Annotated in this window: 56 protein-coding genes, 1 tRNA gene and 2 pseudogenes (2 of these 59 only partly in view); 23 read left to right on the top strand and 36 right to left on the bottom strand. The window is 59.5% G+C overall.

Translation table 11 applies throughout. From position 1 onward, the window contains the following. Together IB245_RS18775 and thpR are read right to left on the bottom strand one after the other, a co-directional pair. Positions 1–196, bottom strand: the start of a protein-coding gene (locus tag IB245_RS18775; RefSeq protein ID WP_192228305.1) for a hypothetical protein. The gene continues 1691 nt to the left of window position 1, outside the view; the window shows 196 of its 1887 coding nt (coding positions 1–196); it begins with the start codon at positions 194–196; its stop codon lies beyond the left edge, outside the window. A 289-nt stretch (positions 197–485) separates the two neighbouring features. Beyond that, entirely contained in the window at positions 486–1025 is a 540-nt protein-coding gene (thpR, locus tag IB245_RS18780) for an RNA 2',3'-cyclic phosphodiesterase (RefSeq protein WP_192228306.1), read from the bottom strand. Positions 1026–1085: 60 nt separating this feature from the next. Here thpR and IB245_RS18785 point away from each other — a divergent pair, with 60 nt between their 5' ends. Further along, positions 1086–1280: a hypothetical protein gene (locus IB245_RS18785; RefSeq protein WP_008027221.1), complete on the top strand. Its 195-nt coding sequence runs from the start codon at positions 1086–1088 to the stop codon at positions 1278–1280. A gap of 13 nt (positions 1281–1293) precedes the next feature. Here IB245_RS18785 and IB245_RS18790 read toward each other — a convergent pair whose 3' ends face one another. Further along, positions 1294–1647 carry a DUF1428 domain-containing protein gene (locus IB245_RS18790; protein WP_008027222.1) on the bottom strand — a complete coding sequence of 118 codons (354 nt, stop codon included), beginning with the start codon at positions 1645–1647 and terminating at the stop codon, positions 1294–1296. 2 nt (positions 1648–1649) lie between these two features. Next, entirely contained in the window at positions 1650–2735 is a 1086-nt protein-coding gene (locus IB245_RS18795; RefSeq protein WP_192228307.1) for a hypothetical protein, read from the bottom strand. 414 nt (positions 2736–3149) lie between these two features. Between IB245_RS18795 and IB245_RS18800 the strand changes: the two genes are divergently transcribed. After that, positions 3150–3410: a hypothetical protein gene (locus IB245_RS18800; protein ID WP_008027230.1), complete on the top strand. Its 261-nt coding sequence runs from the start codon at positions 3150–3152 to the stop codon at positions 3408–3410. Between the two features lie 63 nt (positions 3411–3473). Here IB245_RS18800 and IB245_RS18805 read toward each other — a convergent pair whose 3' ends face one another. Further along, positions 3474–4361 carry a LysR family transcriptional regulator gene (locus IB245_RS18805; protein WP_192228308.1) on the bottom strand — a complete coding sequence of 296 codons (888 nt, stop codon included), beginning with the start codon at positions 4359–4361 and terminating at the stop codon, positions 3474–3476. 135 nt (positions 4362–4496) lie between these two features. Here IB245_RS18805 and IB245_RS18810 point away from each other — a divergent pair, with 135 nt between their 5' ends. Beyond that, positions 4497–5915: an MFS transporter gene (locus tag IB245_RS18810; protein WP_192228309.1), complete on the top strand. Its 1419-nt coding sequence runs from the start codon at positions 4497–4499 to the stop codon at positions 5913–5915. 361 nt (positions 5916–6276) lie between these two features. Here the strand turns inward: IB245_RS18810 and IB245_RS18815 are convergent, their stop codons facing one another. Beyond that, entirely contained in the window at positions 6277–6726 is a 450-nt protein-coding gene (locus IB245_RS18815) for a cupin domain-containing protein (protein WP_192228310.1), read from the bottom strand. 138 nt (positions 6727–6864) lie between these two features. Further along, positions 6865–7251 (bottom strand): DUF1801 domain-containing protein, encoded by a 387-nt coding sequence (locus IB245_RS18820; RefSeq protein WP_192228311.1) that lies wholly within the window; start codon positions 7249–7251, stop codon positions 6865–6867. A 208-nt stretch (positions 7252–7459) separates the two neighbouring features. Between IB245_RS18820 and IB245_RS18825 the strand changes: the two genes are divergently transcribed. Together IB245_RS18825 and IB245_RS18830 are read left to right on the top strand one after the other, a co-directional pair. Continuing rightward, entirely contained in the window at positions 7460–8836 is a 1377-nt protein-coding gene (locus IB245_RS18825; RefSeq protein WP_008039030.1) for a pyridoxal-phosphate dependent enzyme, read from the top strand. Then, entirely contained in the window at positions 8833–10011 is a 1179-nt protein-coding gene (locus IB245_RS18830; RefSeq protein ID WP_008027244.1) for a cystathionine gamma-synthase, read from the top strand. Before IB245_RS18825 ends, IB245_RS18830 begins: the two co-directional genes overlap by 4 nt. 158 nt (positions 10012–10169) lie before the next feature. Here IB245_RS18830 and IB245_RS18835 read toward each other — a convergent pair whose 3' ends face one another. Next, the gene (locus IB245_RS18835; protein WP_008027246.1) at positions 10170–11270 is read right to left on the bottom strand and encodes a polyamine ABC transporter substrate-binding protein; all 1101 of its coding nucleotides are present in this window, start codon (positions 11268–11270) and stop codon (positions 10170–10172) included. 836 nt (positions 11271–12106) lie between these two features. Here IB245_RS18835 and IB245_RS18840 point away from each other — a divergent pair. Continuing rightward, positions 12107–12535, top strand: a complete 429-nt coding sequence (locus IB245_RS18840) for a nuclear transport factor 2 family protein (RefSeq protein WP_008027251.1) — start codon at positions 12107–12109, stop codon at positions 12533–12535. A 50-nt stretch (positions 12536–12585) separates the two neighbouring features. Here the strand turns inward: IB245_RS18840 and IB245_RS18845 are convergent, their stop codons facing one another. From IB245_RS18845 to IB245_RS18890, 10 genes are all read right to left on the bottom strand, one after another. Then, positions 12586–12861: a DUF971 domain-containing protein gene (locus IB245_RS18845; RefSeq protein ID WP_008039032.1), complete on the bottom strand. Its 276-nt coding sequence runs from the start codon at positions 12859–12861 to the stop codon at positions 12586–12588. Next, positions 12858–13820 carry a HEAT repeat domain-containing protein gene (locus IB245_RS18850; RefSeq protein WP_192228312.1) on the bottom strand — a complete coding sequence of 321 codons (963 nt, stop codon included), beginning with the start codon at positions 13818–13820 and terminating at the stop codon, positions 12858–12860. Before IB245_RS18850 ends, IB245_RS18845 begins: the two co-directional genes overlap by 4 nt. Further along, the gene (locus IB245_RS18855) at positions 13817–14665 is read right to left on the bottom strand and encodes an ABC transporter ATP-binding protein (protein WP_192228313.1); all 849 of its coding nucleotides are present in this window, start codon (positions 14663–14665) and stop codon (positions 13817–13819) included. Before IB245_RS18855 ends, IB245_RS18850 begins: the two co-directional genes overlap by 4 nt. Further along, positions 14665–15447 carry an ABC transporter permease gene (locus IB245_RS18860; protein WP_192228314.1) on the bottom strand — a complete coding sequence of 261 codons (783 nt, stop codon included), beginning with the start codon at positions 15445–15447 and terminating at the stop codon, positions 14665–14667. The genes IB245_RS18855 and IB245_RS18860 overlap by 1 nt, the downstream gene beginning before the upstream one ends. Positions 15448–15579: 132 nt before the next feature. Next, positions 15580–16986 carry an ABC transporter substrate-binding protein gene (locus IB245_RS18865; RefSeq protein WP_192228315.1) on the bottom strand — a complete coding sequence of 469 codons (1407 nt, stop codon included), beginning with the start codon at positions 16984–16986 and terminating at the stop codon, positions 15580–15582. A gap of 236 nt (positions 16987–17222) precedes the next feature. Continuing rightward, positions 17223–17468 carry a ferredoxin family protein gene (locus tag IB245_RS18870; RefSeq protein WP_007946457.1) on the bottom strand — a complete coding sequence of 82 codons (246 nt, stop codon included), beginning with the start codon at positions 17466–17468 and terminating at the stop codon, positions 17223–17225. A 25-nt stretch (positions 17469–17493) separates the two neighbouring features. Then, positions 17494–19224 carry a fumarate reductase/succinate dehydrogenase flavoprotein subunit gene (locus IB245_RS18875; protein WP_192228316.1) on the bottom strand — a complete coding sequence of 577 codons (1731 nt, stop codon included), beginning with the start codon at positions 19222–19224 and terminating at the stop codon, positions 17494–17496. After that, complete coding sequence (locus IB245_RS18880) at positions 19221–19973, bottom strand: GntR family transcriptional regulator (RefSeq protein ID WP_192228317.1); 753 nt, start codon at positions 19971–19973, stop codon at positions 19221–19223. Before IB245_RS18880 ends, IB245_RS18875 begins: the two co-directional genes overlap by 4 nt. Positions 19974–20120: 147 nt before the next feature. Then, positions 20121–20501 carry a hypothetical protein gene (locus IB245_RS18885; RefSeq protein WP_192228318.1) on the bottom strand — a complete coding sequence of 127 codons (381 nt, stop codon included), beginning with the start codon at positions 20499–20501 and terminating at the stop codon, positions 20121–20123. A 36-nt stretch (positions 20502–20537) separates the two neighbouring features. Continuing rightward, on the bottom strand, positions 20538–21425 hold the full coding sequence (locus tag IB245_RS18890; RefSeq protein WP_192228319.1) for a Dyp-type peroxidase: 888 nt from the start codon (positions 21423–21425) through the stop codon (positions 20538–20540). A gap of 186 nt (positions 21426–21611) precedes the next feature. Between IB245_RS18890 and IB245_RS18895 the strand changes: the two genes are divergently transcribed. Together IB245_RS18895 and IB245_RS18900 are read left to right on the top strand one after the other, a co-directional pair. Continuing rightward, on the top strand, positions 21612–23237 hold the full coding sequence (locus tag IB245_RS18895; protein WP_192228320.1) for an NADP-dependent glyceraldehyde-3-phosphate dehydrogenase: 1626 nt from the start codon (positions 21612–21614) through the stop codon (positions 23235–23237). 44 nt (positions 23238–23281) lie between these two features. Then, positions 23282–24325 (top strand): FUSC family protein, encoded by a 1044-nt coding sequence (locus IB245_RS18900; protein WP_192228414.1) that lies wholly within the window; start codon positions 23282–23284, stop codon positions 24323–24325. Here the strand turns inward: IB245_RS18900 and IB245_RS18905 are convergent, their stop codons facing one another. Then, positions 24326–25219 carry a DMT family transporter gene (locus IB245_RS18905; protein ID WP_192228321.1) on the bottom strand — a complete coding sequence of 298 codons (894 nt, stop codon included), beginning with the start codon at positions 25217–25219 and terminating at the stop codon, positions 24326–24328. A 135-nt stretch (positions 25220–25354) separates the two neighbouring features. Here IB245_RS18905 and IB245_RS18910 point away from each other — a divergent pair, with 135 nt between their 5' ends. Then, positions 25355–25792, top strand: a complete 438-nt coding sequence (locus tag IB245_RS18910; protein ID WP_192228322.1) for an Lrp/AsnC family transcriptional regulator — start codon at positions 25355–25357, stop codon at positions 25790–25792. Positions 25793–25857: 65 nt separating this feature from the next. Here the strand turns inward: IB245_RS18910 and IB245_RS18915 are convergent, their stop codons facing one another. Continuing rightward, a complete protein-coding gene (locus IB245_RS18915; RefSeq protein WP_007915443.1) occupies positions 25858–26529 on the bottom strand; it encodes a Bax inhibitor-1/YccA family protein in 672 nt (223 codons plus the stop codon). A 180-nt stretch (positions 26530–26709) separates the two neighbouring features. Between IB245_RS18915 and IB245_RS18920 the strand changes: the two genes are divergently transcribed. Beyond that, positions 26710–26797 (top strand) — tRNA-Ser (locus IB245_RS18920). A gap of 231 nt (positions 26798–27028) precedes the next feature. Next, positions 27029–28015: a DNA-methyltransferase gene (locus tag IB245_RS18925; RefSeq protein WP_192228323.1), complete on the top strand. Its 987-nt coding sequence runs from the start codon at positions 27029–27031 to the stop codon at positions 28013–28015. Here IB245_RS18925 and IB245_RS18930 read toward each other — a convergent pair whose 3' ends face one another. The 4 genes from IB245_RS18930 to IB245_RS18945 all read right to left on the bottom strand — a co-directional run bounded on the left by IB245_RS18930 (position 28016) and on the right by IB245_RS18945 (position 31478). Then, positions 28016–28699 (bottom strand): hypothetical protein, encoded by a 684-nt coding sequence (locus IB245_RS18930; protein WP_225609922.1) that lies wholly within the window; start codon positions 28697–28699, stop codon positions 28016–28018. A 939-nt stretch (positions 28700–29638) separates the two neighbouring features. Beyond that, positions 29639–30274, bottom strand: a complete 636-nt coding sequence (locus tag IB245_RS18935; RefSeq protein WP_192228324.1) for a hypothetical protein — start codon at positions 30272–30274, stop codon at positions 29639–29641. Further along, the gene (locus IB245_RS18940; protein WP_225609923.1) at positions 30271–30795 is read right to left on the bottom strand and encodes a DUF5681 domain-containing protein; all 525 of its coding nucleotides are present in this window, start codon (positions 30793–30795) and stop codon (positions 30271–30273) included. The genes IB245_RS18935 and IB245_RS18940 overlap by 4 nt, the downstream gene beginning before the upstream one ends. After that, positions 30792–31478 (bottom strand): hypothetical protein, encoded by a 687-nt coding sequence (locus IB245_RS18945; protein WP_192228325.1) that lies wholly within the window; start codon positions 31476–31478, stop codon positions 30792–30794. Before IB245_RS18945 ends, IB245_RS18940 begins: the two co-directional genes overlap by 4 nt. 250 nt (positions 31479–31728) lie before the next feature. Here IB245_RS18945 and IB245_RS18950 point away from each other — a divergent pair, with 250 nt between their 5' ends. Next, on the top strand, positions 31729–32154 hold the full coding sequence (locus IB245_RS18950; RefSeq protein ID WP_192228326.1) for a hypothetical protein: 426 nt from the start codon (positions 31729–31731) through the stop codon (positions 32152–32154). A 101-nt stretch (positions 32155–32255) separates the two neighbouring features. On the opposite strand, the gene IB245_RS18955 is transcribed toward IB245_RS18950, so the two are convergent. The 3 genes from IB245_RS18955 to IB245_RS18965 form a co-directional block, all read right to left on the bottom strand. Next, a complete protein-coding gene (locus tag IB245_RS18955; protein WP_192228327.1) occupies positions 32256–33515 on the bottom strand; it encodes an AAA family ATPase in 1260 nt (419 codons plus the stop codon). A gap of 309 nt (positions 33516–33824) precedes the next feature. Next, complete coding sequence (locus IB245_RS18960; RefSeq protein ID WP_192228328.1) at positions 33825–34022, bottom strand: helix-turn-helix transcriptional regulator; 198 nt, start codon at positions 34020–34022, stop codon at positions 33825–33827. 286 nt (positions 34023–34308) lie between these two features. Further along, the gene (locus tag IB245_RS18965; RefSeq protein ID WP_192228329.1) at positions 34309–35577 is read right to left on the bottom strand and encodes a tyrosine-type recombinase/integrase; all 1269 of its coding nucleotides are present in this window, start codon (positions 35575–35577) and stop codon (positions 34309–34311) included. A gap of 546 nt (positions 35578–36123) precedes the next feature. On the opposite strand from IB245_RS18965, the gene IB245_RS18970 reads away from it, so the two are divergent. Then, a complete protein-coding gene (locus tag IB245_RS18970; protein WP_192228330.1) occupies positions 36124–36333 on the top strand; it encodes a hypothetical protein in 210 nt (69 codons plus the stop codon). A gap of 71 nt (positions 36334–36404) precedes the next feature. Here IB245_RS18970 and IB245_RS18975 read toward each other — a convergent pair whose 3' ends face one another. The 3 genes and pseudogenes from IB245_RS18975 to IB245_RS18985 form a co-directional block, all read right to left on the bottom strand. Then, a complete protein-coding gene (locus tag IB245_RS18975; protein ID WP_192228331.1) occupies positions 36405–37235 on the bottom strand; it encodes a MinD/ParA family protein in 831 nt (276 codons plus the stop codon). A 289-nt stretch (positions 37236–37524) separates the two neighbouring features. Next, positions 37525–38016: a hypothetical protein gene (locus IB245_RS18980; protein ID WP_192228332.1), complete on the bottom strand. Its 492-nt coding sequence runs from the start codon at positions 38014–38016 to the stop codon at positions 37525–37527. A gap of 49 nt (positions 38017–38065) precedes the next feature. Continuing rightward, a pseudogene (locus IB245_RS18985) lies at positions 38066–38302 on the bottom strand (major capsid protein); the annotation flags it as partial. On the opposite strand from IB245_RS18985, the pseudogene IB245_RS29395 reads away from it, so the two are divergent. After that, positions 38298–39467 (top strand): annotated as a pseudogene (locus IB245_RS29395) (DUF4055 domain-containing protein); the annotation flags it as partial. The pseudogenes IB245_RS18985 and IB245_RS29395 sit on opposite strands and share 5 nt — an antisense overlap. Before the next feature lie 1046 nt (positions 39468–40513). On the opposite strand, the gene IB245_RS18995 reads toward IB245_RS29395, so the two are convergent. Then, complete coding sequence (locus tag IB245_RS18995) at positions 40514–41065, bottom strand: cytochrome b (RefSeq protein ID WP_192228334.1); 552 nt, start codon at positions 41063–41065, stop codon at positions 40514–40516. 201 nt (positions 41066–41266) lie between these two features. Between IB245_RS18995 and IB245_RS19000 the strand changes: the two genes are divergently transcribed. From IB245_RS19000 to IB245_RS19030, 7 genes are read left to right on the top strand one after another with little or no spacing between them, the layout of a single operon-like run. Then, complete coding sequence (locus IB245_RS19000; protein WP_192228335.1) at positions 41267–41944, top strand: thermostable hemolysin; 678 nt, start codon at positions 41267–41269, stop codon at positions 41942–41944. Beyond that, positions 41934–43415, top strand: coding sequence for an AMP-binding protein (locus tag IB245_RS19005; protein ID WP_192228336.1), 1482 nt, complete (start codon positions 41934–41936; stop codon positions 43413–43415). The genes IB245_RS19000 and IB245_RS19005 overlap by 11 nt, the downstream gene beginning before the upstream one ends. Next, entirely contained in the window at positions 43412–44086 is a 675-nt protein-coding gene (locus IB245_RS19010) for a TenA family transcriptional regulator (RefSeq protein ID WP_192228337.1), read from the top strand. Before IB245_RS19005 ends, IB245_RS19010 begins: the two co-directional genes overlap by 4 nt. Continuing rightward, complete coding sequence (locus IB245_RS19015; protein ID WP_008039066.1) at positions 44073–44879, top strand: SDR family oxidoreductase; 807 nt, start codon at positions 44073–44075, stop codon at positions 44877–44879. The genes IB245_RS19010 and IB245_RS19015 overlap by 14 nt, the downstream gene beginning before the upstream one ends. Next, positions 44876–45520 carry a tetratricopeptide repeat protein gene (locus IB245_RS19020; protein ID WP_192228338.1) on the top strand — a complete coding sequence of 215 codons (645 nt, stop codon included), beginning with the start codon at positions 44876–44878 and terminating at the stop codon, positions 45518–45520. Before IB245_RS19015 ends, IB245_RS19020 begins: the two co-directional genes overlap by 4 nt. An 11-nt stretch (positions 45521–45531) precedes the next feature. Then, a complete protein-coding gene (locus IB245_RS19025; protein ID WP_008028051.1) occupies positions 45532–46194 on the top strand; it encodes a response regulator in 663 nt (220 codons plus the stop codon). After that, complete coding sequence (locus tag IB245_RS19030) at positions 46191–47558, top strand: sensor histidine kinase (RefSeq protein ID WP_192228339.1); 1368 nt, start codon at positions 46191–46193, stop codon at positions 47556–47558. The genes IB245_RS19025 and IB245_RS19030 overlap by 4 nt, the downstream gene beginning before the upstream one ends. Before the next feature lie 89 nt (positions 47559–47647). Here the strand turns inward: IB245_RS19030 and IB245_RS19035 are convergent, their stop codons facing one another. From IB245_RS19035 to IB245_RS19055, 5 genes are all read right to left on the bottom strand, one after another. Then, positions 47648–48496, bottom strand: a complete 849-nt coding sequence (locus IB245_RS19035) for an ureidoglycolate lyase (RefSeq protein ID WP_008024786.1) — start codon at positions 48494–48496, stop codon at positions 47648–47650. Positions 48497–48534: 38 nt separating this feature from the next. Next, positions 48535–49275: an SDR family oxidoreductase gene (locus tag IB245_RS19040; protein ID WP_192228340.1), complete on the bottom strand. Its 741-nt coding sequence runs from the start codon at positions 49273–49275 to the stop codon at positions 48535–48537. Beyond that, positions 49272–50654, bottom strand: coding sequence for an MFS transporter (locus IB245_RS19045; protein WP_032832480.1), 1383 nt, complete (start codon positions 50652–50654; stop codon positions 49272–49274). The genes IB245_RS19040 and IB245_RS19045 overlap by 4 nt, the downstream gene beginning before the upstream one ends. 89 nt (positions 50655–50743) lie before the next feature. Continuing rightward, entirely contained in the window at positions 50744–52324 is a 1581-nt protein-coding gene (locus IB245_RS19050; protein WP_192228341.1) for an aldehyde dehydrogenase (NADP(+)), read from the bottom strand. Between the two features lie 128 nt (positions 52325–52452). Then, positions 52453–53403, bottom strand: a complete 951-nt coding sequence (locus IB245_RS19055; RefSeq protein ID WP_008024779.1) for a LysR family transcriptional regulator — start codon at positions 53401–53403, stop codon at positions 52453–52455. Positions 53404–53517: 114 nt separating this feature from the next. Here IB245_RS19055 and IB245_RS19060 point away from each other — a divergent pair, with 114 nt between their 5' ends. Together IB245_RS19060 and IB245_RS19065 are read left to right on the top strand one after the other, a co-directional pair. Then, a complete protein-coding gene (locus tag IB245_RS19060) occupies positions 53518–54699 on the top strand; it encodes a fumarylacetoacetate hydrolase family protein (RefSeq protein ID WP_192228342.1) in 1182 nt (393 codons plus the stop codon). A 47-nt stretch (positions 54700–54746) separates the two neighbouring features. Further along, on the top strand, positions 54747–55689 hold the 5' portion of the coding sequence (locus IB245_RS19065) for an IlvD/Edd family dehydratase (RefSeq protein ID WP_192228343.1). 845 nt of this gene lie beyond the right edge of the window; the window shows 943 of its 1788 coding nt (coding positions 1–943); it begins with the start codon at positions 54747–54749; the stop codon falls past the right edge of the window.

The following is a 55689-nucleotide window of genomic DNA, read 5'->3' on the forward strand; positions in this document are numbered from 1 at the left end:
CTTGCGCTTTTTCATATTGCAAACCACTTCGTTGAATGGGATTAAGTGACAAAAAGGTGATGATTGAAAGTTCAATAGCATTGTCAAAACTAACCAAGACCATGCGACGGTCGAAATCACTGTCCCCTCTCAAGTGCTCCTCGGCATGTTGGATCAGCTCCAAAGGTCCACGTGCCCAAGGTTTCAGTTTTTTCATAACAGTCCTTAAAACTAATTTCTCCGATAACTAACACTACCAGATCTCTCAGCGTGCGACGCGATAGCTATCGCCAGCAAGCCGGCTCCTACAGTGATCTGCGGCGCGACGCGTACCTTGTAGGAGCCGGCTTGCTGGCGATGAGGCCAAAACATCCAACATAGATACTGGCCGCTTACCCTTTTCCGTTCACGCAGCGCCTTACCACCGCTGCACTCCTCTCTGGCGAACGGCCTCACCTGGCTTCCTCGGTTAAGGTGAGTTCGGCGCCCTCCTCGGGCGCCTTTTTTTATGCCGGCACCAGCGGCCATTCGGCCAGTGCCCGATAGCGGCCCTTGTGGGATTCAAACAACACAAATCGATCCGCCCGCAGAAAAAACTCCGGCGGCGTCGTCGACTCAGGCACCGGCGCCCGATAGTCGCGCATCAACGTCAGATGCGGTCTGAATTCCTTGTGTGCCTCTTCAAACCCGAACGGCAACATCGCCTGCTCCAGCGCATACACCAGCCGCAGCAATTCCGGCGGCGCCTGTTCCGGCGCGAGCACCAACACCCCGGCCTTGCGCCACACATCCAGGCGATCCAGCGCCAACCGCAACGCCGCACCCGGCACGCGGACCTTTGCTGCCGCCGTGCAGATTTCGGCAATCTGCGCCACCTCCACAGCGCCCAAAAACAGCAACGTCAGATGGAAGTTTTCCACCGGCACCGGACGCCCGATGCGCAATTGCAGCGCGCCGCGCCATTGGGCAATCGCCTTGCGCTGTTCGGGTGGGCAATCCAATGCAAAAAACAGCCGTTTGACCGGCTCCGGGGTTTCGTCGCTCACGCCTGGCACCTCCTGACATGCACGTTATAGTTGAACCAACCGAATAAACGGGACGGGGCCATGCGAGAGATCATCAGCAAAGAGCCATGGTGGGCCGTGCCACCGAAACCGGGTCAGGATGAGTCAGAGCTGGAATGGGGCTGGCTGGTTCACTATAGCGAAGGTGAACCGCGTTTCGAGTTTGTCAAAGAACGACCGACGGACAGCGAGATCCGCAATCGCAAGAGTTGCAGGATCACCCCGACGCCGGAGTGATCCTGCCACACGCTCAGACCTGCAAGAGGATGTTGAAGCCGCCGAAAATCATCCGCTGGCCATCGAACGGCATCGGATTGACGTCTTGTTGCATGCGCGGGTCGGCCATCAATTTCTGCATGCCGGCATCGCGGGTGGGCTTGTCCGGCCAGACGATCCAGGAAAACACCACGGTTTCGTCGTCCTTGAGTTTCACGGCCAGCGGAAACGAAGTCACTTTGCCATCGGGCACGTCATCGCCCCAGCATTCAACGATGCTCAGGGCGCCGTTTTCCTTGAAAATCACAGCGGCGGATTCCGCGTGTTTCTTGAATTTTTCGCGGTTGGCACTGGGCACCGCAAAGACACAGCCATCGACGTAAGACATGGTCATTCTCCTGCCGGGGGTTGAGGGTCGATCTGCGGTTTAGTCGGTTCGGACGGGCTCCAATCGACAGCGCCGCTGCCCGAACTGACCGACGGTACGTCGGCACTCCCCGCCAGGTTGCCCTCGATCTGCCCTGCCATGTACAACGTCCCCGCCATCACACCGGAGGTCGGGTTCTGCACCATTTTTATCCAGGCCTTATCGAACGTGTTGCCCAGGCTGCTGCGAATCAGCGCCTCGCTGTCCGGTCGGTCGCTGGCCTGAATCAGTGCGCGAATCCCCGCCACGCCCAAGGTAATCAAGCCTCCAGCGATTTTTCCCGCCGCTGCGGACACCGCGCTGGCGGCACCGCGCGGGGCCATTTCGGCTTCCATCCGCTGGCTGGCGCGCTTGGCCACCGGCGCCATGGCTTGGTCGGTGGAATCAACACCCTTGCTACCGCCGGCCTTGTGGATCTTGTCGATCAGCGCCGCGTACGCCGGCAGTGTGTTGAGCGGCTGGGTGTGCACGACCTGGTACAGCGAAGCGTCCCGCGCGGGCGGCGGTCCGAGGGCGATGGCCGGGATTTTCTGGATACGGCCATTGAGCTGGGCCATGGGCACGCCGTGGCGCTGGGAGATTTTTTGCAGTTCTTCCTGAAGAATATCCACGTAGAACGCCGTGGCCAGACCGAGGATCTGGTCGGGATCAATCTCTACCGCGACCGGGGCCAGCACGCGTTTCTGGTATTGCTCCAGCAGATAGGCCGCCAGGCGTTTCGACGAGGCATCCTGCTCACCCTGGGCGCTGAGGCTGTACCAGCTGACTTTCATCGACAGCCATTCCTGGGTCCAGTAACTGCTGAACCAGGGAATGAATTTTTCTTCGGTCAGTTGATAGACCCGGGTTCGCCAGTAATCCATGGCGCCGCGCGAATAGATTTTTGCCTGCTCGGTGGCGGACTGGGATGCCGCGACGATGTCCCGATCCACCTGCTGCCAGGTGCTCTGGGAAATGACCACGGGCGGCGCAGGCGCCGGGGCACGCGCAGGCGTGACGCATCCCGCCAACACCAGCAGCACGGCGACGATCAGCGAACGCAGGTTCAAGATCGTGGTGTCCTAAAGTCTTCCCCCGAACAGGATATTCAGGGGTTAAAGCGCCCTGATTTGAGTATAGGCGGCGGACTCTCAGGTTGATGGTGTTGCTGATGGCCTCTTCGCGGGCAAGCCTCGCTCCTACAGAGGACTGGTGTCCCGCGGATATCCCTGTAGGAGCGAGGCTTGCCCGCGAAGGGTCCCTCAAGAACACCACAAAAACCCGACCATCACTGACATCGATATTCACCATCGCCGCGAATGCCTTCCGCTCATGAACCGTCAGCGTAGGATCAACTTCAACCCGACACACAACCCCGAACCGGAGGGGCAAATCATGTTGATCCATCTGCTGACCTGCCTGGCCCTGACAGCCTTCACGCTGACCGTTTTTTCGTGGTACGTCCTGACCGAGGAGCGCACATCATGATCCACACCGTCACCCTCGCCGTGAGCTTTCCGGTGTTCGGCAACAACTACTACTCGCAGCAGGCCGTCTCGCGCAAAGTGCTGTCGCTGGTGTTCGACAAGAACTTCGAAGCGCTGCTGATGCCCGCCGCCGGCAACCACTTCAGCAACGAAGTGGTCGGCCTCAACGATCAATTCCGCTTTTTGAATGATGTGCTGGCCGAACATCTGCTGGATGCCGAGCTGGCCCAACACACCTCGCGGTCGTTCAGTTTTTGAGATTGCCCGTCAACGCCATTCAGTGACATAGGCCCGCGCGCCCCCTACAGGCGTCTTGGGCTATTACGCACAGACCTCACGAACACACCCACGTAACCAGCGATGCACCGGATCGGCGTCCAGACGCGGATGCCAGAGCATCGCGACGGTGAATTCCGGCAAGGCAACCGGCAGCGCAAAACTGTGCATGCCCGCCCGCAGGTTTTCGGTGTGGCGTTCAGGAACGACAGCGATCAAATCGGTGGCTCGGGCAAGCGCCAACGCGGTCGAGAAACCGGCGACGATGGTCGCGACCCGCCGTTCCAGTTGCAGCGCCGCCAGCGCTTCATCGACAGGCCCCTTGTCGAGCCCGCGCCGCGAGACGCTGATGTGACCGCCCGCCGCATAACGTTCCGGAGTGATCTCGCCCTGGCTCAACGGGTGCCCCACGCGCACCACGCCGATGAAGCGATCACGAAACAAACCCTGGGTCCTTAACTCGGGCCCGGCAGCCTTCCCCACCACACCGGTTTCCAGATCAACGGTCCCGTCCCGCAGCGACGTGCTGTCCTTGTCAGGTTTGTGCATGAAGCGCAGCAGCACGCCTGGCGCTTGCTCAGCGACGCGGGCGATGAGCGGCGCGCCAAAGGTCTCCACAAAGCCCTCGCTGGTACGCAACGTGAACGTGCGGGCCAATTGCTTCAGGTCAGGCTGTTGCGCCGGGCGCAGCACCGCTTCGGCGTCCTGCACCAACTGGCTGACCCGCTCGCGCAATTCCAGCGCCCGAGGCGTGGCAACCAGTCCGCGCCCGGCCCGGACCAGCAACGGGTCACCGGTGGTTTCGCGCAACCGCGCCAACGCCCGGCTCATCGCTGACGGGCTCAGGCGCAAGCGTTTGGCGGCGCGCGCCACGCTGCCTTCGGCGAGCAGTACATCAAGGGTGATCAGCAAATTGAAATCGGGAGTCGACATGCGTTGCCCCACGGCCGGGTGAGATGGCGTTTGACGCACGAGTAGAGTGCAACCCATGCGCCTTCCGCCATGTTAGGCGCCAGCGTAGATTTCTGATAGCTCCACTTCGGGAGTGGCCAGATCCAGAGGGACAGCATGAAGCCGACTATCGCCATCGTGGACAACACAACACAGACACCCGCCGTACGCTGGGCGCTGGTCAGCCTTTCGCTGTCGATGCTGCTGTCGTCACTCGGCACCAGCGTCGCCAACGTCGGTTTGCCGACGCTGGCCCAGGTGTTCGGTGCAACCTTTCAGGACGTGCAGTGGGTCGTCATCGCGTATCTGCTGGCGATCACCACGCTGATCGTCAGCGCCGGAAGGCTCGGTGACCTGATCGGCCGCCGCCGGCTGCTGCTCGGCGGCATTGGCGTGTTCACCCTCGCCTCGGCGCTGTGCGCGTGGGCACCGACATTGGGCATGTTGATTGGCGCCCGCGCCCTGCAAGGCCTCGGCGCGGCGATCATGATGGTGCTGACCATGGCCTTCGTCGGTGAGACCGTGGCGAAAGCCAAAACCGGCAGCGCCATGGGGTTGCTCGGGACGATGTCGGCGATTGGCACCGCGCTGGGGCCATCGCTGGGCGGCCTGTTGATCAGTGGATTCGGTTGGCAGGCGATGTTCCTGGTCACCGTGCCATTGGGCCTGATGACGCTGCTGCTTGCGCATCGATACCTGCCGGTGGATCGGCAGAAGGCAACCACCGGGAGCGTCCGTTTCGACGCGTGGGGCACGCTGGTATTGGCGCTGACGTTGGCGGCGTATGCGCTGGCCATGACGTTGGGCCGTGGCCATTTCGGGCTGCTTAATATCGGCTTGCTGTTGGCGGCGGGGTTCGGCGTGGGGCTCTTCGTTTTGGTTGAAATGAAAGTCGCCTCGCCGCTGATACGGCTGGCGATGTTTCGCAACCCGGTGCTGAGCGCGAGCCTGGCCATGAGCACACTGGTCGCGACGGTGATGATGGCAACGCTGGTGGTCGGGCCGTTTTATCTGGCCCATGGGCTGGGGCTGAAGGCGGTTGTGGTGGGAATAGTGCTCGCGGTCGGGCCCTGTGTCGCGGCCCTGACAGGTGTGCCCGCCGGCCGGATCGCCGACCGTTTCGGTGCCCAACGGATGACTGTCGCCGGGCTGCTCGCCATGGCCGTCGGTTGCCTGGTGTTATCGGCGTTGCCGCTGACCGTTGGCATCGGCGGGTACGTTGCGCCGATGGTGGTGATCACGCTCGGCTATGCCGTATTCCAGACGGCCAACAACACCACGGTCATGAGCGATGTGCAGCCCGATCAGCGCGGCGTTGTCTCGGGCATGCTCAATCTGTCGCGAAACCTGGGACTGATCACTGGCGCCTCGGCGTTGGGCGCTGTATTCGCCCTCGCCTCGCAGGCGGCCGACATCACCCTGACGCCACCCGAAGCCGTGGCCCACGGCATGCGGGTCACCTTCGCGGTAGCGTTGGGGCTGATCGTTGTTGCACTGGGCGTCGTGCTAGCCCGCCGAGCGCTGAAACCTTTGTAGGAGCCGGCTTGCTGGCGATGGCGGCGTATCAATCACCATTGATGTTGGCTGACACACCGCTATCGCCGGCAAGCCGGCTCCTACAAGTGCGGGAGTGTTCCGGGAATGTCCGGTTGACATAAATCCTGTAGGAGCCGGCTTGCTGGCGATGGCGGCGTATCAATCACTATTGATGTTGGCTGACACACCGCTATCGCCAGCAAGCCGGCTCCTACAAGTGCGTGTATGGATGGGGAATGTTCGGTTGACGTAAATCCTGTAGGAGCCAGCTTGCTGGCGATGGTGGGTCAGCTGAATCGATGTCGACTGACACTCCATCGCCAGCAAGCCGGCTCCTACAGGGGATTTGCGTGCCTTTGGCTTACTGTTTGATCACAACCAGCGGTTCGCCTTTCTTGACGATGTACGTCGCCAGTTCGGAGCTGGTTTTGGTCCCGATGTTCTTCGCGATATGCGCGACGCCAGCCGGGATATACAGCGAGTCACCGGCCTTCAACGTCACCGGTGGCTGCCCTTCCAGTTGATATTCGAACGTGCCGTCGATGACATAAGCCACCTCCACGCCGGGATGGGAGTGGTTGGGCGACGAGACGCCCGGATCGATATCAACCCGTACCTGGATCACTTCACGACCGTCGACATCGAGGTCCTTTTTCAGGAGATCGGTGCGATGAATCCCTGTCTGCCAGCTTTTTGCGGGGGCCTTCACTTCCTCGGCCTGAGACATCCCGGAGAACGCCGCGAGTGCGGCAGTGGTGACAACAGCGACGCCAAGCATTCTGGCGGTGTGACGAGCGTTGATACGGAACATGGCATTTCTCCGGGTGATACCGTTGTGGTGCCCCATTAGGCGGCCGTCGTGTATCGGGGACGTGTCGCGGATGCCATGGTTTTGTAAGCCAAGATAGCTGCGGCCCCGAGGGATACACGGGGATACAAACCGGCCGACTCATTTGGAGGTGTTGAGCACCACCGCCGCCCGGATCAGCGCCTTCAATGCATTTTCATCAAGCGTCTCGCCCTCATGCACATCAATCGCCCGGCGGGTATTGCCTTCCAGGCTGGCGTTGAAGAGATGGGCAGGATCGTCCAGCGCAGCGCCTTTGGCGAAGGTCATTTTCACCGCTGTTTTGTACGTCTCGCCCGTGCAGATGATCCCGGCATGCGACCACACCGGCACGCCCCTCCACTTCCACTCCTCGACCACGTCGGGGTCTGCCTGTCGGATGATCGCCCTGACGCGCGCGAGCGTCTCGCCCCGCCAGTCATTCAATTCCCTGATTCGTGCGTCGATCAGCGCAGAGGCCGATTCGCCCCCGCTGCTTTCCTTCGTCATGGTGCTCGCCCTCGACTGATGGTGGTCGCTTGAGTATTGCCGACTCGGGGATTCTCTCCAGCAATCAGGTGACCGGCTGGTCGCACAAAGTTGCGAGAGGCGCATTCGCGGCCTATGGTCCAAACGATGCATTGCTGGCGACCGGCGTGCGATGGCTCGCCGCCGGTTGCTGTCCTTCCCGTGCGAATTTTCGCAAAGAGGTGACAACATGCCGAACGACTCCCGCCCTGCCGTGCTTGAACTGATCGGCAATACGCCGCTGGTGCGCGTCAGCCGCTTTGACACGGGCCCGTGCACCCTGTTTCTGAAGCTCGAATCACAGAACCCCGGCGGCTCGATCAAGGACCGCATCGGCCTGGCGATGATCGACGAAGCCGAGCGCGACGGCCGGCTGAAATCTGGCGGCACCATCGTCGAGGCCACCGCCGGCAACACCGGCCTCGGCTTGGCCCTGGTCGGCCGCGCCAAGGGCTATCGGGTGGTGCTGGTGGTGCCGGACAAGATGTCCACAGAGAAAGTCTTGCACCTCAAGGCCATGGGCGCCGAGGTGCACATCACCCGCTCCGACGTGGGCAAGGGCCATCCCGATTATTACCAGGACGTCGCGGCACGGCTGGCGCTGGAAATTCCCGACGCATTCTTCGCCGATCAGTTCAACAACCCGGCCAACCCGCTCGCCCATGAGTGCAGCACCGCACCGGAGATCTGGGCGCAAACCCAGCATGACGTGGATGCGATTGTCGTCGGCGTCGGCTCGGCCGGCACGCTGACCGGGCTGACCCGTTTCTTCAAGCGCGTACAGCCCAATCTGGAAATGGTGCTGGCCGACCCCATCGGTTCGGTGATGGCCGAATACAGCCGCAGCGGCACCATGCAGACGCCCGGCTCGTGGGCGGTGGAAGGCATCGGCGAAGACTTCATCCCCTCGATTGCCGACCTGTCCAGCGTGCGCCACGCCTATTCGATCAGCGACGAGGAAAGCTTCGATCACGCCCGCCAACTGCTGCGCGCCGAAGGCATTCTCGGCGGTTCCTCGACCGGCACCCTGCTGGCGGCGGCGCTGCGTTACTGCCGCGAACAAACCACGCCCAAACGCGTGGTCAGCTTCGTCTGCGACACTGGCACCCGCTACCTGTCGAAGGTCTACAACGACCAGTGGATGAACGATCAGGGCTTGCTCAAGCGCAAACCTTATGGCGACCTGCGCGATGTGATCGCACGGCGTTTCGAGGATGGCCGGGTGATCAGCGTCGGCCCGGACGACACGCTGCTGACGGCGTTCCAGCGCATGCGCCTGGCGGATGTGTCGCAATTGCCGGTGCTGGCGGACGGCAAGCAACTGGTCGGCGTGATCGACGAATCCGACATTCTGCTGGGCATGCAGGAAGATCCTTCACACTTCCGCTTGACCGTGGCCAGCGCAATGACCGACAAAGTAGAAACCCTGCCGCCCAGCGCCAGCCTGGAAAAGCTGCAGGCAGAACTCGATCGCGGGCTGGTCGCGATCATCGCCGACGCCTCGGGCTTCCACGGCCTGATTACCCGCGTCGACCTGCTCAATCATTTGCGGAGATCCCTTGCATGAGTCAACACGATGAAAACGCCGCGGCACGCGCCTTCGCCACTCGGGTGATCCACGCCGGGCAAACGCCGGACCCGACCACCGGCGCATTGATGCCACCGATTTATGCCAACTCCACCTATTTGCAACAAAGCCCCGGCGTGCACAAGGGTTTCGATTACGGGCGCTCGCACAACCCGACGCGCTTCGCCCTGGAACGCTGCGTCGCCGATCTGGAAAGCGGCACCCAGGCCTTCGCGTTCGCCTCCGGGCTGGCAGCGATTTCGACGGTGCTGGAACTGCTCGACGCCGGTTCGCACATCGTGTCCGGCAATGACCTGTACGGCGGGACGTTCCGACTGTTCGACAAGGTGCGTAAACGCAGCGCCGGGCATCGCTTCAGCTTCGTCGACCTGACGGACCTCGGCGCGTTCGAAGCGTCGTTGCAGGACGACACCAAAATGGTCTGGGTCGAGACGCCGAGCAATCCGTTGCTGAGCCTGACCGACCTCGCCGCCGTCGCACGTATCTGCCGCGACCGCGACATCATCTGCGTCGCCGATAACACCTTTGCCAGCCCGTGGATCCAGCGCCCGCTGGAGCTGGGCTTCGACATCGTGCTGCACTCGACCACCAAATACCTGAACGGCCACTCCGACGTGATCGGCGGCATCGCCGTGGTCGGGCAGAACCCGGAACTGGCGCAACGCCTGGGTTTCCTGCAGAACTCGGTGGGCGCGATCGCCGGCCCGTTCGACGCGTTTCTGACCCTGCGCGGCGTGAAAACCCTGGCGCTGCGCATGGAGCGTCACTGCAGCAACGCGCTTGAGTTGGCGCAATGGCTGGAGCGCCAGCCGCAAGTGGCGCGCGTCTACTACCCGGGCCTGCCGTCGCACCCGCAGCATGAATTGGCAAAGCGGCAGATGCGCGGTTTCGGTGGGATGATTTCTGTCGATCTGAAGAGTGATCTGGCGGGTGCCACGCGCTTTCTTGAGAGCGTACGGATATTCGCCCTGGCCGAGAGTCTGGGCGGCGTGGAAAGCCTGATCGAGCACCCGGCGATCATGACCCACGCCACCATCCCCGCAGAAACCCGCGCACAGCTGGGCATCGGCGACGGGCTGGTGCGGTTGTCCGTGGGGGTTGAGGATGTCGAGGATCTGCGTGCCGATTTGGCGCAGGCGCTGACGCGGATCTGAACAAAGCTGGGTGATACACCGCCCCGTGTAGGAGCCGGCTTGCTGGCGATTGCGGTGTATCAATCACCATTGATGTTGGCTGACACACCGCCATCGCCAGCAAGCCGGCTCCTACAGGGGAATGCGTAAGGCCGGCCGATTGCGCTCCGTCTTGGGCCTTATTCGCCGGACTTGATGCTGGTCCAGACCCGTGTGCGCACCCGCTCAAGCTTTTGCGGCAGCGGTTGCACCACATACAGGGTTTTCAACGCTTCGCTGGTCGGCGTCAGGTTCGGGTTGCCGGTGATTTCTTTATTGATCAGCGCAAGCGAGTCCTTGTTGGCGTTGGGGTAGCCGAGGAAATCGCTGATCGGGGCGATGACTTTCGGGTCCAGCAAGGTGTTGAGAAACTCGTGGGCCTCCTCCACGTTCTTCGCGCTTTTTGGAATCGCAAAGGTATCAAACCAGATCGGCGCGCCCTCCTTCGGCAAGCGCCAGTCGACCACTACGCCGTTGCCCGCTTCCTTGGCGCGATTGCCGAACTGGTAGAAGCTGCCGGAATAGCCGATGGCGACGCAGATGTCGCCGTTGGCGATGTCGGTCATGTACTTGGCGGAGTTGAAGTAGGTGACGTAAGGGCGAATCTTCAGCATCAATGCCTTGGCTTTTTCGTAGTCGTCCGGGTTCTGGCTGTTCGGGTCCAGCCCCAGATAGTGCAGCGCCAGCGGCAGGATTTCCGAAGGTGAGTCGAGCATGGCGACGCCACAGGATTTCAGCTTCTGCATGTTCTGCGGGTTGAACACCAGATCCCAACTGTCCACCGGCGCATTCTCGCCCAGCGCGGCCTTGACCTTGGCCGGGTTGAAACCGATCAGCACGGTGCCGTACATGTAGGGCACGCCGTACTGGTTGCCCGGATCGTTCTTGTCCAGCAATGCGAGCAGTGCCGGGTCCTGGTGTTTCCAGTTCGGCAGCTTGGACTTGTCGAGTTTCTGGAATACACCGGCCTTGATCTGGGTTTCGATGAACTGGTTCGACGGCACCACCAGGTCGTACCCCGAGTTACCGGTCAGCAGCTTGGCTTCCAGCGATTCGTTGGTGTCGAAGGTGTCCCAGGTCACTTTGATTCCGCTTTTCTGGGCGAAGTCCTTGGGCACGGACGGCAGGATGTAGTCCGCCCAGTTGTACACCCGCAATTCCCGCTGTTCGGCGTGCACGGCACTGGCCAACAGCGTCAGCCCACAAACAGTGGCGCCCAGTATGCGTTTCATCATGACCATGAATGAATTCCCCAAATGTGTCGCTCGTTGGTTTTTATGTTCTGTACACGGCAGGCCTTAAAAATTGCCCAGGGCAAGGAAAACAGGATTTCAGTTGTGGATTCGCAAGCGTGCTGAAACAGCAATGCTGCTTCGATTTTTGCTGACGAACGAGTGAGTTCATAGTGCGAGGTCGGCCAAAAGGAGATCGAAATGGCCAATATCGGTGTCCCGGTGGATCCGGTGGCGGAAGACGCCCTGATCACTCTGTTATACGCAATCCCTGTAGGAGCCGGCTTGCTGGCGATAGCGGTTGGCCAGGCAACATCATGGGTGACTGACACACCGCTATCGCCAGCAAGCCGGCTCCTACAGGTTTGGCGTCAATCTGGAAATGAGTGAAATACGCGCATTTGGGTGAAGGCAAAGGCCACAAAAAAAGCCCGCACAAGGCGGGCTTTGGGATTCGAGTAGGTGGCCGGCGCTGGTCTCCGGCTTACAAGGTTTATCAGGACTCTCACAGAAGAGTTTTGTGCTCTTCTGCTTCACACGGCATAAGGGCTGGATCTCAGCGCGGAGATCTTTCTAACCGTGTACCCTTCGGAACGCGCCCCACGTGTCCTTGCCATCCGCTTGCGCATCAGTCTGCGTCTTCACCTACAAGTTCTAGACTAGTACACCCTCCCGAACCGCGCCCCGGAATTTTTAGAACGATTTTGCCCATGGCGACGGGCGTCAGGACAGAAAAATACTAACCAGTGTTCGAGGGTTTTGCCGCCGGAGGGTTTCCCTTCAAGCCCTTTGATGTACAGTCTTCGCCGACGTTTGCAGAACAACAAAAAATACAGGAGTTGAAAATGTCGGAACTGAAACTGCATCCAAACGCCGCACAATCCTTGAACCAGTGGCACGCGATGATCAAAAAGGCTGACTTGAAGGCCTTGCCCGAATTGTTGGACCCCCAAGTGGTTTTCCGCTCGCCGATGGCGCACACGCCTTATCCAGGGGCGCCGGTGGTCAACATGATTCTCAACACGGTGTCCGGCGTGTTCGAGGACTTCCAGTACCACCGCGAATTGTCGACTGCGGACGGCTTGAACGTCATCCTCGAGTTCAGCGCCAGGGTCGGTGAAAAACAGCTCAAGGGCATCGACATGATCCGCTTCAACGAACAAGGAAAAATCGTTGAATTCGAAGTGATGGTCCGCCCCCTGAGTGGCTTGCAAGCCTTGGGTGAAGAGATGGGACGCCGACTGGGCGCTTTCCTGGCCGCCAGCAAAGCCTGACCACTGCGCAGCGCTTCATCGGCGGGCTCATACACCGGTGAAGCGCGTCATCAGGCCAAACTCGAAAGATACGGCCACGGGTAAATGCCCCGTTCGTGGCCATCGCTGAAAATCAGTTGCAGGCCATAGCCCTGCGCATTCAATTCGATGACTTGCACTCGGTCATCGACCCTCGGCGTCAACCCTTTCAAGCGAAACGCCCGGCACTGCGAACACGGGCATTGCCGGCGCAACTCGGCATGATCCAGCAACTGCTCACGACCATCCGGCCAGTTCAGCCGTAGCTGCTGTCTGCTCCGGGAATTGCCAATCGCCAGCGGGTTCATTGCAGCTGACTCAAGGCAATGCGCACGGCTTTGCGCACCTCCGGGTCGCCGTCGTTCTGCGCGGCCTGCAACGGTGCGACTGCGCCTTTATCGTTCAATTCGCCAAGGGCCAATGCGGCCTCCTTGCGCAGGTTGCTGATGCGATGACCGAGGGTTTCGATCAATGCGTCCAGCGCCGGGGCATAACGCAAGCGACCGAGACTGCGGGTGGCACGCAGGCGCACTTGCCAATAATCATCGCTCAACGCTTCGACCAATGCCGGGCCTGCGTCGGTATGACCGACCTTGCCGAGGGTGGTCGCGGCTTCTTCGCGCACTTGCCAGGCGCCATCCTGTAATGCCTGGCGCAGGGCCGGCAGGACGTGCGCATCGGAGGCCAGGCCGAGTGCACCCGTGGCGGCGCGACGGACTTCGGTGTCCGGGTCGTGACTGGCCAACGTCGCCAGGGCCGGCAAGGCATCAAGCTGTTTGAGCCAGCCGAGCACGCCAACAGCTTCGCGGCGAACGCTGGCGTCTGCATCGCTCAGCGCCGCCAAAGCAGCGGTCGCGGCATCGGGAAAACGCAATTCGCGCAACGCCCGGAACGCGGCGATACGCACGTTGATGTCGGCATGCCCGGTCCACGGCAGAATCACCCTGCCTGCGGCTTCACTCTTGAGCAGGCTCAGGCTCTGCGCGGCGGCGGCCTGCACGGCCGGCGACGGATCGGTCAACGCCTGGCACAGCGCCTCGACGACCGGCGCATCCTCCCAGGCTTCAAGCAGGCGCGCGGCTTCGGCACGAACCTCTGCGGTCGGGTCTTCGGCCAGTCGATCGACCAGCCACAGCAAACCGTCCGGCTCTTCCAGGTCTGCCAGCTCGATCAGGGCGATCCGGCGCACGCCGGCGTCGGCATCGGTCAGGCGCGGTTGCAGGGCGAGAATGTCATCGTTATCGGTTACATCAAATAGAGAGGTCATAGGGCAAATCGCGGCAGTTTGTTTTCAGGGGGAAGTCCGAGAGGGTTCAGGCGCGGTAGTTGCCGACCGTCTTCGTGACGCAGTAATTCGAGGCAATGGCGCTTCAAGCGGGAAAACTCATGGCTTGTCACCAGTTCGCTGGTGCGTGGCCGAGGGAAGTCGAGGCGCAGGTCTTCGATGATCCGCCCGGGACGCGTGCTCATGACCAGCAGCCGGTCGGCGAGGAACAACGCTTCGTCGATGTCGTGGGTGACGAACACCACGGTGGTGCGAATCCGCGTCCAGATGTCCAGCAGCAGCTCTTGCATGTTCAATCGGGTCAGCGCGTCGAGGGCACCGAACGGTTCGTCCATCAGCAACAGGCGCGGACGGTTGATCAGCACGCGGGCGATTTCCACCCGCTGCTGCATGCCACCGGACAACTGATCCGGCCAGCGCTCGGCGAACCCTTCGAGGCCGACCAGCGCGAGGATTTCGTCGGCGGCTTCGTGCCGTTCGGCCTTGCCGATGCCGCGCATTTTCAGGCCGAACGCGACGTTGTCGCGCACCGTGCGCCAAGGGAACAGCGTGTGGTGCTGGAACACCATGCCGCGCTGGGGCGAAGGACTCGACACGTCTTCGCCATCGACTTTGAGGCTGCCGGTGCGAGGTTGCAGGTGTCCGGCCAGCGCGCCGAGCAAGGTCGATTTGCCGCAACCGGAGGGGCCGAGAATGCACACGAACTGCCCCGGCTCGACCTGGCAATCGAGGCCTTGCACGGCTTCGAACGCGGCACGGCCCTCGCCGAGGCTGATCGATAATCCGCGAATGTCGATGCGCCCTTCAAGGTGTTGAAATACGCTCATCAGGCTTTTCCTCGTGGTCGATGCCAGGGCGTCAACAACCCGCCCAACCGTTTGATCAGCAGGCTGCTGCCCATGCCGAGCACGCCGATCAGCAACATGCCGACGACGATGTCGGCGTAGTTCTGGATGGTGTAGGACTCCCAGGTGTAATAGCCGATGCCGTATTGGCCGGAGATCATTTCGGCGGTCACCAGGCAAAACCACGAGGTGCCCATGCCGATGGCGAGGCCGGTGATGATGCTCGGCGCGGCGCCCGGCAGAATCACCTCCAGCAGAATCGCTCGACGCCCTGCCCCGAGGCTTTTCGCCGAGGCGATCAGGCGCGGGTCGACGCCTTCGACGCCGTGCACGGTGTTGAGCAGGATCGGGAACAGCGCGCCGGTGAAGGTGATGAAGACCATCGACAGTTCCGACGACGGGAACATCAGGATCGCCAGGGGAATCCAGGCGACGGCCGGGATCGGGCGCAGGACTTCCAACGGCGGCAACAGCAAATCTTCGGCCCATTTCGAACGGCCGATGGCCAGGCCCAACGCGATGCCGATGATCAGCGCCGCGAGGTAACCGGCGAAGACCCGGCTGAGGCTGCTGCTCAAGTGTTGGGCGAGTTTGCCGGAATCGCCCAGGCCCAGGGCGGCTTCGATCACCGCCAACGGTGTCGGGACATTGGCGAAGGTGACCAGGCCGAGGTTCCAGTGGTGGCTGGCGGCGAGTTGCCAGAATAAAAGGCAGAGCAGCAATGAAGCTGCCCTCGGGATCCAGCGGATAAATGATCGATACACAATTCTTCCTCTCAACCGAGCCCCCTGTAGGAGCGAAGCTTGCTCGCGAAGGTGTGTCAGTCGACATTGACTTAGCTGACACTCCTTCGCGAGCAAGCTTCGCTCCTACAGGGGATTGCGGGGTTCTGGCGGTTAGCGGGCGGCTACGGCCTGGGTGGTGGCGTCGGTGAAGTCGAGGACTTTGCCGCCCTGGGCCGTGGCGAATTGCTGGGCCTGGCCCTTGAGCAGGAACGCGCTGAGGCGCCCTTTCGCGTCACTGGCAAACCACGCCTGATCCGCCAGCAACTTGATCCCGCTGTCACTCGCCTGGGCATACACCGCGCGGATGTTTTTGCCTTCAGACTTCAAACCGGCCAATGCGGTGAACGCCGATTCCGCCGAGGCGTACTGACGCACTTTCGGCTCGCCGCGCACCCAGATCTCGGCCACATGACTGAAGTCGGTGATGGCTTTGCCGCTCAACGCATCCACTGCTTTGAGCGGTGTCTGGCCGTAGTCGGCCAGTTGCGCGGTGTAGTCCAGATTCGAGGCCTTGAACGCGGCGCGGATGTACTGGTCGTCGATGAAGGTGTTGAGGTCGAGACCGCGATCAGCCTTCTTCAGCAGCTTGAGGGTGTCGATGGCGGTGCCGACCGCCTGGCGATATTCCGGCTTCCAGCTCAGGTCGCGGGTCTGCACGCCGAGCGGGCCGTGGAACAGGTAATTAACCTCGGCATCGACGCCGGTGACCTTGGCAATCAACTCGCTGTACTTCTCGGGTTCTGCCGCCAATAACTGGTTGGCTTCGAGGCTGGCGCGCAGGTACGCGACGACGATTTCCGGGTACTTTTTCGCGTAGGCCTGATCGACCAGCGCGCCGTGGAACGTCGGCGTATTCGCCTGTGAACCGTCATAGATCTTGCGAGCAAAACCTCGGCTCGGGAACAGTTCGGCGAACGGCACAAAGTCGGCGTGGGCGTCGATCTTCCCGGCCTGCAACGCCGAACCGGCGACTTCCGGCGGCTGCGCGATGATGTTCACGTCTTTGAGCGGGTCCCAACCCTGAGCCGCCACGGCGCGCAGCAACATGCCATGGGCGGTCGAGGCGAACGGCACGGAGATGGTCTTGCCCTTCAGCTCGGCCAGTGATTGCACGCCCGAAGCACTCGGCACGACGATGCCGTTGCCGCTGCCCTTGATACTGCCCGACAGCACGCTGATAAACAGGCTGTGCTTGCCGGCGGTTTCAAACGCGACGCCGTTGAACGAACCGGGGAAATCAGCCATCGCGCCGAAGTCCAGTTTGCCCGCGACCATCTCATTGGTCAGGGGAGCGCCGCTGGTGAAGTTCTTCCACTCGACTTCGTATTTGGCGTCCTTGTATTGGCCATCGTGGGGCAAGTATTTGTCCAGCAGGCCGAGCTCGCGAATCAACAGGCCGCCGGCGGCGCAGTTGATCGTGGTGTCCTGGGTGCCGATGGCAATGCGGATGGTTTCGGCGGAAGCCGACAAGGTGAATGAAGCCAGTACCAGACCGGCCAATGCTGCACGCAATAACATGGTGAATCCCCTCGAATCATTTATAGGATGTTCGTCTCCGCCACGATCAGGGCGTGGTGGGAAACGAGGGGTGTTGGGTGAATCCAGCGTCCGGTGTTTCCGGATGGCTTTGGGTTGTCTGGGCGGGCCTCATCGCTGGCAGGCCAGCTCCCACAAGGTTCTCTGTTGCCAGCGAAATCCGTGTCCCACTGAAAATCCCTGTGGGAGCTGGCCTGCCAGCGATGGCGTCCTGTCAGTCAACGCAGCAAATAAGGGATTTCGACTTTCACCGCCCCGGTCGGGCAGTCCTTTTCGCACGGCATGCAGTACCAGCATTCGTCGAAGGCCATGTAGGCCTTTTGCGTGGCCGGGTTGATCGCCAGCAAGTCCATCGGGCAGACGTCGACGCACACGGTGCAGCCTTTGTGGGCGATGCACAGGTCCTCGTCGACCGTGACGGGCGCGTTGGAGCGGAAGAAAATTTCCTGGGGTTGATAGGCCATTGGTCGGTCTCTCTTATAGTCAGGCTCAGGCCGCAAAGGCACCGACGCGCAGCCGGTCGTAGGCCTGCATTTCTTCGGCATCCAGCGGGATGATGTAAGGCTCGACGGCTTTCTTGAAACTGCTCATCTGGCCGTTTTCATCCTTCTTCAAATGGCAATGGCAGAACCAGTCGCTGTCGTTGCGCTGCGGGTGATCGACCCGATAGTGGTAAAGCCCCCAGCGACTTTCGGCGCGGAACAACGAAGCGCGGGCGGCCATTTCGGCGCAGTCGCGGATCATGCTGACTTCCATGGCGCGCATCAGTTCGTGGGCGTTGTGGGCCTTGATCTGATCGAGATCGCGCTGGATATCGCTGAAACGCTGCAGGCCGATCTGCATCTTCTTGGTCACTTTCGGCGGTTGCAGGTAATCGTTCACGAAGCGTCGCAGCTTGTACTCGACCTGGGCCGGCGGCAGTCCGTGTTCGCGGTCCAGTGGCGCGTAGACCCGTGCTTTCTCTGTCTCGATCTGCTTGGCATCGACCGCTGAAAATTCGCGACCGGCGACAAAATCCGCCGCATTGGTGCCGGCAAACCAGCCGTAGGTGAACGCGCCAAGCATGTAGTTGTGCGGCACGGCGGCCATGTCACCCGCCGAGTACAAACCCTTGACCGAGGTTTCGGCCTTCTCGTTGACCCACACACCCGACGCCGAATGCCCGCTGCAAAAACCGATTTCCGAGATGTGCATCTCGACCATCTGCGTGCGGTAATCGGTGCCGCGATTGGCGTGAAACTGGCCGCGACTCGGGCGTTCGTTGCTGTGCAGGATCTCTTCGATGTTCTGGATGGTTTCCTCGGCCAGGTGATCGAGCTTGAGGAACACCGGGCCGTTGCCGCTTTCGAGTTCCTGGTGGAACTCCCACATCATCTGGCCGCTCCAGTAGTCGCACTCGATGAAGCGCTCGCCCTTGTTGTTGGCGGTGTAGCCGCCCAATGGGCCCGTAACGTAGGCGCAGGCCGGGCCGTTGTAATCCTTGATCAGCGGGTTGATCTGGAAGCATTCGAGGTTCGCCAGTTCGGCCCCGGCGTGATAAGCCATGGCGTAACCGTCGCCGGCATTGGTCGGGTTTTCGTAGGTGCCCATCAGGTAACCCGAGGACGGCAGGCCCAAGCGCCCAGCGGCGCCGCACGCGAGGATCACCGCCTTGGCCTTGATCACGTGAAAATCGGCGGTACGGCAGTCGAACCCCATCAGGCCGTTGACCGCGCCCTCTTCGTCCGTCAGCAAGCGCGTGCAAACCACACGGTTGGTGATGCTGACCCGGGCGCGTTTCAACTGGCGGTACAGGACTTTCTTGATGTCATGCCCTTCCGGCATCGGCAGCACATAAGCACCCATGTGGTGGACCTTTTTCACCGCGTAGTCGCCGGTTTCGTCCTTCTCGAATTTGACGCCCCAGCGGTCCAGTTGCTCGATGGTTTCGAAGCTGTGGGTGGCGTAGGCGTAGACCGCTGCCTGATTGACGATGCCGTCGTTGGCGATGGTGATTTCCTTGGTGTACTGCTCCGGCGTGGAATGGCCGGGAATGATCGCGTTGTTCAGGCCGTCCATGCCCATGCTGATCGCGCCGCTGCGTTTGACGTTGGCCTTGTCGATCAGCAACACGCGCAGGTCGCGGTTGCGCTCCTTGGCCTTGATTGCCGCCATGGGACCCGCCGTGCCACCGCCGATCACGACGATGTCGTATTCCTGTTCGAGGGTACTTCTTGTCATGCCTGCGCCCCTTTGTGCCGGTCGATCCGCAGGCGGTACTGGAAGGCATCGCCACGGTAGTAAAGGTGTTCGAAGTCCACGGGTTGGCCGTTGGCATCGTGAGTCAGACGCTCGATGCGCATGATCGGCGAGCCGGGTTCGATGTTGAGTGCCTGGGTCAGGTCGCTGTCGGCGAGGACGGCGTCGATGGCCAGATCGGCATGACCGAGGGCCAGGCCGCAGTCGTTTTCGAGGATCAGGAAGATGTCGCGGGTGACCAGATCGGCCTTTTCCAGCCGTTCGCCGATGGCTTTTGGCAGGTAGGTGATTTCCAGTGAGATCGGCTCGCGGTTGATCAGGCGCACCCGCTTGATCTGCGCCACGATCTCGCCTTCGGCCACCTGCAAACGCTCGGCGACGAGTTTGTCGGCGGGGATGAATTTGAAACTGCGCAGGCGGTTGATCACCTCGTAGCCACGCCCGGTCATGGACTCGGCGAGGCCTTGCAGGGTGCTGACGTTCTGGAAGGTTTTCGGCTTGGCGACGAAGGTGCCCTTGCCGTGAATCTTGAAGATCAGCCCTTCCTTTTGCAGATCGCCCAAGGCCTGGCGCACGGTGATGCGGCTGACTTTGAACAACGCGCCAAGCTCGCTTTCCGAAGGCATCTGGCTGTCTTGCGGGTATTCGCCGTCGAGAATGCGGGCACGCAGGACGTCGCGCAGTTGAGTGTGCAAAGGAACACTGCTGAGGGAGAGAACGTTATCGGTCATGGCAGATCACTTGTTATAACGAGTTATGACGTGATCTTAGAGTTCTAGTACTGGGGTTGAGAAATACTGTTTGAGAATAAGGTTAGATTCGCGGGATGCCGCGTTACCTGATGCACCGCGCCGCATGGATCGCCGGCAAGCCGGCTCCTACAGGATTGGCGTCAACCAAACACTCCCGGCACGCTTGCCGGCGATGGCGTCCATGAAATCGCCTTCGCCGGCAAGCCTGGCTCCTACAGGATTGGCATCAACCAAAAATTCCCGGTACACCCGCGCACTTGTAGGAGCCGGCTTGCTGGCGATGGCGTCCATGAAATCGCCTTCGCCGGCAAGCCGTGCTCCTACAGGATTGGCGTCAGCCGAACATTCCCGGCACGCATACGCACTTGTAGGAGCCGGCTTGCTGGCGATGGCGTCCATGAAATCGCCTTCGCCGGCAAGCCGTGCTCCTACAGGATTGGCGTCAACCGAACATTCCCGGCACGCCCACGCACTTGTAGGAGCCGGCTTGCCAGCGATGGCGTCCATGAAATCGCCATCACCGGTAAGCCGTGCGCCTACAGATCAACCGACGCGCAGTGCGCGCAAATCCAGTCGACCGTCCTTCAGCGGTGGGCACCAGTAGTAGCCGCCGGTGATCGGGCGACTGATGCGGTACAAGCCGTCGGTGATGCCATCTTCCAGACCGCTCATGCGCCGCAATTGGGCTTCGAAGGCGTCGAGGGAGAATCCGAACGCGAGGAACATCAGACCGGCGCGATCCCCTTCGATCCACGGCATCGAGCGGCGGACCACAAACGCCTCAGGGGCGAAGCTTTCCTGGGCGGTGCGTTTGACGTGGGCAGAGATCGGCGCGTCATCGATTTCTTCGTTGTCGCTCAAGCGACGGCCCATGATGTTGTCCTTTTCTTCGGACGGCATCGCGTGGAAGCCCTTCAGGTCGTGCTGCCACTGCTGGATCGCGGCGAAGCTGCCACCGACCACACCGTCAGCGCCCTCACCGACCAGCGCGGCAGCCACGGCGGCTTCGTCGTGCGGGTTTTCGGTGCCGTCTTCGTAACCGGTCAGGTCGTGGCCGGTGAGGTGGCGGAACGTTTCGTTCATCTGCACCAGGCGCAGGGCCGGTGCCAGCGCGGCCTCGATGGCGGTGGCGCGATTGAGCAACTCGCCACGGTCGACACCATGCAACCAGCACCACAGCGCGTGCTGGGTCGACGGGTTGTCGACGCCGACGCCGGTCAGTGCCGGAAACGGCCGCAGCCCGTCGATCTGCACGTGCAGCGCCTTGACCAGGGATTCACCGAAACCGGCCACCGCCGACTTCCCGTCCACCAGCAGCATCAATTTGTCGAGCGCGGCCGGCAGAGCATCGACGGATTCCAGCGCGAAGAACATATGACGGGCTTGAGGTGGAACGGGGGTGGCGAGGATGCCCGGCTGGTAGTAACTCATATGAACTCCTTTATAAAGAGCATGAAGTTTACCCGCAGCGTCGGCCGTTGTGTGTTCTCAGGTCAAAAGATCGCCGGATCTTGACCCCGGCACTTAAAAAGTCGAGGCAATAAGGCGTATAACCTTTGAAGTGAATTCTGAACTGCAAGCCGCCAGCGCATGGCTTACATCACATGGAGTAGCGACATGACCACAGCACACATCCTCGGCAACCTGTTTCCCGACGCCAGCGACATTCCGGAAAAGTACCGCCTCGACGGCCAGACCGAGCAACGTGAATACCTGGTCGATGGCGAACTGAAAACCTGGGCCGGCCCCCTCGCCCAAGTCCGCAGCCCGGTGTACCTGACCGGCGAAAATGGCGACGAACAAGTGATCCTCGGCAGCACGCCGCTGCTCGATGCCGACACCGCGCTGACCGCGCTCGACGCCGCCGTCCGCGCCTATGACCGGGGCCAGGGTTTGTGGCCGACCATGCGCGTGGCCGAACGCATCCAGCACGTCGAATCGTTTCTCGGGCGTATGCGCGAACAACGCGAAGCCGTGGTCAAGTTGCTGATGTGGGAGATCGGCAAAAACCTCAAGGACTCGGAAAAAGAGTTCGACCGCACCTGCGACTACATCGTCGACACCATCAACGCCCTCAAGGAACTCGACCGCCGCTCCAGTCGTTTCGAGCTGGAACAGGACACGCTGGGGCAGATCCGCCGCGTACCGCTGGGCGTGGCGTTGTGCATGGGACCTTACAACTACCCGCTGAACGAAACCTTCACCACGCTGATTCCGGCTTTGATCATGGGCAACACCGTGGTGTTCAAACCGGCCAAGCTCGGCGTGCTGCTGATTCGTCCGCTGCTGGAAGCGTTCCGCGACAGCTTCCCGACCGGTGTGATCAACGTCATTTACGGCAGCGGCCGCGAGACGGTCAGCGCGCTGATGGCCAGCGGCAAGATCGATATCTTCGCGTTCATCGGCACCAACAAGGCCGCCAGCGACCTGAAAAAACTCCATCCGAAACCGCACCGTTTGCGCGCAGCGCTGGGCCTGGACGCGAAAAACCCCGGCATCGTTTTGCCTGAGGTGGACCTGGACAACGCCGTGAACGAAGCGGTCACCGGTTCGCTGTCGTTCAATGGCCAGCGTTGCACCGCGCTGAAAATCCTCTTCGTCCACGAAGACGTGGTTGAGGCGTTCATCGACAAATTCAACGCCAAACTCGCCAGCCTCAAACCCGGCATGCCGTGGGAAAGCGGCGTAGCCCTGACACCGCTGCCGGAGTCGGGCAAGGTCGATTATCTGCACGGGCTGGTTGCGGATGCCGTGAGCAAAGGTGCCCGTGTGGTCAACCCGAATGGCGGTGAAGCCCGCGCGTCCTTCTTCTATCCGGCAGTGTTGTTCCCGGTGACGCCGCAGATGCGTGTCTATCAGGAAGAACAGTTCGGCCCGGTGGTGCCAATCGTGCCTTACCGGCATCTGGACACAGTGATCGATTACGTCCTGGAGTCGGACTTCGGCCAGCAACTGAGTATCTTCGGCACCAACCCGGTGGCGGTTGGCCGTCTGGTCGACACCTTCGCCAACCAGGTCGGGCGGATCAACCTCAACGCCCAGTGCCAGCGCGGTCCGGACACCTATCCGTTCAATGGTCGCAAGAACTCGGCCGAAGGCACGTTGTCGGTGCATGATGCGCTGCGGGTGTTCTCTATTCGCACGCTGGTCGCGACCAAGTTCCAGGAGACCAACAAGGACCTCATCAGCGAGATCATCAGCGGCCGCAGTTCGAGCTTCCTGACCACCGACTACATCTTCTGAGGACCACGAGTCTGAGCACCTTCAGAGCCCAAAGATTGCCACCACTGCTGCGCCGGGCACTGCGTCCGTTATTGGACCCGTACCGGCGCTATCGCCACGCCAGATTGATTCACGCCGTGCGTGTATCGCTGGGGTTGCTGGCGACAATCCTGCTGACCACCGGCATCCACCTGCCCCACGGGGAGTGGGCGTCGGTGACGATGCTGGTGGTGATCGGCGGTTTGCAGCACCACGGCAACATCGGCAAAAAAGCCGCCGAGCGCGCCATCGGCACCTTGATCGGCGCTGGTGTCGGCCTGTTGCTGGTGGCGCAACAAGCCTGGCTCGGGATGCCGTGGCTGACTTATTTTGCGATGTCGGTGGTCTGTGGATTCTTCTCATACCACGCCATCGGCAAGGGCGGTTACACGGCGCTGCTGTCGGCGATCACCGTGTTTATCGTCGCCGGGCATGGCGATAATCCGGTGACCGACGGGCTGTGGCGCGGGGTGGATATCCTGATCGGCATTGCCCTGGCCCTGGCGTTTTCCTTTGCGCTGCCGCTATACGCGGTTTACTCCTGGCGCTACAACCTGGCCGATGCGCTGCGCGATTGCGCGACGATTTACGGGCGCATCATCAATGGCCAACCCGTCACTGATGACGAGCACGTGAAGTTGATGAATCGCCTGAACACGGTGATGGTGCAACAGCGCTCGCTGATGCCGTCGGTGTCCAAGGAAGTGAAGATATCCATGACCGAACTCGATGCGATCCAGCGCCATTTGCGCATGTGTGTCAGCACCCTGGAAATCCTCGGCAACACCCGACCGGACACCAATGACCCCGACGCCATGGCACATCTGCAATCGGCGTTGAAAGCGGAGCATCGGTTGATTCGCGTGCAATGGGTGGGGATGGCGCGGGCGCTGAAATCCGGCGCGTCCCAACGGCTGAATCGACCCGTCGAACTGCCGGCGGATTCAAACCTGGACGCACCGGTCTATAACCCGCTGGACGGCTACCGGCTATTGATCCGGCAGCTGGCCAGCAACATTGGCGAAATGCGCCAGCGCCTGGCCAAGACCGCGCCGCGCTGGAACATCTGATTATTGTGTAACTGTCCGCCGAAACTTCAGGCTCCAGCCTTGTTGCATGCCGGCGGCGGCCAGCAGAATCGCAGCGACCCCGATCCATTGCAGCACTTCCAGACGATGGCCGAAGGCAAACCAGTCGACGAAAATCGCCGCAATCGGGTAAATAAACGACAACGCACCGGTGAGTGCCGTCGGCAATTTCTGGATCGCGCCGTACAGCAACACGTACATCACGCCGGTGTGAACAATGCCGAGAGTCACCAGGCTGGCCCAGGCGCTCGGTGCTTGCGGCAACGCCGAGAAGTGCGCGAATGGCGCGAGCAACAACACGCCGGTGCTGACCTGAATCAGCGCGATCAGGTGCGGTGGCGTGCCGGTCAGGCGTTTGATGATCAACGCCGCAATCGCATAAAGGAAAGCGGCCCCGAGCGCCAGCACAATGCCCATCAGGTAATCGTTGCCGCCCTCGCCCTGTTGCCCGTGTGCGCTGACAATCGCCAGCATCCCCAGAAACGAAACACCCAACCAGAACAGTTTCTGCAGGGTGATTTTTTCGTTGAGGAACAGCGCGGCCAAGCCGACCAGCATAAACGGCTGAACGTTATACACCGCGGTGCCAATGGCAATCGAAGCGCGGGAGTAAGAGGCAAACAACAGCACCCAGTTGCCGACAATCGCCACGCCGCTGAGCACGGCCAGCAGGAACGTGGTGCGGGTCAGAATGCCGGGGCGCAGGAAGCCGAAAGCCGCGCAAATCAGCAACAAGGTGCCGGCGCCGAACACGCAACGCCAGAACACCACGTCCAGCACCGGTTGCCCGGACACCAGCACGAACCAGCCGATGGTCCCGGAAATCAGCATGGCGGCGGTCATCTCGAATGACCCGCGACGAAGTGTTTTGTCCATCATCAGACTCCTGTGATTGAGCCCAAAGTATGCCCATCCAACCGGGGGCTTCTCCAGCGCAAAAAGCAGGCTAAACTCGACATCTGCCTTTTTTATCAAGGCGGTTTCGATTAATTGCCTTACAGGGGTTGCGCCATGACTGACGATATCGACCAGGTGCTGATTGCGGCGCTGATGGAAGACTCACGGCGTTCGCTCAAGGCGCTGGCAAACCTCAGCGGCCTGTCCTCACCGAGTGTCGCCGAGCGTTTGCGCCGCCTCGAAGAACGCGGCGTGCTCAAGGGCTACACCGTCGAGATTGATCCCAAGTGTTTCGGCTATCAACTCCAGGCAATCGTGCGTATCCGCCCGTTGCCGGGCCAGTTGCAAGAGGTGGAGCGGCAAATCCAGGCGATTCCCGAATTCACCGAGTGCGACAAGGTCACCGGCGACGATTGCTTCATCGCCCGCCTGCACGTGCGCTCGATGGAACAGCTGGATACCCTCCTCGACCGCCTGAACACCCACGCTGAAACCAACACCGCCATCGTCAAGAAAACCCCGGTCAAACGCCGATTGCCGCCCATGGCATGAGCCTTCAGCCAAATCGCAGGCAAGAAAAAACCCGCCGAAGCGGGTTTTTTACTCATGGACGACGATTAATCATCGCGGCTCATGATGCCGAAGATCTGCAACAAGCTGATGAACAGGTTGTAGATCGACACATACAGGCTGATGGTCGCCATGATGTAGTTGCGCTCACCGCCGTGAATGATGGCGCTGGTCTGGAACAGAATGCAGACCGAGGAGAACAGCACAAAACCTGCGCTGATCGCCAGTTGCAGACCGCTGACCTGGAAGAAGAAGCTCGCCAGCGTCGCACCCAGCAGCACGAAGAAACCTGCGGTGATGAAGCCACCGAGGAAGCTCATGTCCTTACGGGTGATCAGCACGTAAGCCGACAGACCGCCGAACACCAGCGCCGTCATCGCGAACGCCGAGCTCACTACTTCCGCGCCGCCCTGCATGCCCAGGTAACGGTTGAGGATCGGGCCGAGCAGGAAACCCATAAAACCGGTCAAGGCAAACGCCGACACCAGGCCCCACGCGGAATCACGGAGTTTGTTGGTTAGGAAGAAAAGGCCGTAGAAACCGATCAGCACCACGAAGATATTCGGGTAGCCGACGCGCATCTGCTGGGCGACGAACGCCATCACGCCGCTGAATGCGAGGGTGAGAGCGAGCAAGCCGTATGTGTTGCGCAGGACGCGGCTAACCTCTAGCTGCTCAGCCTGCACGCTGTTATTAACTGCGTAATCCTGTTCGCGCATGGCGACACTCCTGTTGGTTTGAAACGTTCAGTCGCAAAGATCATAACAGACGCTCTGTAACAAGCCATGCACAGAGTTTGACAGTGTGTTTCATTCAGGTATTATGGCGCCCGCAACGCAAACGGAGGTGTGGCCGAGTGGTTTAAGGCAACGGTCTTGAAAACCTCCGTAGGAGAATTTGGAAGCGTGGCCGAGTGGTTTAAGGCAGCGGTCTTGAAAACCGCCGACTGTAACAGGTCCTAGAGTTCGAATCTCTACGCTTCCGCCATATAAAACAAGCACTTACACTGTTTTCCGCAGCGCCCAATTGGTGCGCGGTGCTTGTCACGCAATAACAAAAAGCCCCGGAAACGGGGCTTTTTTCTTGGCGGCCGAAACAAATACGGTAAGCAGACCGTAAGCGCTCCTTGCAGCTCGCCGATGGTGTACGCACAGTCAGTTACGCCCTATGCTATGTGGCCAAGAGTGAGCGTCACAATTGGTCAGAAAAGGCTTAATAATGAGAGAAAATGATGTATCGGAGCCTAAAATTTCCGATCTAAAAACATTTGCATTTGACTACCAGAGCCACGCATACCGCCATACCCAGATCGTTCACGCCGACTGCCTTGAATGGCTAGGTCGGCTGCCAGAAGACTCCCTGCATGCCATCGTGACCGACCCACCCTATGGCGTGAAGGAGTATGACTTCGACCAATTGGAGAAGAAGGACAGCGGCAACGGCGGCATCTGGCGCCTTCCTCCGTCATTCGATGGCCATGTGCGCTCACCGCTCCCACGTTTCACCGCATTGGATAAGAAAGAGCGGGAATCAGTCGATCGGTTCTTCTTTGAATGGGGCACGCAGGTATTGCACGCCCTTCGCCCCGGCGGCCACGTCATCCTTGCCAGCAATTCATTTTTGTCCCAACTCGTCTTTAGTGCGCTGATTCGTAGTGGCTTGGAGTTTCGAGGGGAAATGATCCGCCTTGTGCGCACAATGCGTGGAGGCGACCGTCCAAAGAATGCAGAAGAAGAGTTCCCGGATGTATGTTCGATGCCTCGCGGTTGCTATGAGCCGTGGGGCGTCTTCCGCAAACCGATTCCTGCAAAGATGACCGTTGCCGAGTGCCTTCGCACTTATCAAACTGGCGGGCTTCGCCGGCTTGCTGATGGTAACCCGTTCTGCGATGTGGTCGTAAGCGAACGAACACCCAAGCGGGAGCGAGAGATTGCGAACCACCCAAGCATCAAGCCTCAGTCGTTGATGCGTCAACTTGTCCGTGCTGCGCTCCCGCTGGGCAATGGCGTGATTGCTGACCCGTTCTTGGGTTCTGGCTCTACAGTGGCCGCCGCAGAAGCGCTGGGACTGCAATGTATCGGTGTCGAACGGTATCAGGACTATTTCGACATGGCTAGTGAAGCCATCCCACGACTTGCCCAAGCGGATATCCGCTCCTTCGCAGCGAAAGAGGCGGAGCTTGAGTCACAGCTCCACCTTATCTGATTACATCGGGAAACCTGGCGCGTTGTAAATCCAATTCGCCATCAACTTCTGGTAACCGGAGTCGGTCACGCTCGCCGTGATCGTTCTTCGGCTACCCTCTCGCCGCCCCGCTTCCTTCCAATCGCTTTTTTCCAACTGAGCTCCCACTGCACGGAGGAAGCGGAATGGTTTGGGATGAACACCGTTCGCTTCATCAACTGCGCGATTGCCATCGAACATGAAGACCATCAGCCAAATGCTCTCCGGGTTATGCCCCTGCCATGACTTGAAGTAGCGGGAAGACTTCACCTCAATACCCTCATGGGCGTACTGCACAGAGTCATTCGGAAAGCGCCCGGTAGGGATCATGTCCGGGTGACCGTTATGGTAACGGTTCTTGACGATGCCGGGGCTATGCTTCGGAAGATTCGCGGTCACGAACTCGCCCACGATACTGCTGAAGTTTGCAGGCATCAGCATCGTCTCGAATCGGGAAGTGTCGTTTTCATGAAGGCGGACATTCACCATCTGCATAAACGATACAAAATCGTTCATTGCTGCGCAGAGATGCTCAATAGTCACTCCGTGAGGAATGACAGCGCGCGGGTTAAAATGCTCAATTCGGACCGGCTCAGGATTGCAGGCAGCATATTCGAGTTGTTCTTCTGGCGTTAGTGGCGGCATCAGGCAATAGGTCCCATCCATTGAAAGATGAGATCGTAACCCGAAGGGTTGGGCGAAAGACACCCCGCGATGGCACAAAGCCTGCCTTAATATCGTCGCCGGTACCTTAGGACCAGCCCTGTGATGATCCCTGTCCCCATCGCCGCATATCGGGCCATGAAATAAGCACCTCGATTACATCGAGCGTGAGGATATTGTGGTTAATGCGTTGAGCAATGTTACCAAGAAGACTATCTAGGCAGTTAAGTGTGCCGCCAGACAAAGAACCAAGTTGCAGGAGAGCATTAAAAATTTGGATTTCCTTAAAAACGATCAATCAGGCAGTGGCTCCTAAATCCTAATCTCCCGCTCGTCCGCGAATACACATGAGAACGGCAATCAAACTCGAGCCGAGTGCGGCTAAGCTCTGGCCTCAGTTTAAGCATGCCGCCCCCTTCACTCAGCACCCTAGTCATAGCACGACGCTCCAGCCTTTCAGTGCCACCGTCTCCCCCAGGCATAATCGCAGTCGTCCACCCTGGCTCGACTAGCACCTCATCGGCTTGGACAACAGCTATACCAGAGCCAGCTAGAGCCATAACCGCTAGTCCGATGGAAAGCACCTTCTGTAGCTGCATTGCGCAACCCTCTCTAGAGGCAGTAAGTATGGCTGAAACCACAAAATAAAATGTGGGGAGCCTGTTCTCACCTGCCGTTACTAGGGCTTATCGCCAGCATTGATAGTTACGACGCCGGTCTCAGGATCCGTTTCGATGCTGAGGAACCAACTGGATGGGTTCGCATCGTCTCCTGCGGCAAGGGCGTCTTGTTGAGCTGCTGCAAAGATCTCCCATTCATCAAGGCTCAGTCGGGGAGGCCAGCATCGGAGCGTATATTGCCAGCGGGTGAGCCTTCCAGTGCGAGAAGCTTTCTCTTCCGCGACCTTTACCCTGGCCAGAATCTGAGCGGGAACATGCGCTCTCATTGAAGCGTGGCCACAGGCGACTCCTTCGCTTCAAGCAGCACGAGGGCATGGCGTGCCAGCGAAGAGCCGATAGCATCCTGGCCAGCCACATCATCTAGTAGAGTGGCGAGACGCTGCTTTTCTGCCCATTCCAGAAAGGAGCGCGATTCGTCGCGACTCAGCAAGCCGCTCAGAGAAGCCAGCTCCAGGTGAGCCAGTACCCGCTCAAGCGATGGCCCGGCTGCACCGTCAACCATTTCTCTGAGCGCAACTCGCCCAGCGTGTCTCGCTGAGGCGCTTGCCCTGTTACGCGCAGCCCAGGATGCCCAAAGCCGGCGATTGCGGTAGCCATTGTTCGGCTCAACATCTACCACGTTCAGCGGCCCGCCATAGCGGAAATGGAAGATACCGTGAGGTAGAACTGAGACGTTGAGTGGGAGCATGCGCTTAAGCTCCAGCATGACCTCGATTGCTCGCTGCCAGATGCTGGCGCCGGTTTCGCCTTCCTGTAAAACGACGGTGCGCATCATCTCTGGTGCGGAGATGGTACTGAAGCTGTGGATCTCGATAGCGGAGGGACAGAGCCCCCGCCTGGCGCCTTCGATGGTGTACTGGGTGCGCTCGTCGAGCCAGTAATCGTAGAGAGTGTTCATTGGCGGCTCCGCATGCCGAGACGGCGTTCAATCTGTTCAAGCTTATCTGCCAGCTCATCAACGCTTTTCATGTTTGCGTAGGCAGCAAGCGAGTCGAGCAGCATCTTTCCGGCGTCAGGGGACAACTGCCCAACAGCCACGGCAGCGATCACCTGCCCTGCCTGCTCAGTAAGGGTAAGGGATCGGTCAAGGTCGAATTGAACAGTCGGGGACTGCGCGCGCAAAGGTGGAGCTAGGCGAGCAAGCACCAGCCCTGCCGCCGTCATGTCACCAGCCTTGGCTGCCTCGATGACCACACCCATTACTTCTGCGCCCTGCTTCTCGAAATTCTCACCAAGTAATGTGCGTTTGTTTTGACTTCCGCGCGGCCTGCCCTTGGGATTCCCTGACATTCCAGGCTGCCAAAGTTTTTTTCCTGTACCAGGGCTTTCTTGGGTGCCAACTTGGCCCAGCAAGCTGTTGGTGTCGGCGGTAGGTTGGTCTACAACCTGTTCTTTGCAGGTTGGATGCACAGTACTCATCTGAATGCCTCCTCTGCTTGGGCCTTAGCTTTCCTGATCCGATTGACCTCGGCCCAGCTTGCACCGATTGCCTTCTCGACCCCGGAGTGAACCAATCCGCCGCGTTGCCCTAGCAGGTCGAAAGCCAATTTCATAACCTCCAAGCGACGAACTTGCTCCGGTGCCCGGTTGCTGTGATAAATCCGAGTACGGATAGACTTCTCTTCGTTTGAAATGCCGCTTAGATAACCAGGGGCGCCCAGCACCGCCTCGAGAGTCTGCAGGTCTCCAGTATGCTGCGCTTCACTCAGAAACTGGCGTCGCTCACTGACCGACAGACTTTTCACATGTGCGCGAATCTCGGCCGTGAAAGCGCTGTTCGCCTTTTGTTGCAGGGGCGCATTTAACATTTCCTCAATTCCGGTAATGCCTCGCTGGAGGGATGTAGATGCGGAATCGATAGCTCTCAGGATGCGTGTCATGCGTTTGTCTGCAAACTCAGCCACCGCAACTAGTTGTGCGGCACTGTTCAGTGTGGGATTTTGGCTTGCGGCGATCCGCGCTTCATGGATCGCGCAGAGCCCCTGATATGCTTCATCGAATGCAGTAACCGCCACAGCTACGTAGGGTGCGGTTTCTTCGTTATATCCTTTGATGGCCAATATATTTTGAGGATGCAGTGAAATGGTTACTAGAGTGTTCATTGTAAATACCTGACTTTGGTTACTTGGCGCTTTTAACCTAAGGCAATACACAAAAAACATGCAAATAAAACAGCAAACTACAAAACATGAACAGGTAATAATATATTTGCTGTTCTAAATCTCATGCAAACCCTCATCAAAACTCTAACCTTGATAGAATTATATTTTCCAACCTAATCAAGGAGCTCGTTGCCAGCACTCGGAGCATTATCCTAAGTTGGCCACGTCAACAATTTGTTGGGAGCAAATAATGGAAGCCTATACATATTCGAGTCGGAATAATGCCCGCCGTGCTGGTGTCGCTGCTGGTGTGGCAAGTGCACTGATCGAAATCACTGTCCACAAAAATGGCGACGAGGTGCGGTTCGGCTGGAAGGAGAAGCGCGACCCAGTGCCGATGATGACCACACCAACCGAAGCACCAAAGCCGAAGAAAGAACCCGCGCCGAAGGTGCAACCGGAGCAGCGCAATGGCGTGAAGCGTCCAAAGGAAGGCGGACTGTGCGCCGCTGTATGGACGTGGCTCGATGCCAACCCCGACGCATCGGTTAAGGACGCCAAGGCTGCTGCTGTTGACCACAAATGGAACCCGAACAACGTTGCCTGCGAATTCTATGCATGGCGAAAATTTAACGGGATCACTAGGCGTATAGGCGTTACGCGCATGCATGCGTAACGAAACCCCGCAGAGTGGGTAGTGGTGGGAAGTGGGCACGCGGTGGTAGTTTCCACCAGTTCCCCCCACTCTCCCCACTTCCCCCACTTTACGGAGTTTCGTTAAGGGGTATTCTTCGGCCTGCAATACCAAGTTCCTCCGAGATTCTGCTTGTCTAAGTAAGTGCCGCTGTGCTCGTCCCACCAGCGTTGAGTCACGACACCTGCCTCAAGAGCTGCCGCTTTTACGTCAGCGACCCGCTGGCCCTCATTATCGGGTGTGGTCATAAAGTGGGCACGAAGCCAAAGACCGAATGCCGCGGGGAATTTGCTGACTGGTCCACGAGTGCCGCCGACAAGGCTTTCAGGGGTTAAATCAGCGTCGAGCTCTTCCCATTCTGGACGCGTGGCGTGAATGGGCTTTTGGTTACGCTGGTCAGTGCCCACTTGCACCCTCACGGTACTGAACTTCCAAGCTCCCCCTGGATGCTCAGGCAGATTGACCTTCACCTGAATCAGCGTCTTGGCATACATGCCTTCATCCGGTCGGGCCACTACTGCGCATAAGCTGCGGCAGGTCTGCGCGAATGCTGCGGAGCCAAGAACTCTATGAAGCATCGCTCGTGTCGTGTCTTTCATGAAGTGAGTGACACATACGATGGCGAGGTTGTATTCCTGCGCCAGTACAAGCCACGGCTCCAGCACGGCACGCAGTTGCCCGGCGTCGTTCAAATCGACCTTGCGCAACTTCCGCCCTGGCAGGTAGCTAGTGACCGGGTCAATGACCAGCATTGCGAACGGCGCGCCGCACTCCTGCGCACCTGCGAGCCAGCCTCGAACGGCAGACAGATCATCTTGCATCGAGAATGTGTTGCGCTTGCCCTGCTGTATGACACCCTGAATCTCGGTGACGAAAGCAAGATTGGCTCCACATGCCACGAGGCGCGGAACCGTCAGCTCCTCGATGCCGTCTTCGCTGCCCAGCCAGAGCACACGCCCTGGCTGGTTCTGCACCTGCTCACCAGGCCAGGGTGCGCCAGTGGTCACCTTTGCGGTTACGTCAGTAAGAACCGTTGATTTACCTGCGCCTGTCTCGCCCGCCCAGATTGTGATGTATCCCTTCGGAATCCAGCCGGTCCAAAGCCAGTCAATCGCTCGCATCTGAACAGTGTTCAAGGCACGCCCAAGCAGCTCACGCGATGCGCCGATGGAGTCGTCCAAGGATAAGCCACGTTTTAACTTCTCCCGCTCAAGCGCAAACCTTTCAGCGTCTCGATGCGCCTCCAGCACACGTAAGGTTTTATCAACGTCAGCGCCAGCAGGACTCTTCGCTGGTGCATCATCCCAGAAACGCAGCTCGCCTTTAGGTGGGATGGCAACCATTACGCACCTCCCGCGACAACAGGTAGCGTAGCGGCGACATAGCCGCTGAACGGCACTACGCTAATGCAAGGGTACTGGAGAGCCTGGGGCGTCGCGCTGGCGGCGTTATACGCTCGCTGTAAGTCATCAAACATGTGGTCAGATTTGGGGTTTAAAATATGCCTACTCATTGCGAAACACTCCACTTAGCGGCTCCCCAAAGCCGCTATTTTTTTGATTTTGTTGCAGTGCGCTTACGCGAATAAATATGGCCGGGGCATAACTCGCGAAATAGTTACATTTGCGCACGAAGGACCATCGCTTTAATTGTTATGCGGTCCTTGGATATTGGCTGGTACTAGAGCAGGTTTGGGCGTCTAGCCAAGTCAGAACATCCGCTTCGACATACCGTATGGCACGCCCAATTTTGCGGAATGCAGGCCCCTTACCTTGGGTGCGCCATATTTCGAGGGTATTGGATTTGAGACCCAGCAGTTCTGCGGTTTCGGTGTTGGTGAGAAGCTTCATTGGAGTGGTTTCCCTAGGGGAACTCACCGCGCATCCAAATGAAAAAGGCAGGCGGTGAGCAATCGGCGTCGCGTTTCCACGCGCCCAATGCTCGCCGCCTGCCTTAGCAGACTTCTCGTTGATCCGTTCTATCCCTCTATAGACAAAGAAGGCAAAGCATCCCGCTAGAACGGAAAGGCGAACTCGTTACGAGCCAAACCATACCCAGCTTTGCGCTGAAGGAGCAAATTATTTTTTCCTTTGCTTTATCTGATGTTCCTTTGTTTTTAACGCTATTCCTAACTTTTTAACGCACGTTAACGACGTAATCATTGACGACATTTCTACTTCCTGTAGCCGCTTCAGTGAGGCATGCCTGGTCAGTGATCCAGTCTGCAATACGCTGAACTTCCGGCCTCAGATATTGCAGATGCGAAGTCTCTAGGTAGTGACGCGCTGTCACGCCACGCGGGACATGGTTTGTCAGCAGTTCGATTTTGTGTAGGTCAATGCTGCATGAGGCTACGCCGACGGTCGTGAAGGTACGGCGCAGGTCATGAGGCGTGATCTTCGTGCCCGCTACCGCTGACAAATTCTTCATCGTGTCCCGTGGGTCTTTGAGGTGACCGCTCTTGCCCCAGGATGTGAAGACGTATGTGCTGCCCTTGACCCGCTGCCGTGTGGTCAACAGTTCAATGGCCTGAGTCGATAGTGGCAGCCATACCGGGTTCGAGTTCTTCGGGTCTGGTATGTGCCACCAGCCATCATCGAGGTTGACGCGATCCCACGTCAACGCTGACGCCTCGCCTATGCGCGCCCCCGTGAGCATGAGAAACATCACAAGGTCGAGACTGGCTAGGGTGTCGCGGTTGTACGCAACGTCACGGCTCTGCTGAAGGAATGACCAGACCTTGCCGATCTTGCTATCTGGAACGCGGCTAGTGCGTGGTCTGATCAGCGCCCACTTTTTATAGAGCACATCAACCGGGTTATCGACGATGACTGGCGATCCGTCCGGCTTCCGGTATTCACGAATGGCGTAGTTGATGAGGGCACGCAGAATCGAAAAACCCTGGTTCGCCTGTGCTGGCGCAGGGCCGTCGCCGCGTAAGCCCTTCGTCCTTATATCGTTGAAGCGTTTTGTGACCGCCTCACGAGAAATGGAGGCGACGGGCTTCTGCTGCCATGCCTCAAATGTCGTGGTCACATGGCGGTCAATCTCGCTTTTGCTGCTTTCTTTCAGTGGGCGGTCGCGCAAATAGCCGTCGGCTACCTGGCGCAGAGTCACCTTGATCGCAGCTTCCTCTTTGGCTGTTTCACGCGGGTCGATGCCCATGCGCATGTTTCGTAGGTGTTCGCGTGCGACGTCGCGTGCCTGATCGACGGTGAAAACGCCATGCGGGCCAATGGTGATGCGCGCCGACTTGCCATGCACCCGGCCTTGAACGATGTAAGTGACCTTTCCGGCGGAGGTACAGCGAAGGCCGAATCCCTTGGTTTCCCCACACCAATGCAACTCGTACCCGGCAGCAGGCGCAGCGAGTTTATCAACATAGGATTTTGTCAGCTTAGGCATAGCGCACCCCACCGACGTAAGTGCATGACACGACTGTGGTTAATATGAGCATGATGTCTTCCTTTAAAAAAGGAGGTTGACCACGCAGTCGGTGCCGTTGGCGCAGTCGCCGGCCGCATCTACTTTCAGGCGCGTGTGAGCGTATGGTAAGCAGTCTGCATAAAGTTAGGACAACCTACACCAAACGTGCAAGCGATCTAAGTTGTTGACCCATAAAGGCTCATATGGCTTACTTCAGCAGCGAAAAGCAGGGTGAAGCTGTCCTCCGGGATACTTGAAAACCGTCGACTGTAACAGGTCCATGAGTTCGAATCCCATCGCCTCCGCCATATTGAGTACGTTAGAGCCCTGATTAGTCAGGGCTTTTTCGTTTCTGGGGTTTGGTGGAAATCCCGACGTTCGGCATGTGTTCCATAACTATTATGGAAGCGTTCCATAACTCAACTCGTTTTGCCCCTCCTCGGCGTCCTGCCAACAGCTTCAACTCCCTGAGTGTGTCACCACATTTCCGCTGCTACGATGACCTTCTTTCATGGAAGAATCACTATGCCAAATTCAGACCTGCTCCCTTCCCTGCTCTACAAGATCAACGAAAACCAACTAGCCCTTGAGGCCGCCATCCTCGAACTGTCTAACTGGGTCGAGCAACGAGGCGCCGCTGATGTCGCAGAGAACGTGCGCGGCGCCCTGGAGGCCATCGACCGCAACGAGGAGTTCATCAAGATGACGCTCGCGGTGATGATGACCCCGGAATGACTTGGCGCCTAAAGCAGAAGAGATGGTGGTTAACACAACTCGCAAGCTAGGAGCGACGAGCCAAGCCACCACTACGGGAGGAGCCTGCTCGAGTTAAGTACGAGCTGATCAACGAAGAACTCCACATGCCCTCTGGGGCTGGTCGGCAAGGGTAAATCGTCGATCTTTCGAGCGATGCTCTGAAAAGCTTGCGCGCACTTGGAACGCGGAAACGCTTCGTAAATGGCGCGCTGCTTCTGCACCGCCTTGCGCATGCATTCGTCGTACGGCACCGCTCCCACATAACACAAGGCAACGTCGAGGAAGTTATCGGTGACCTTGGTCAATTTAGCGAACAGGGCTCGACCCTCCTGCGGGCTCTGCGTCATATTTGCCAGTACTTGGAAGCGGTTAATACCGTAATCACGACTAAGCAGTTTGATCAACGCGTATGCATCGGTGATCGAGGTCGGCTCGTCACTGACCACCAGCAACGCTTCCTGGGCTGCCCGGACGAAGCTGACCACCGAATCTCCGATGCCCGCGGCTGTGTCAATCACCAGCACATCGATACTGTCACCGATGTCACTGAAGGCCTGGATCAAGCCTGCGTACTGAGCCGGAGATAAACGCGCCATGTTCTGGATGCCTGAAGCCGCGGGGACGATTCGCACCCCACCCGGCCCCTGCACCAGTAAGTCGGATAGCTCACAGTGACCTTCGATTAAATCGGCAAGCGTGTACTGCGGGGAAAGGCCCAACAGGGCATCGATACTCGCCAAGCCAAGATCGCCATCCAGCAATACGACTCGCCTCCCAAGTTCCGCCAGCGCCAATGAAAGATTCACAGCCACAGTCGTCTTGCCGACGCCGCCCTTTCCGCCAGTCACGGCGATAACTTGTACAGAATGCACACCATCCATGTTATTTATCCCTTCCATGTGCAACGTGTGCGAGTAATTACCAACTATCTCCATTTGTGCAATGGTAGCCGAAAAGTGCAGATTCACGACCCCTAGCTATCACGGAACCACCAAAAACGCTGTAACCGACACAAAATCACACCCCAGTAATGCTGCGGTATGGGCTTGGATTGGCGCAGCCCTTATAGATCAAGGGTTGCAGCTTTCCGCTGTCTAAAACTCAACGTTCAGAACACTTCGCTTCGGCCCAGCAAAACCGAGATAGATCGCGTTAGTTTTAGACAGCGTTTCACCCTCCTCCGGCGCCCTGGCGAAAGAACACAATCCATCTATCGAAGTAGTGATTCAGCGCGGCCAGCTCACTGCGCAGCTTCTCGTTGTCAGTGGAGAGAGCATCGCGGCTGGCGGCCAGCTCGCCCACTTTCTCGCGGATGTGTTCCAGCGCCTGGTAGAGACGGATCGCCAGCTCGCCGCATTCCGGCTTTTCAATCTCGCCAGCGTCAAGCCCATCAATGACAGCGCGGACCATATCGCTTTCGATGCGCAGCTTGCCGATCAGCTCTTCGAGCTCAGCCTTGTTATCGCCACCCCCAACAACCAGCACCAGGTGCTGCTCGATTTCCTTCAGCGTGACTTTGGGCGTGTCGTCAGCTTCGTCTTCACGACCTTCGGTCACGTTCGCATCGATGATGCGCAGGCCAGCCTTCTTGGCCAGTGCCTTCACGTCTTCCTGGTACTGGTGGAACGGCCCCGGGAGATACCAGATGTTCTTGTTGCTCATGATCATGTCCTCGCTGAGCCGGACGCAAGCCCGACTCAGCCATCAGGGGTTACTTGGAAGCGTCACCGATCAGAGCCACACCAGCGGTGTGCTTGATGCTGGCAGCGGTTTTGTCCCAGTTGGTACCGGTCGCCAATTCAGCATCGGTCGGCGAAGCGCCGCCAGCAGTGGTGTCCCAGGTGTAACCCTTCATGCCCAGGCCGAAGGTGTAGTCGGTCTGAATGGTGGTTTCAATGCGACCCTTGCCGTTGGTGGTCTCGACGTTCGAGATGATGTCTCGGTTGTTCTACAACGCAACAGGCCGCACAAAACACAGCTTGGTTGGTGCGGTGTTTCGCACTTGGCCAACGCTGACCGTCCCCGGTGCGCTCGACTACGTGTCGAAGGATATCGACGGCCAGGGAGTGAGCATTTACCAACAGTCGCAATCGGTGATCGGGCATCTGCTCGAAGTCGGCCGTCACGGGCTGCTGGTGGATTACGCCGCCGTTGAGACTGGTACCGTGAGTAAAGCGGACGAACAAGCAGGTCGAGCCCGCGCCAGCGTTGCCAGTTACCCGGCCGAGTCCATTATTAACTGGAAGACTCGCCAAATTGGCGGCCAGCATCTGCTGAGCCTGGTCGTTCTGCGTGAAACTGTCGATGTCGATACTGATGACGGTTTCGGCAGTGAGAAGGTTGTGCAATTTCGCGTACTTCGCCTCGATTCCACGGGCGTTTACACACAGGAAGTGTGGGAAGAGGGCTCCAGCAAGACAGAAATGATTGTTGCTCCCTTCACTCCATTGAATGGCCTTGGTCAGCCTTGGCGCGTTATCCCGTTCCAGTTCCTTGGCAGCGAAAACAACGACACCAGCATCGACGACTCGCCGTTGTACGACATGGCCGAGGTAAATGTCGGCCACTACCGCAACAGTGCGGACTACGAGGAGGCGGCTTACCTGGTGGGCCAGCCACAGCCGTGGATGTCAGGCCTTGATGTGAAATGGCGCGATCATTTGGAGCAACAAGGCATTTTCCTTGGCTCGCGCGCTCCGTGGCTGCTGCCTGCTGGTGGCGCTTGCGGCTTGATGCAGGCCCAGCCGAACACGCTCGCCAAAGAAGCCATGGACGGCAAGAAAGAAGACATGGTGTCGCTTGGTGCCCGACTGATCGAACGGGGCAGTGCGGTGAAAACCGCAACGCAGGCAGACAACGATAGCGCCGCCGAACACAGCGTGCTGTCGCTGGTGGTCAGCAACGTCAGCGAGGCTTACAACCAGTGCCTGGTCTGGATGGCTGAGTTCGTTAACGCCACGGGCGAAACACTCTACAAGCTCAATCAGGACTTCAGCCAGATCACCCTGGACGCAACGATCCTCACTGCACTGTTCAACGCAGTGCAGGGCGGCAAGCTGCCGGCGGGCGACTTCTGGCAGTACCTGCGCGATCGCGGGGTTATCGATCCCGAGAACGCTGCAGTACTGTGCGTGTTTACGGCGGTTGTGATTGACAGGCGGTTTGTGATTTACAGCCTGAATGAAAATCTTGGTGGGGGCCTGATACGGATCTATGTGGCGTCTCTGTGTGACGACGGGGAAGCGTTACTGATGACCTGCATGTCCCCGAACGACTTCAAGATTGCTGCGCAAACCCTCAAAAACATCATAAACGATGCCCTGGCGCCGGCACCCCACATGACCGATGGGAGCTATCGGATACTTGACCTGCTGGAGACTCGGATCATTCCCGGGGATGTACACACCCACCGCACGTTGAAGGTCAACGAAACATGGGTGGAAAAGCTGTTGAATTTTCAACCCTCGCCAGGACCCTTTGTACAAACAACCATGAAAACTTCGACGCAGGATTTACATATCGAACTGGAGTGCACCGACTACTACTCGAAACTTACACGCTTTAACCAACATGAAGACGACCATCGTCAGGCTCCCCCTCCGCCCTTGAACAAGATCTCCCGAGATGCCCCCGCAGCTTCTCCGAAATCCATTACGACCCACGTAGCGTCAACTACCGCCCTGACAGCATCCGAGGAAACCGCGCCAATGACCCAAAATACCGTATCGCGCATTGAACAAAGCTTGCAGACACTCATGACGAACCTGAGCAACCATAAAGAAGCGCTGCAGAACAAACATGAGGAGTTCTATAACGTTCGACTTAAACAGGAGCGTCTTGACCGCGACTTGACTGCCCGTGAAGCCATGTTGGATCAACGGGAGGAAGAGTTGAGCAGAAGCGCTGCATCATTGACCATTGCCGAGGCGCAACTAAGTGAGTTGATCCACCTGATCAACGATGCCTCCGTTATTGCCTTGCCTCCAAAGTCCGATTGAAGCTTCAATCACCTTACGGTTGTAAGCCTCAAAGCCGCGAAAATTTGTGGATAGCTCGGCAATGAACCTGACTATTCCATATTCAGAGCAGTATTGAACGACCCTCGCCATGCCCCTGAACATCGTGAGCAATCGCCGTCAGGGTCAAGAGCGCACTGAATTCATGACCTGCTTCGTCCAGACAACATCCGGGCAAGGGTGTTATCACCGACCCAGTAATGATGGAACAGGCCAGCGAGCGCATGCAGGCCGATCAGCCAATAGCCGCTGCTGCCAAGCCATTCGTGCCAGTACTTGAATCGCTTGGCCAGATCCGGATCCACCGACACCGGTGCCGACAGATAGACGTCGAAATACGGCAAGGGCTTGCCTCCCGCAGCCAGCATCAACCAGGCCATCAGTGGCGTCACAATCATCAAGCCATACAGCGCCAGGTGCATCAGGTGTGACAGGCCGGTCTGCCAGGCCGGCGGCGTTGGCGTGATCGGCGGACGCGGCGTCAGACGCCCGAGCAGGCGAATCCAGACCAGAGCGAAAATGCTTATCCCGAACAGCCCATGCAACCCCAGGAACAGAGTTCGTGCGTTGCTGCCGCGCGGCAGCAGTCCTTTGATCTCAATGCACGCATACACGCCGACGAACAGCGCCAACATCAGCCAGTGCAGGGTAATCGACAGCTTTGCATAACGATCTGTGACTATCTCGCGGGTCATAAACACGCCTCATCAAAATTTAGGACGACTGCCGTGCGACAGCCTCTGAGCGGTTGCTTTGAACCGGCGGCACGCAGCCTGTCGGTCAAAACTTAAGACAGTCTGAAGAACAGCGCTCAACGAACCTTTTTCCACCTTCAGACTTCATTAAGAAATGCCTCGGATACTTCCCCCAAACTTATAGAGGGAGGCGTTCCGCCCATGCCCGATTTCGACTGGAACATTGCACTGCCGCTGCACTTCGGCCAGGCAGAAACGCCACAGATCGTCCTGTCCCGCGCCTTGCCCGGCGATGAACAGAGGCCGGTATTCGAGAACTTTATCCAGCAACGCTTTCGCAAGGTTCACGGTGCAGACATTCGTCAATTCATGCCGCAGTTGTTCGGCATAAGCAGCACCGACGGCGAACTGTGCGCGGTCGCCGGGGTACGCCTGGGCCGTGACGAACCGTTGTTTCTGGAGCGTTATCTGGACAAACCGATCCAGACATTGATCAGCGCCGTGGTGGAGCGTCCGGTGGACCCTGCCGGCATCGTCGAGGTCGGCAATCTGGCCGCCACCGACACCGGCAATGCCCGGATGAGCATCATTGCCATTACCTATTTGCTGGCCATGGGCGGGCTGGAATGGGTGGCATTCACCGGCAACATGGGCCTGGTCAACAGCTTTCACCGACTGGGCCTGAAACCGGTGACTCTCTGCGCCGCCGACCCGCAGCGACTGGGCGACGACCGGCACAGTTGGGGCAGCTACTACGAAAGCAAACCCTGGGTTCACGTCGGCAACATCCGCGCCGGCTTCATTCATCTGCGCAACATCGGTCTGTTCAGCCGGCTGGGCTTGCCATCGTCCCTTGACGGAGCCTGCCATGTCGCCTGAATGCCATCGATTCGAGCAGGCCTTGCGCAGCCATGCCGAGCACAAGAGCAACGTCATTGCCCTGTGGGGCGACACCCTGAAAATCGATTACGCCACGCTGTACGCTGAAGTGAAGTACCGCCAGCAACGTCTGCGCGATGAACAGGCAAGCGTCATCGCCCTGGCTCTGGACAACGGCGTCGAGGCCATACTCTGGGACTTGGCCGCGCTGTTCGAAGGCCTTGCTTGCGTGACCTTGCCCCCCTTCTTCAGCCCCGCACAGCGTGCCCACTGCCTGGAACAGAGCCAGGCAGAACGAGTGATTGCCGAACCGGAATTCGAAGCCGAACTGCTCGTTGCCGGGTATGAGAAAAGCGCCGAGTTCTGGCGACGCCCGTTCGCCGGCCCGAGCCGCATGCACCCCGGCACGGCCAAACTGACCTTCACCTCCGGCACCACCGGGACTCCCAAAGGCGTGTGCCTGAGTGCCGACAGCTTGTTGCGGGTAGCGCGGGAACTGGATCAGGCCAGCAAACCCACTGAACCACAGCATCACCTGGCGCTGTTGCCGCTGGCGATCCTGCTGGAGAACCTGGGCTGCTACGCCGCGCTCTACGCCGGTGCCACCCTGAGCCTGCCGAGCCAGAAAACCCTGGGCATCCGGGGCGCCAGCGGCGTCGATGTACCGCGCCTGCTCGGTTGCCTGGCCAGTCGTTCGCCCGAGAGCCTGATTCTGGTGCCGCAACTGCTGCTGATGCTGGTCAGCGCAACCGAACAGAACGCGTTCAATCCGCAAACACTGCGCTTTGCCGCCGTCGGTGGCGCGCGAGTCTCTAAGGACTTATTGCAACGCGCCCGGCACGTCGGCCTGCCGGTCTATGAAGGTTACGGCCTGTCCGAATGCGCTTCGGTCGTCTGCCTGAATCGCCCTGCAGCGTACCGTGCAGGTAGCGTCGGCCGGCCCCTGCCCCACGTCGAAGTGAAACTGGCCGAAGACGGTGAGGTACTGATCAAGGGCTCGCTCTTGCTCGGTTACCTGGGTGAGCCGGCCTACACCGGCGAGTGGTGGCACAGCGGCGATCTCGGGGAGTTCGACGCGCAGGGTTTCCTGTTCCTCAACGGTCGCAAAAAGCATCAATTCATCACCAGCTACGGGCGCAACGTCAACCCGGAATGGGTCGAAGCGGAACTCACCCAACGCCAACACATCGCCCAGGCTTTTGTGTATGGCGAGGCCCTGCCGCGAAATCATGCATTGCTGTGGCCCAATCGCCCGGACTGCACGGACGAACAACTGGCTGCTGCCGTCGCCGAAGCCAACGACGCGTTGCCCGATTATGCCCAGGTGCATCACTGGACACGCCTGAATGAACCCTTCACTGCCGCCAATGGCCTGCTGACCGCCAATGGCCGCCCGCGCCGGGACGCCATCGTCGCGTTATACCGCGCACAACTGACCGAATTCCCCCATTCCGAGGAGCCCGCATCATGACGTTTTTCGACACCCTGCAAGAAGCCACTCAACAAGAGCGCCACGAACTGTTCAACCTGCCGATCATCCTCGATGCGCTGCAAGGCCAGGTCAGTCTTGAAAGCTATCGGGCGTTTCTCGCTCAGGCGTACTACCACGTGCGCCACACCGTGCCGCTGATGATGGCGTGCGGCGCGCGCCTGCCCACACGCCTGGAATGGCTGCGCAAGGCGGTATGTGAATACATCGAGGATGAATACGGCCACGAACAATGGGTGCTCGACGACATAGCCGCCTGTGGCGGTGATCGCGAAGCGGTGCGCAACGGCCAGCCCTCGCTGCCGATCGAACTGATGGTCGGTTTTCTCTACGACCTGATTGCCCGGGGCAACCCGGTGGGGCTGTTCGGCATGGTCAACGTACTGGAAGGCACCAGCATCGCCCTGGCGACTCACGCGGCGGGCAGCATCCGTGAGCACTTGGCCTTGCCGGAAAGCGCCTTCAGTTATTTGAGCTCCCACGGTTCGCTGGACATCGAGCACATGCAGACCTATCGCCGGCTCATGAATCAACTCGACGACAGCGCCGACCAGGCCGCCGTGATCCATGCCTCGAAAGTGGTGTACCGGCTTTACGCCGACATGTTCCGCGTTTTGCCGGGCCGCCTGGAAGTCCAACATGCAGCTGCATGAGGCCCGTGTGGTCCTGACCGGCGCGAGTGGCGGCATCGGCATGGAGATCGCCAGCGCACTGTGCGCCGCCGGTGCCCGGGTCCTGGCCGTGGCTCGTCACCAGGAGTCACTGCTGCCGCTGCTCGCGCGCTATCCGCAGAATCTGCACTGGGTGGCCGCCGACCTGACGTTGCCCTTCGACCGGCACAAGGTACTGGCCGCCGTTGAGGCCATCGGCGGTATCAACCTGTTGATCAATGCCGCCGGCGTCAATCATTTCGCCATGCTGGAACAGCTCGATGACAGCGACATCAACGCCATGTTGGCGGTCAACGTCAGTGCACCGATTTGCATGACCAAGCTGCTGTTGCCGCAGCTCAAGCAAGCCGACAGTGCCATGGTGGTGAATGTCGGCTCGACCTACGGTTCGATCGGCTACCCCGGTTATGCCAGTTACTGCGCCACCAAGTTTGCCCTGCGCGGTTTTTCCGAAGCCCTGCGCCGGGAACTGGCGGATACCCGGGTCAGTGTTCTGTACGTGGCACCTCGCGCCACACGCACATCGATGAACAGCGCGGCGGCCCAAGCCCTGAACGATGCCCTCAAGGCCAATGTCGACGACCCGAAAACCGTGGCCTCGGCCGTCCTCCACGCAATCGCCGGCGACCACCGCGACCTTTACCTGGGCTGGCCGGAACGTTTTTTCGTGCGTCTCAACAGCCTGTTGCCCAACCTGGTGGATCGAGGCCTGCGCAAGCAATTGCCACTGATCCGCCGTCTGAGCCACAAACCCGAGAACGAGCAAAAACCATGAAAAAAATCTTTGCCTGCCTTTTGATAGGCGCCTTCAGCCAGATCGCCTGGGCCCTCGACAGCGCCGACCAGCAACGCCTCTCTGCCCTCCAGCAGAGTTGGGCGCACATTCAATACGAAATGCCGGAAAAACAACGCGAGCAAGCCTTCGAACAACTGGCCGCGCAAGCCTCCGCCTTCAGCCAGGAACGCCCGGCCGTGGCCGAAGCGTGGATCTGGAAAGGCATTGTCACCAGCAGTTGGGCCGGCGCCCAAGGCGGGCTCGGGGCATTGGGCAAAGCCAAAGACGCCAAGGCTGACCTGGAAAAATCCCTGACTCTGGACCCCAAAGCCCTGCAAGGCTCGGCTTACACCAGCCTCGGCGCACTGTATGACCGCGTACCGGGCTGGCCCATCGGTTTTGGTGATTCAGACAAGGCCGAACAACTGCTCAAGCTTGCCTTGCAGATGAACCCCAATGGCATCGACAGCCTGTACTTTTGGGGCGATCACCTTTACCGTCAAAAGCGCTACTCTGAGGCCAAGGCAGCGTTGCAAAAGGCGCTGCTGGCCGCCCCTCGCCCCAACCGCGAAACGGCCGACGCCGGGCGCCGCAAAGAGATCGAGACGTTGCTGGTGGACGTAAACAGAAAACTCGACTGACAGGAGTTCGCGTGCGTTTATTACTGATCGAGGATGACGTCGCCCTCGGCGAAGGCATTCACCAGGCCCTCGGGCGCGAAGGCTACACCGTCGACTGGATCAAGGACGGCAGCAGCGCCCTGCATGCCTTGCTCAGTGAAACCTTCGACCTGGCCGTGCTTGATCTCGGCCTGCCGCGCATGGACGGTCTCGAAGTGCTGCGACGCCTGCGCGACAGCGGTTCCAACTTGCCGGTACTGATACTCACTGCCCGCGATGCCACCGAAGACCGCATCGCCGGGCTGGATGCCGGCGCCGATGACTATCTGATCAAACCGTTCGACCTGGCCGAACTCAAAGCCCGGTTGCGCGCCCTGCTGCGGCGCAGCGCCGGACGCGCGCAAATGCTGATCGAGCACGCCGGCATCAGCCTCAACCCCGGCACGCAGCAAGTCAGCTATCTTGGCCAGCCCGTGGGGCTGACACCCAAGGAATACCAGTTGTTGCACGAATTGCTCTCGCCACCGGGGCGCGTCATGACCCGCGATCATTTGATGCAATTGCTGTACGGCTGGAATGAAGAAGCGGAAAGCAACACCCTGGAAGTGCACATCCATCACCTGCGCAAAAAATTCTCCACCGACCTGATCCGCACCGTTCGGGGTGTGGGCTATCTGGTGGAGGAACGTCGATGACGTCGATCCGTCGCCGTACGCTGACGCTGATCATCGGCTTGATGCTCGCCGGGCTGGCGGTGATCAGCCTGTTTAACGTGCACGACAGCAACCACGAAATCGCCGAGGTCTACGATGCGCAACTGGCGCAGAATGCCCGCCTGTTGCAAGGCGTGATGCGCATGCCGTTGGCGAGTCAGGAACATGCGGATCTGTACCAGGCGTTCAATACGGCGCTGGGCGAGGCCGTGCCTCGCGGCGATGGTCATCCGTACGAAAGGAAAATCGCCTTTCAGGTGTGGAGTCCCAAAGGTGAAGTGCTGGTGCACACCGCCAGTGCGCCCTCGTTCGGCACGCCACCGAACACACCCGGTTTCAGTGACGTGGTGGATTTGAACAATCGTCACTGGCGCGCCTTTGTCCTTGAAGACAAACAAAATGGCCTGCGTATCTGGGTCGGTGAACGTGACGATGTGCGGGCGGATCTGGTCGATCGCATCGTCCGCCACACCCTGTGGCCGAACATGCTGGGCAGCCTGATCCTCGCGGCGATGGTTTGGCTGGCCATCGGCTGGGGGCTCAAGCCGTTAGCCGATATGGCCGCAACCCTGCGCGCACGCCATAGCGGCTCGCTGGAGCCGCTGCAAATGACACCGCTGCCCAGCGAACTGGAACCGATGCAGGCGGCACTCAACCGCATGCTTGCGCAAATTCAGGACGTGCTCGGACGTGAGCGGCGCTTCATTGCCGACGCCGCCCACGAAATGCGCACGCCCTTGGCCGTCTTGCGGGTGCACGCACAAAACCTGCTGGAGGCCGGCACCGAAGATGACCGACGCGAATCACTTGAACACCTGATCGCCGGCGTCGATCGTACCAGCCGCCTGGTCAACCAATTGCTGACCATGGCGCGTCTCGAACCGAAAACGGCAGCCAAAATCCCTCCCCCCATTGACCTGACAGCCACCGTTCGAGAAAGCCTGGTGCAGTTGACTCCCTGGCTTTTGAGCAAAGGACTTGAACTGGTTTTCGATGCGGATGATGACATCGGCCCGGTCAGGGTCGATTCGGCCGACATCCACATTGCCTTGAACAATTTAGTGACGAATGCGGCAAATTTTTCACCGGCTAACGGTTTGATCAGCGTGCGCCTGGAAAGAAAAGAAGATCGCTATGAGTTATCCGTCGAGGACGAAGGCCCGGGAATCGAAGAGTCGGAACGCAATCGGCTCCTTGAGCGCTTTTACAGCCGTGGCAATGGCCAAGGGGCAGGCCTGGGGCTGGCCATCGTCAAGGCAATCGCAGATCGTACGGGAGGGGAAATCAAGCTGGAAAATCGAACGCCAACGGGGACCCGTGCGACGTTAGTGATTTGCCCTCGCTAAGTTGAGTTTGAGTTAACAAGACCCGAGAAAAACGACAAAGCCCCGATCGCTCGGGGCTTTGTCGTTTCTGGTGTTTGGGAACGCTTGCCTCAATCCGCCTGCACGGTGACTTGCTGCTGTTCACCCAACCCCGCGATGCCCAAACGAATGGTCTGCCCCGGACGCAGGAAAACCGGCTGTGGCTTGATGCCCAAACCGACGCCCGGTGGCGTGCCCGTCGAAATCACATCGCCAGGTTGCAGGCTCATGCAACGACTCAGGTAAGCAATCAGTTGCGGCACGTTGAAGATCAGCGTCCGCGTATTCCCTTGCTGGTAGCGGTGTCCGTCGACATCGAGCCACAGGTCCAGCGCATGCGGATCGGTGATTTCATCGCGGGTTACCAGCCATGGGCCGAGCGGGCCAAAGGTATCGAAGCCTTTGCCCTTGTCCCAGGTACCGCCCCGCTCCAGTTGCCATTCGCGCTCAGAGACATCGTTGATCACGCAATAGCCGGCGACATGCTCCATGGCGTTGGCTTCATCGATGTTGCGCCCGCCTTTGCCGATGACCACGCCGAGTTCGACTTCCCAATCGGTCTTCTTTGAACCGCGCGGGATCTCGATGTTGTCGTTCGGACCGCAGATGGCACTCGTCCACTTGTTGAAGATGATCGGCTCTTTCGGCACTTCCATGTTCGACTCGGCCGCATGGTCGGCGTAGTTCAGACCAATGCACACGAACTTACCGACCTGGCCGACGCAGGCGCCTATCCGTGGCTTACCGGCAACGATGGGCAGGCTGGACGGATCGATGGCGGCAAGCGTTGCCAGGCTTTCCGGGCTCAGGGCCAGTCCGGCGATGTCCGGTACATGCGCCGAGAGGTCGCGGATCTGATTATCGGCATCCAGCAGGCCCGGTTTTTCCGAACCTTTTTCGCCATAACGCAACAGTTTCATTTAGTTCTCCTGCTCAAACCGAAAGTGCGAAGCGGGTTTCAGATGCTCATGCCGCCATCGATGACATGCACACCGCCTGTGGTGTAGGCGGACGCATCGCTGCCCAGGTACAAAGCCAACTGGGCGATCTCGTCGGCACTGCCGATGCGACCCATGGGTTGGCGCTCAAGAAATTGCTGGTAGACCCGTGCTTCGTCGACGCCTTGTTGCGCGGCCTGTGCGGCAATGCGCTGACGCAGCGACGGCGATTCCACGGTACCGGGGCAAATGGCGTTGCAGCGAATGCCCTGACTGATGAAGTCGGCGGCAACCGCCTTGGTCAGCCCTACCACCGCCGCTTTGCTGGCAGCATAGGCAAAACGGTTGGGCACGCCTTTGATGCTGGAAACCACCGATGACATGTTGATGACTGATCCACCTCCGCGTTCCAGCATCCCCGGCAGGAACGCGCGGATCATGCGGTACATGGCGGTGACGTTGATGTCCATCGACCGCGCCCAGTCCGCTTCATCGCATTCGAGAATGTTGCCACTGTGCACGTAGCCCGCGCAGTTGAACAGCACGTCCAGTGCGCCGATGCGCTCACTGATTTCGCTGATGGCGGTGGTCGATGTCACGTCCAGGGTAATCGCCGTTATGCCTTCAAGCCCTTCCAGCCTGCTGATATCGAGGTCCGTGGCAAACACTTCGGCACCGGCCCGGGCAAAGGCAATGGCGCTGGCCATGCCGATACCCTGCCCCGCCGCCGTGATCAGCACCCGTTTGTTCTGCAGGTTCATGCAGCCTCCAGCTTCGCGGTGAGGGGTGCTGTTTTAGGGGTTCTGCCGAGCATCGACGCGGGAATGGCGAGGATCAGCCCGCCGCTGACGAACAAGCACAGCGCCAGAACGTAGGTGCCGTTGTTGATATTGCCGGTCAGGTTTTCAGCGACGGCGGTGATCATCGAGCCGGTGAAACCGGAGAGGTTGCCGAAGGCGTTGATCATGCCGATACCCGCCGCAGCGGCGACGCCGGAAAGCACGGTTCCCGGCAGGGTCCAGTAAATCGGCATCAGGCTGAGGATCCCCGACGCAGATACGCTGAGGAACAACACGGACAACACCAGGTTGTCGGCGAAATACGCGCTAAGAATCAACCCCAAACCACCGATGAAGGCGGGAATCGCCGCGTGCATACGACGCTCACCGGTCCGGTTGGAGTGCCGTGCGTTGAGCAGCATCGCAACCGTGGCAATCGAATAGGGAATGGCGGTCAGGAGGCCAATGTGCAAGCTGTTGGTGATGCCCGTGCTCTTGATGATCGAAGGCATCCAGAACGCCAGGCCGTAGAAGCCGGTGTTGAAGGTCAGCAGGATCAGCACCAGCAACCACACCCGCGGATTGAAAAACACCTCGCTCAGGCGCGAAGCCTTGCCCTGGTTATCGGTTTGCAGATTGGCCTTGAGCAAGGCTTTCTCCGCAGCGGACAGCCATTTGGCGGAGTCGATGTTGTTGGCCAGGCAGACGATGACGACGAACGCCATGATGATCGAGGGAATGCCTTCGATGATCAGCATCCATTGCCATCCGGACATGCCCTGCACGCCTTGCATGCTGCTCATCAACCAACCGGAAAGGATCCCGCCCAGGGTCAGGCTGACCGGCAATGCCATCAGGAACCCGGACATCACCCGGCTTTGCCGATGGGTCGGAAACCAGTAGTTGAGGTACAGAATCACACCCGGGAAAAAGCCGGCTTCACAGATGCCCAACAAGAAGCGCAGCACGTAGAACATCGTGCTCGATTCGATGTGGAAGAAACCCGCCAGTGGCACGGTGAACGCCACGGCCATGGAGATTACGGCCCAGGTCAACATGATCCGGGCAATCCAGAAGCGCGCGCCGTAGCGATGCAGCAACAGGTTGCTTGGCACTTCAAACAGGAAGTAGCCCCAGAAGAACATACTGGCGCCCAAGGCATAGACGGTGTTGCTGAACTGCAGCTCGTTGAGCATGTCGAGTTTGGCAAAGCCGATATTGACCCGGTCCAGATAAGCGGCCATGTAACACAGGAGCAGGACAGGAAGAATTCGCCAGATCACCTTGCGGTAGGTCCGGTCTTCAAATTCGAGTGCGCTGGCCTGCGCCTGCGCGGGCAATTGCTCGGATATCGTTTGCATGAGGTAACCCCTGGGCATGTGGACATGCCTGATTGTTTTTATCGAATGGGTCAGGCCGAGTGAACCGTTCACTCGGCATAGCGCAATGACTAGAGTGCTTCGGTGGTTTTTTCTCCGTTGACCAGGCGCGTCAGTCCCAATGGATTGCGGTTCTTCAGCGCGTCAGGAAGCAAGGCGTCAGGGAAATTCTGGTAGCAGACCGGGCGCAGGAAGCGATCGATGGCCAATGTGCCAACCGAGGTGCCACGGGCATCGGATGTCGCCGGCCAAGGACCGCCGTGGACCATGGCATCGCAGACTTCCACACCGGTGGGGTAACCATTGACCAGTACGCGACCGACTTTTTGCTCAAGCAGCGCCACCAGGTCGGCGGACTGTTCCAACTCTGCCGTCTCCCCCAGCAAGGTCGCGGTCAGTTGGCCGCGTAAACCGTGCAAGGCCGCCAACAGTTCGGCCCGATCGGCCACCTCGACCACCACGGTGGCCGGACCGAAGATTTCTTCCTGCAGCAACTCGTTGCCCGTCAGCAGCAGGCTGGCATCTGCCTGGAACAATTGCGCCTGCGCCTTGTTGCCCTGCTGTGCCCGCCCGGCCAGATGAATGATCTGTGGATGCGCCAGCAACGTTTCGCAACCGTGAACGTAACTGCGCAGGCCGCCCGCATTGAGCATGGTTTGCGCGGGCTGATCAGCCATCAAGGCACTGAGCGTCTGCACAAAGTGGCTGAAGGCCGGTGAGCGAATGCCGATGACCAGGCCGGGATTGGTGCAGAACTGCCCCGCGCCCATGACCACCGACGCCGCCAGTTCGGTAGCGATGCGCTCGCCGCGCACTTGCAGTGCCTCGGGCAGGACCAGTACCGGGTTGATGCTGCTCATCTCGGCAAATACCGGGATCGGCTGCGGGCGGGCGGCGGCCATGTCGCACAGCGCCCTGCCGCCCTTGAGTGAACCGGTGAAACCGACGGCCTGAATCAGCGGATGCTTGACCAGCGTTTCACCCACGCCGGCACCGAAGATCATGTTGAACACGCCCTCGGGCATGCCGGTATGCTCGGCGGCGCGAACGATGGCTTCGGCCACTCGTTCGGCGGTCGCCATGTGTCCGCTGTGGGCTTTGAACACCACTGGGCAACCGGCGGCGAGCGCAGCCGCGGTGTCACCTCCAGCGGTAGAAAATGCCAACGGAAAGTTACTGGCGCCGAACACCGCCACCGGGCCGACACCCAGGCGACACTGACGCAGATCGACGCGCGGCAAGGATTGGCGTGCCGGGAGTGGCAGATCGATGCGTGCACCGTAGAAGTCGCCGCGACGCAGGGCCTGGGCGAACAGGCGCATCTGGCCGCTGGTGCGAGCGCGTTCGCCCTGGATGCGTGCCGCCGGCAAAGCGGTTTCCTGGCAGACCAGGGCAACGAAATCGTCGCCCAGTGCATCCAGCTCTGTGGCAATGGCCTCAAGGAACTCGGCACGACGGGCGGCCGGTAGATGACGATAAACCGGATAGGCCTGGGCGGCGGCCGTTGCCGCGGCGTCCACTTCCTCGACCGTGGCCTGAATGAACGCCGTGGGCAATGGTTGCCCGGTCGTCGCATCAACGCTGTGCAACACCACCGATCCGGCGGCGCTGCGGCCTCCCGCGATGAAATTGTGTCCGGACAGTTCGGGCATGACAGTCTCCTGACCCTGATTGAAAGCTGGTCGCTACTGTACTGTCGCGAATCGATTCTTTCCCAATGGCATTTTTGGATTAACCGATAACGATCCGTTATCGAATTAGCCGATAAACCCCATCGGATTTAACTCGCCGAATCGTTGTTCAAACGGGCGTTGTCCTTGAGTATTTCGGCAAATTCCAGAGCCGCCCCCACCAGTTGCTCGCCCTTGCGGGTGAGGATGCCGTAGTCCTGCGGGACCAAATGCAAAGGCGTATCCAGCGTCTTGAGCTGACCGCTTTCGAGCAGTGGGTTGACCATGGCATTGGGCAGCATCCCGATCATCGGCCCACGCTGCAGCACCTGGAGGAAGGTCTGCATCGAAATGGTGTCGACGGTGTTGCGAGGCATGCCCACGCCGGCTTCGGCGAACGCGAGTTCCATGCGCCCGCGAATCGGCGTACCCACCGGGTAAAGAATCCATGGCAAGTCCACCAGTTGCTCCAACGAGATGGGGCCGACACCTGCCAGCGGGTGGCGGTCGTTGACCACAATGCAGAACGGTTCGGGAGCCAGCGGTTGAAAGTCGTACCGCTGCTGCTGGCTTTGATCGGTGAAACGGGCGATGGCCAGGTCCAGCTTCTTCTCTTCAAGCATTTCCATCAGGTGGTTACTGGTTTGCTCCACCACCTCGATCGACAGCAATGGCCAACGCTGTTTGATCTGCAAGATCGCCTCGGGCAGGGCCACCGCCGTAGCGGCAAATATTCCGCCGACCTTGAGGTGACCGTGCCCCCCCTCGCGCAGGCTGCTGATTTGCTCGACGAAGGAGCGCGCATCGTTCAAGGCGATTTGCGCATAGCGCAACACGTGTTCGCCCAGCGCCGTGGGCGGCATGGCCCGTGGTTGGCGCTCGAACAAGGCGAAACCGAGCAGGCTTTCGATCTCTTTGAGCATCTTGCTGATGGCCGGCTGGCTGAGGTTCATCTGTTGCGCCGCCAGGTGCATGTTACGGGTGCGCCCCAACGTGTCGATCAGCAGCAAATGCCTGAACTTGAGCCAACCGCAGAAACTGGAGAAGGACAGATCTGACATGAACACGCCTCGCACAGGTAATAACCGCAAGTTATCGAATACTGAATTTATCTCATTGGAGTTTATCGACTGTCCGTCCTAGCGTGAAGTCTTTACGAACCAGGAAGATGCCCCATGTCGCTATTGCTTACTCCCGAAAACACCCTGCCCGTCGATGGCGTCGCCGGTACCTTGATCGGCCGCGCCTGGGTACCAGGCCAGATCGCCGGACCCTCGCCGATCGTCCTGCGCGCCGACGGCGTGTTCGATCTGTCGGAGCGCTTCGCGACCCTGAGTGACTTGCTGGAATCGGACGCTCCTCTGTCGGCAGTGCGCGAGACGCCGGGCACCTTCATTGCCAGCATCGAGGCCCTGCTCGCCAACACCGGACCTGACGCCGACCCGTCCCGACCTTACCTGCTGGCCCCTCTGGACTTGCAGGTGATCAAGGCCGCCGGCGTGACCTTCGCCGCCAGCATGATCGAGCGTGTGATCGAGGAGCAGGCCGGTGGTGACGCCGCCAAAGCCGAAGCCGTGCGGGCCACCGTGCATGGCGTAATCGGTGACAACCTGCGTTCGATCGTTCCTGGCTCAGAGCAGGCCATGCGTCTGAAAGACTTGTTGATCGAACAAGGCATGTGGTCGCAATACCTGGAAGTGGGCATCGGCCCGGACGCGGAAATCTTCACCAAGGCACCGGTTCTGGCCTCTGTTGGCAGCGGCAGCCGGATTGGCATTCATCCGGGTTCGCAGTGGAACAACCCGGAACCGGAAGTGGTGCTGGCGGTGAACAGTCGCGGGCAGATTCACGGTGCGACCCTGGGCAACGACGTCAACCTGCGAGACTTTGAAGGCCGCAGCGCGCTGTTGCTGAGCAAGGCCAAGGACAACAACGCATCCTGCTCGATCGGGCCGTTCATCCGCCTGTTCGACGAGCATTTCAGCCTGGACGATGTCCGCGCCTGCGTGGTCGACCTTGAGGTGCAAGGTGAGGATGGTTACCGGATGCACGGATCGAGCTCCATGAGCCAGATCAGCCGTGACCCGCAGGACCTCGCCGGCCAGACCCTCAACGCCAATCACCAATACCCCGATGGTTTCCTGCTGTTTCTCGGTACCCTGTTCGCGCCCACTGAAGATCGTGATCATGTCGGCAGTGGTTTCACCCACAAACTGGGGGACCGGGTCAGCATCAGCAGCCCGTTGCTCGGCAGCCTGCACAATCAGGTGACCCACAGCTGCGAGGCAACGCCTTGGACCTTTGGCGTGAGCGCCTTGCTGCGTAACCTGGCGTCCCGAGGACTGCTGCCACGCTGATCCAGAACAGATTGTCGATTCATCCAATTACAAGAGAGACATGAATCATGAGTGACACCCCTAAACGCCGTCTGCGCAGCGAGCAATGGTTCAACGACCCTGCCCACGCGGACATGACTGCCCTGTATGTCGAACGCTACATGAACTACGGCATGACCCGAGAAGAGCTGCAATCGGGTCGCCCGATCATTGGCATCGCCCAGACCGGCAGCGACCTGACACCTTGCAACCGTCATCACCTGGAACTCGCGCAGCGGGTCAAGGCCGGCATTCGTGATGCCGGTGGCATCCCCATGGAATTCCCCGTCCACCCGATCGCCGAACAGTCACGCCGGCCTACTGCCGCACTGGATCGGAACCTGGCCTATCTGGGACTGGTGGAGATTCTTCACGGTTATCCGCTGGATGGTGTTGTACTCACCACCGGTTGCGACAAGACCACCCCGGCCTGCCTGATGGCCGCCGCCACCACTGACCTGCCGTCCATTGTGCTGTCCGGCGGGCCGATGCTCGACGGTCATCACAAGGGCGAACTGATCGGCTCCGGCACCGTGCTCTGGCACGCGCGCAACCTGATGGCGGCCGGTGAAATCGATTACGAAGGCTTCATGGAAATGACCACCGCGGCATCGCCTTCGGTGGGTCACTGCAACACCATGGGCACCGCACTGTCGATGAACGCACTGGCCGAAGCGCTGGGCATGTCGTTGCCCGGTTGCGCGAGTATTCCGGCGCCCTACCGCGAGCGCGGTCAAATGGCCTACGCCACCGGCAAGCGCATTTGCGAACTGGTGATGCAGGATGTACGCCCGTCACACATCATGACCCGCGAAGCCTTCGAAAACGCCATCGCCGTCGCGTCGGCGCTCGGCGCGTCAAGCAACTGCCCTCCGCACCTGATCGCCATCGCCCGGCACATGGGCGTCGAGTTGAGCCTGGATGACTGGCAACGGATTGGCGAAGATGTGCCGCTGCTGGTCAATTGCATGC

Source organism: Pseudomonas sp. PDM02, assembly GCF_014852285.1.
In the GTDB taxonomy this organism is placed as follows: Bacteria; Pseudomonadota; Gammaproteobacteria; order Pseudomonadales; family Pseudomonadaceae; genus Aquipseudomonas; species Aquipseudomonas migulae.

What these genes read in the sequence shown, in the direction of transcription:
- IB245_RS18785 (WP_008027221.1), top strand. Translation starts at nt 1,086, where the DNA reads ATGCGAGAGATCATCAGCAAAGAGCCATGGTGGGCCGTGCCACCGAAA.
- IB245_RS18790 (WP_008027222.1), bottom strand. Translation starts at nt 1,647, where the DNA reads ATGTCTTACGTCGATGGCTGTGTCTTTGCGGTGCCCAGTGCCAACCGC.
- IB245_RS18800 (WP_008027230.1), top strand. Translation starts at nt 3,150, where the DNA reads ATGATCCACACCGTCACCCTCGCCGTGAGCTTTCCGGTGTTCGGCAAC.
- IB245_RS18805 (WP_192228308.1), bottom strand. Translation starts at nt 4,361, where the DNA reads ATGTCGACTCCCGATTTCAATTTGCTGATCACCCTTGATGTACTGCTC.
- IB245_RS18810 (WP_192228309.1), top strand. Translation starts at nt 4,497, where the DNA reads ATGAAGCCGACTATCGCCATCGTGGACAACACAACACAGACACCCGCC.
- IB245_RS18815 (WP_192228310.1), bottom strand. Translation starts at nt 6,726, where the DNA reads ATGTTCCGTATCAACGCTCGTCACACCGCCAGAATGCTTGGCGTCGCT.
- IB245_RS18820 (WP_192228311.1), bottom strand. Translation starts at nt 7,251, where the DNA reads ATGACGAAGGAAAGCAGCGGGGGCGAATCGGCCTCTGCGCTGATCGAC.
- IB245_RS18825 (WP_008039030.1), top strand. Translation starts at nt 7,460, where the DNA reads ATGCCGAACGACTCCCGCCCTGCCGTGCTTGAACTGATCGGCAATACG.
- IB245_RS18830 (WP_008027244.1), top strand. Translation starts at nt 8,833, where the DNA reads ATGAGTCAACACGATGAAAACGCCGCGGCACGCGCCTTCGCCACTCGG.
- IB245_RS18835 (WP_008027246.1), bottom strand. Translation starts at nt 11,270, where the DNA reads ATGGTCATGATGAAACGCATACTGGGCGCCACTGTTTGTGGGCTGACG.
- IB245_RS18840 (WP_008027251.1), top strand. Translation starts at nt 12,107, where the DNA reads ATGTCGGAACTGAAACTGCATCCAAACGCCGCACAATCCTTGAACCAG.
- IB245_RS18845 (WP_008039032.1), bottom strand. Translation starts at nt 12,861, where the DNA reads ATGAACCCGCTGGCGATTGGCAATTCCCGGAGCAGACAGCAGCTACGG.
- IB245_RS18850 (WP_192228312.1), bottom strand. Translation starts at nt 13,820, where the DNA reads ATGACCTCTCTATTTGATGTAACCGATAACGATGACATTCTCGCCCTG.
- IB245_RS18855 (WP_192228313.1), bottom strand. Translation starts at nt 14,665, where the DNA reads ATGAGCGTATTTCAACACCTTGAAGGGCGCATCGACATTCGCGGATTA.
- IB245_RS18865 (WP_192228315.1), bottom strand. Translation starts at nt 16,986, where the DNA reads ATGTTATTGCGTGCAGCATTGGCCGGTCTGGTACTGGCTTCATTCACC.
- IB245_RS18870 (WP_007946457.1), bottom strand. Translation starts at nt 17,468, where the DNA reads ATGGCCTATCAACCCCAGGAAATTTTCTTCCGCTCCAACGCGCCCGTC.
- IB245_RS18875 (WP_192228316.1), bottom strand. Translation starts at nt 19,224, where the DNA reads ATGACAAGAAGTACCCTCGAACAGGAATACGACATCGTCGTGATCGGC.
- IB245_RS18880 (WP_192228317.1), bottom strand. Translation starts at nt 19,973, where the DNA reads ATGACCGATAACGTTCTCTCCCTCAGCAGTGTTCCTTTGCACACTCAA.
- IB245_RS18885 (WP_192228318.1), bottom strand. Translation starts at nt 20,501, where the DNA reads ATGGACGCCATCGCTGGCAAGCCGGCTCCTACAAGTGCGTGGGCGTGC.
- IB245_RS18890 (WP_192228319.1), bottom strand. Translation starts at nt 21,425, where the DNA reads ATGAGTTACTACCAGCCGGGCATCCTCGCCACCCCCGTTCCACCTCAA.
- IB245_RS18895 (WP_192228320.1), top strand. Translation starts at nt 21,612, where the DNA reads ATGACCACAGCACACATCCTCGGCAACCTGTTTCCCGACGCCAGCGAC.
- IB245_RS18905 (WP_192228321.1), bottom strand. Translation starts at nt 25,219, where the DNA reads ATGGACAAAACACTTCGTCGCGGGTCATTCGAGATGACCGCCGCCATG.
- IB245_RS18910 (WP_192228322.1), top strand. Translation starts at nt 25,355, where the DNA reads ATGACTGACGATATCGACCAGGTGCTGATTGCGGCGCTGATGGAAGAC.
- IB245_RS18915 (WP_007915443.1), bottom strand. Translation starts at nt 26,529, where the DNA reads ATGCGCGAACAGGATTACGCAGTTAATAACAGCGTGCAGGCTGAGCAG.
- IB245_RS18925 (WP_192228323.1), top strand. Translation starts at nt 27,029, where the DNA reads ATGAGAGAAAATGATGTATCGGAGCCTAAAATTTCCGATCTAAAAACA.
- IB245_RS18930 (WP_225609922.1), bottom strand. Translation starts at nt 28,699, where the DNA reads ATGGATGGGACCTATTGCCTGATGCCGCCACTAACGCCAGAAGAACAA.
- IB245_RS18935 (WP_192228324.1), bottom strand. Translation starts at nt 30,274, where the DNA reads ATGAACACTCTCTACGATTACTGGCTCGACGAGCGCACCCAGTACACC.
- IB245_RS18940 (WP_225609923.1), bottom strand. Translation starts at nt 30,795, where the DNA reads ATGAGTACTGTGCATCCAACCTGCAAAGAACAGGTTGTAGACCAACCT.
- IB245_RS18945 (WP_192228325.1), bottom strand. Translation starts at nt 31,478, where the DNA reads ATGAACACTCTAGTAACCATTTCACTGCATCCTCAAAATATATTGGCC.
- IB245_RS18950 (WP_192228326.1), top strand. Translation starts at nt 31,729, where the DNA reads ATGGAAGCCTATACATATTCGAGTCGGAATAATGCCCGCCGTGCTGGT.
- IB245_RS18955 (WP_192228327.1), bottom strand. Translation starts at nt 33,515, where the DNA reads ATGGTTGCCATCCCACCTAAAGGCGAGCTGCGTTTCTGGGATGATGCA.
- IB245_RS18960 (WP_192228328.1), bottom strand. Translation starts at nt 34,022, where the DNA reads ATGAAGCTTCTCACCAACACCGAAACCGCAGAACTGCTGGGTCTCAAA.
- IB245_RS18965 (WP_192228329.1), bottom strand. Translation starts at nt 35,577, where the DNA reads ATGCCTAAGCTGACAAAATCCTATGTTGATAAACTCGCTGCGCCTGCT.
- IB245_RS18970 (WP_192228330.1), top strand. Translation starts at nt 36,124, where the DNA reads ATGCCAAATTCAGACCTGCTCCCTTCCCTGCTCTACAAGATCAACGAA.
- IB245_RS18975 (WP_192228331.1), bottom strand. Translation starts at nt 37,235, where the DNA reads ATGGATGGTGTGCATTCTGTACAAGTTATCGCCGTGACTGGCGGAAAG.
- IB245_RS18980 (WP_192228332.1), bottom strand. Translation starts at nt 38,016, where the DNA reads ATGAGCAACAAGAACATCTGGTATCTCCCGGGGCCGTTCCACCAGTAC.
- IB245_RS18995 (WP_192228334.1), bottom strand. Translation starts at nt 41,065, where the DNA reads ATGACCCGCGAGATAGTCACAGATCGTTATGCAAAGCTGTCGATTACC.
- IB245_RS19000 (WP_192228335.1), top strand. Translation starts at nt 41,267, where the DNA reads ATGCCCGATTTCGACTGGAACATTGCACTGCCGCTGCACTTCGGCCAG.
- IB245_RS19005 (WP_192228336.1), top strand. Translation starts at nt 41,934, where the DNA reads ATGTCGCCTGAATGCCATCGATTCGAGCAGGCCTTGCGCAGCCATGCC.
- IB245_RS19010 (WP_192228337.1), top strand. Translation starts at nt 43,412, where the DNA reads ATGACGTTTTTCGACACCCTGCAAGAAGCCACTCAACAAGAGCGCCAC.
- IB245_RS19015 (WP_008039066.1), top strand. Translation starts at nt 44,073, where the DNA reads ATGCAGCTGCATGAGGCCCGTGTGGTCCTGACCGGCGCGAGTGGCGGC.
- IB245_RS19020 (WP_192228338.1), top strand. Translation starts at nt 44,876, where the DNA reads ATGAAAAAAATCTTTGCCTGCCTTTTGATAGGCGCCTTCAGCCAGATC.
- IB245_RS19030 (WP_192228339.1), top strand. Translation starts at nt 46,191, where the DNA reads ATGACGTCGATCCGTCGCCGTACGCTGACGCTGATCATCGGCTTGATG.
- IB245_RS19035 (WP_008024786.1), bottom strand. Translation starts at nt 48,496, where the DNA reads ATGAAACTGTTGCGTTATGGCGAAAAAGGTTCGGAAAAACCGGGCCTG.
- IB245_RS19040 (WP_192228340.1), bottom strand. Translation starts at nt 49,275, where the DNA reads ATGAACCTGCAGAACAAACGGGTGCTGATCACGGCGGCGGGGCAGGGT.
- IB245_RS19045 (WP_032832480.1), bottom strand. Translation starts at nt 50,654, where the DNA reads ATGCAAACGATATCCGAGCAATTGCCCGCGCAGGCGCAGGCCAGCGCA.
- IB245_RS19050 (WP_192228341.1), bottom strand. Translation starts at nt 52,324, where the DNA reads ATGCCCGAACTGTCCGGACACAATTTCATCGCGGGAGGCCGCAGCGCC.
- IB245_RS19055 (WP_008024779.1), bottom strand. Translation starts at nt 53,403, where the DNA reads ATGTCAGATCTGTCCTTCTCCAGTTTCTGCGGTTGGCTCAAGTTCAGG.
- IB245_RS19060 (WP_192228342.1), top strand. Translation starts at nt 53,518, where the DNA reads ATGTCGCTATTGCTTACTCCCGAAAACACCCTGCCCGTCGATGGCGTC.